The following is a 44,162-nucleotide window of genomic DNA, read 5'->3' as shown; positions in this document are numbered from 1 at the left end:
AGCCCTGTATCGCAATTTACTATAATGGTAAATCCAAAACCAACTCTTGCAGTACCATTAGATTATGCTACTTGCGATGATGAGGCAAACGATAACGATGGGTATCATTTATATGCTTTAGATGCATTGATTCCGGATATCTTAGGAGCATCACAAACACTAACCGATTACGATGTGAATTTCTACGATACGCAATACAATCCATTGGCAAACCCACCGCTATTGCCAACAGCAATTACTAACTTGTCAACCTACCAAGCTTATACCCACACTATTTGGGTAGTGGTAAAAAACAAGCTAACGGGTTGCGAACGAATAGCTACTTTTAACCTAACCGTAGAGCAGTATCCACAACCTAAAATTGTGGCAGCTAACAATGTTATTTGTGTAGATTTCAATAACCAACAAGTGGTTAGAGATTTAGTCTTGACAGCTACAAACACCACGCCTTATTTAGGAACTGTGCCAACGTACACCTACCAATGGCTGGATGCTGCAGGAGTTGCTATACCAGGAGCAACAAATTCTACTTATACGGTAAATAATGCCTTTACCAACCAGACAAGTTCCGACTTTAGTGTGGTAATGACTAGTACCGGTTCATTAGCATGTAGTGGAACCTCAAATCCGTTCACCGTGTTGCAATCCGGACAAGCAGTTACTCTGCCAGTAGGAAGCCAAGGATACACGGTTACCAATGCTTTTTCGGAAAACCAAATCATCACAGTTACCGTTACCGGATATGGAACGTATGAATACAGTTTGGATGATGGACCACGCCAAGAAAGCAATGTGTTTGAAAATGTAGGCTTAGGCGAACATTACATTACCGTTTGGGATACCAAAGGCGGCATTGCCATAAGTTGTGATCCATTAGTGATAAACCAGGTGCAAACCATTGATTATCCGCATTATTTTACTCCAAATGGCGATGGTATACACGATACATGGAATATTAGTGGATTACAAAATGATTTTTCAGCAAAAATTTATATATTTGACCGCTTTGGAAAACTAATCAAACAAATCAGTCCGCAAAGCCCAGGATGGGATGGCACCTACAACGGGAACCTAATGTCTTCAACGGATTACTGGTTTACTGTTGACTATAGCGAAGCCGCAGCTTATAAACAATTTAAAGCGCATTTTTCGTTGAAACGATAATAATAAAAAAACTAAAAAGTGCTGGAGCGATTCAGCACTTTTTTTGTGGGATAAATTTGAGATGAGAAACCTCACCCCCGGCTCCTCTCGATTGCTTCATACTTCGCAAAATCAGGAGAGGGGTGCCGGAGCGTTAAAGTATTGTGGAGTGTATCCGATTTTTTTTTGTTTTTTGTTTTTCTTTTGAATTACTATTTTCACAAAAGACATGAACTGTATAGCCCTGACAGAAGTGGAAATCCTGGCATTGCGAACCTAAATAGTTGTAGGAGATTGCTTCGTTACTAGCAATGCCAGATTGCAACGGATGGCAGGAATTACCTTTACTAAAATGCCTGAAGTTTCGCTTCTAATAAAAAACAGTAAGTCTGACATCTATTTTCTTTAATCTGCATTCTATTTTCTTTAATCTTTTTTTGTTGTTTGGTAAAAAAGAATTACTTTTGCACACCTTTTGGCGAAGAAGAGTTTCCTTAAGGTATCAACTATTTATGTAAACACTGCTGCTGTTTTCTATTCGATAATAAACTCAAGAGACCACGGCATACAAATTTTTATCAGCATGTCTGAATTAAACAAAGAACAACAAGATTTTTTAAATGATTTTAACTGGCACAATTACTCTGAAGGTATTGATGTAGTAGATCAAAAAAACTTACAAGAATTTGAAGATTTAGTATCGAAAACTTTTATCGATACCGATCAAGAAGAAGTAGTTGAAGGTGTAGTAGTGAGAATTACAGACCGTGATGCTATTGTTGACATTAACGCAAAATCGGAAGGGGTTATTTCTTTAAACGAATTCCGTTACAATCCAGGATTAAAAGTTGGAGACAAGGTAGAGGTATTGATTGACATCCGTGAGGATAAAACAGGTCAATTGGTTTTATCGCACCGTAAAGCAAGAACTATTAAATCTTGGGATAGAGTTATCTCTGCTAACGAAACAGGTGAAATTGTTACTGGTTTCGTAAAATGTAGAACTAAAGGTGGTATGATTGTTGACGTTTTCGGAATTGAAGCGTTCTTACCAGGTTCACAAATTGATGTGAAACCAATCCGTGATTACGATGTATATGTAAACAAAATGATGGAATTTAAAGTTGTGAAAATTAATCACGAATTTAAAAACGTAGTAGTTTCGCATAAAGCGCTTATTGAAGCAGATATCGAAGTTCAGAAAAAAGAAATTATTGGTCAATTAGAAAAAGGACAAGTATTAGAAGGTGTTGTTAAAAACATTACTTCTTATGGTGTGTTTATTGACTTAGGTGGTGTTGATGGATTAATCCACATTACAGACCTTTCTTGGTCAAGAATTAATCACCCAAGTGAAGTTCTTGAATTGGATCAAAAATTAAACGTAGTTATTCTTGATTTTGATGATGAGAAAACAAGAATCCAATTAGGTTTAAAACAATTAAACGCTCACCCATGGGATGCACTTGGTGCAGAACTTAAAGTTGGTGACAAAGTGAAAGGTAAAGTAGTAGTTATTGCTGATTACGGTGCTTTCATTGAAGTTGCTGAAGGTGTTGAAGGTTTAATTCACGTTTCTGAAATGTCTTGGTCTACGCATTTACGTAGTGCTCAAGATTTCGTTAAAGTTGGAGATGTAGTGGAAGCTGTTATCTTAACTTTAGATAGAGACGAAAGAAAAATGTCATTAGGTATCAAACAATTATCGCAAGATCCTTGGACTGATATTACTTCTAAATATCCTGTAGGTTCTAAACATACTGGTATCGTTAGAAACTTTACTAACTTTGGTATCTTCGTTGAATTAGAAGAAGGTATTGATGGTTTGGTTTATATCTCTGATTTATCTTGGACTAAAAAAATCAAACATCCATCCGAATTTGTAAACGTAGGAGACAAATTGGATGTAGTAGTATTAGAATTAGATGTTGATGGACGTAAATTATCTTTAGGTCATAAACAAACTACTGCTAATCCTTGGGACAAACATGAAGCTGCTTTTGCTGTTGGAACTATCCACAACGGAACAATCTCTGAAATTGTTGACAAAGGTGCTACTGTAGATTTCGGAGAAGATGTAGTTGCGTTTATTCCAACGCGTCACTTAGAAAAAGAAGACGGTAAAAAATTGAAAAAAGGCGATGTAGCTGATTTCAAAGTTATCGAATTTAATAAAGAATTCAAAAGAGTTGTTGCTTCTCATACTGCTATCTTTAGAGAAGAAGAAGAGAAAAACGTGAAAGCAGTTTCAGAATCTGTTTCTTCTAACAACAATTCATCGTCAGCTTCTACTTTAGGAGATAACAATGATATTCTTGCTGAATTGAAAGCTAAAATGGAAAAAGGAGGAAACTAATTCTCTTATTCTTTTAAATACTAAAAGCGCTACAGTAATGTAGCGCTTTTTTTTGGTTGTAATTAGACTATCTTTTTAAGTGTAAAAACAACTTTGTGTTTCTTTGTGGAATCTTCGTGTAACTTCGTGAAATAGTATAGTTTTTTCACCAAGAGCTTTAAGAAACACAAAGGGTCACAAAGAGTCGATTACCAAAAGTATTTGATAAAGCAAATCAAATAATTATTTCTTAAAAATAGCTGTTTTTAAGGAATGACTATATAGAGTAAAATCAGAATTAATTTCTGTAAATATTGATTTTATTATCCTCCAAAATCTCCATTATCGCCTTCGCCTTCTTTTCTTGGTTGTTTTTCTCTGTCGCTTTTTTGTTTGTTAAAACGATAAGTAAATGATAAGTTAATTTGACGTTGTCTGTATTGCATTTCGCTATACGAACTTAAAGTTGGCAAATTAGTTTGAGAAATTCTTTTTCTAGAATTAAAAACGTCGTTTACGTTTAAGGATACTGTTGCTTTATCTTTCAAGATGTCTTTGCTAAATGCTAGGTTAGCAGCAAGTACACCAAGACTTTTTCCTTGAAAGGTGTTTTGTGGTGCATTATAAGTTGCATTGGTTTGCCAATCAATTTTGTAGGGTAAAGTTACTTTAGAGGAAACTCTGGTAAACCAACTTGACGATGCTTTATTTACGTCTTGACTTATTATGTTGGAAGAACCATTAGGAGTATATTGAAAATTACCAACCACAGTGCTTCTAAAAAAGTTAAAATTTCCGTTTAATTTCCACCATTTAAATGGGGTGTAATTCATGTTAAATTCCATTCCGTAACGAGTATCATTATCTAAATTAATTGAAGTAGAAACATAAACCGGAGTATCTACAGGAACTCCATTAATAATAGTACTAACGATATCACCGGTTGGTCTTTTAACAAACTGATATGGATTTTTAGTTTTATTGTAATAAACCGAAGTGGTTACAGTTACTTTTTTAAATTTATTCATATATCCAAAATCTAATGCATCGGTAAAGGATGGATTTAAATCTGGATTTCCTATAAATAGGTTAATGTTACTTGCATAATTATTTGGAAAAGGAATAATAAATCTATTTCTAGGTCTTTCAATACGTTTGCTATAGTTAATAGAAACGGTGCTTTGTTCTGTAATTTGATAGGTTAAAAAAGCACTTGGAAAGTAGTTGCTGTATTTTTTATTTTTGTAAAAATCAGTAAGCAATAATTCACTTTCTATAGAAGAGATCTCGTAGCGCATTCCTAATAAATAAGAAAATTTGCTTATTTTGGATCCAAATTGCGTATACAACGAGTTAATTCTTTCTTTGTAATCAAATTCATTAGTAAAGTTGGTATAAGGAGTGTAATTTCCCAAAGCATCTAGACTGCCAACTCTAAAATCATTATTCATTTCAGTGAAATTTCCGCGATATCCTGCTTCAAATTGGCTGTTTTTTCTAATTGGTAATACGTAATCCGTTTGTAATAAGGTTCTGTTTTGTTTTTGGTAATTTTTAGAAGCTTCAATAAAGGTGTTACTTACAGCTCCAATATATGAATTGGTAATAGTAGAAAAATCGTTGTCTAAATTTCTAGAAAAAGCTCCATCAAAGGTAAGTTTATGACCCTCTTTTTTGAATTTTTTCGTAAAATTAGTAGTGTATTCAATGTTGTTAGAGTAAGTAAACTGATCGTTAAATCTATTAGATACGAAATTGTTATTAGCCGCGTAATTGTTAATTGCATCATTGATAGGGCTTGCTCCATCACTTTTTCTATAAGAAAACACGTTGGTCCAAGTTAAAGTTTTATCTAAAAACCAATCTACTCCAAAGTTGTAATTATATCCTTTTCTTCCAGAGATACGATCAATTCTTTCGTTTGTTGTTTGGTAGACAGTTCCAGCGGAGTTAATATAATCGGAATCGGTTAACGTTTTTCCGGGGGCTTTACTATCGTTGTATCCTAAAGTAGTAAAAACATTGAAATTTTGACTTTTAAAATTGATGGTTCCTGTTGTACTATAGTTTTTAGGGTTTCCCGCTGTAGCAATAAAAGTTCCATTAAGCCCATTGCTTTTACCTTTTTTTAGAACAATATTAATTATCCCACCACCACCTTCGGCATCATAACGAGCCGATGGATTGGTAATTACTTCAACTTTATCTAACGCATCTGCTGAAATGCTTTTCAAAGCATCTGCTATATTGATGGAATTAGAAGGTCTTCCATCTATTAATATTTTAACATTATCGTTTCCACGCAAACTAACATTTCCATCCCCATCAACAGAAACGGAAGGTACATTATCTAAAACGTCACTAGCAGTACCTCCTTTAACGGTCATGTCTTGTCCTACATTGTATATTTTTTTATCAAGTTTTATTTCTACTGTAGATTTTTCTCTAGTAATAACTACATCCTTAAGTTGCGTAGCGTCCGGTTGTAATGAAATTGTTCCTAAATTAGTATCTGTTGTGATTGTTTTATTTTTGATTTCCAAAGATTTGAAGGAAATAAATTCAATTTTCACATTGTAAACGCCAGGAGTGGCATCAAAACTAAAATCGCCCGTTGCATTAGTTATCCCCCCAGCAGTAATTTTATTGGTAGTAATATTAACTAAGGATATTGTACTATATTCTAATGGTTGTGAAGTACCTTTTTCAATTACTTTTCCAGTAATTTTAATTTTAATCCCTTCTGGTCTTTTTTGAGAATAATTGATTAAAGTGGCTAATAATAAACTTAAAGTTAAATAAAATTTAAATTTTTTCATGATTGGATGTTGATTTTCCTGTATGCTTATAGGACTACAAAATTAAACATTCGTTTAACTATCCCATCATAAAGGTTTGTTAAAAGTATTTACGATTAGCTTAAAAAATCTCTTTTATTCTTTCTAAAGGTCTTGCTATTACTGCTTTTTCGCCATATACTGCAATGGGACGTATCATCAATATTGGATGGTCTACCATAGATTGAATAATTTCTGTATCCGATAAATTTCTACTCTTATAATTTTCTACCCATATAGATTCTTTGGTTCGAATTAATTCGATTGGAGTTAGTTTCAATTTTCTAATTAGTTCACTTAATTCGTTGAAATTTAACGGATTTTCAAGATATTTTACAACTTTAAATTGATGATTGGAAGTTTCTATAAAAGCCAAACATTCTCTAGATTTTCCGCATCTTGGATTGTGGTAAATTGTTATCATTTTTTTTTAATAAAGTAAGGATTTCTATTTTTTTTGTAGTATTTTAGTCGTTGCAAATGTAGTATTTGTAGTGTTAAAAATTTAAAAATAGCATATGTTTATTGAACAAGGAATAAAAAAAAGCAATGAATTTTGGAAATATATTTTAGGTTCCATTTTAATCATTGGCGCTGCTACTTTAGGTCAAATTCCTTTGGGGATAGCAGTTGCTTTTAAATCATTGAAATCTGGTAAAATCCCTACAAATCCTAATGATGCTATTAATTTATTAGATTCTAATCTTTCTCTTTTTCTAATAATGCTATCGTTTGTTTTTGGGTTTTTAGGGCTGTTTTTGGTAGTGAAGTATTTTCACAAACAAACTTTATTAGAAATAACTACTTCAAGAAAAAAAATCGATTGGAGTAGGGTGTTTCTCTCTTTCGGATTATGGTCTTTGTTTACAATTGCAACTACTTTTATAACTTACTACTGCAGTCCAGGGGAATTAGTTTGGAATTTCAAACCCGTTCCGTTTGCGATTTTATTTGTTATTGCAACCCTATTAATTCCAATTCAAACAAGTACCGAAGAGTATATTTTTAGAGGCTACTTAATGCAAGGATTTGCTAATTTAGCTAAGAATAAATGGTTTCCATTAGTTATGACTTCCGTTATTTTTGGATCGATGCACATATTAAATCCAGAAGTGGAAAAAATGGGTTATTTTGTTTTGGTTTATTACATAGGAACCGGTTTGTTTTTAGGCATCCTAACTTTAATGGATGAAGGCATTGAATTATCCCTTGGTTTTCATGCTGCCAATAATTTAATTACCGCTCTATTAGTAACTTCCGATTGGACTGCTTTGCGAACCAATTCCATTTTTAAAGATACTTCTATACCCGGTGGAACAATGGAAATTATTATTCCAGTGTTGTTAATTTATCCAATTCTATTATTTATCTTTAGTAGAAAATACCAATGGACCAATTGGAAAGAAAAATTAACCGGAAATATAATTCAAGAAAATAATATAAATACCGAATATCATGAATAGTCCAACGTATGAAAATGTTCACAATCATTTTAAATTAAACGGTTTTCACCTTAACAGAGAAGATTTATGCCGTGTTGCCTATAGTTTTATAAAAGAAGGTGAAGATTTTGAAAAACCAGTTGGTGATTTTCTTTTAGATTGGTTTGATAGCAAGCCCTATATAGAAATGCAAACATCTGGTTCAACAGGAACTCCTAAAATAGTTAAAGTAGATAAACAAGCGATGGTCAATTCGGCAATTGCAACCGGAGATTTCTTTGATTTACATTCTGGGGATAGAGCACTTCAATGTTTACCTGTGAAATATGTAGCTGGAAAAATGATGTTAATTCGATCTATTGTTTTAGGATTAGATTTAGATTTTGTTGCTCCAACTTCCCATCCAATGGAAGGCTTGGATGACAAATACGACTTTGTTGCTATGGTGCCAATGCAAGCACAAAATTCGCTTAAAGAATTGCGTAATGTAAAAAAACTAATTGTTGGTGGTGCTAGAATTAGTACTTCTCTTGAAAAAGAATTAATGAAATTGCCAACCGAGGTTTACGAAACTTATGGTATGACCGAAACCATAACCCATATTGCTGCCAAACGAGTAGGGGAAAAGGTTTTTACTGTTTTACCTCATGTCACTATTTCGTATGATGATAGAAATTGTTTGGTAATTCACGCGCCTAAAATCATTGCGGAGGATACTGTTGTTACTAATGATTTGGTAGAATTGGTTAATGAAAACCAATTTAAGTTTTTAGGTCGAATTGATAACGTAATTAATAGTGGTGGTGTTAAAATTATGCCCGAACAAGTAGAACGAAAATTAGATGGAAAACTAGACAGACGCTTTTTTATTACTTCCAAAGAAGATAAAGAGCTAGGCGAAAAAGTTATTATGGCGGTAGAAGGAGAGCCTTTTGTATTGGATACTACTATTTTTGATTCTTTAGATAAATACGAACACCCTAGAGAAATTCTATTTGTTTCTAAATTTAAAGAAACTGAAAACGGGAAAGTATTGCGCAAAGAAAGTCTGAAATAATTAGCGTTTTAAATCGTAAAAAAAAGCTGACACGAATTTCACTAATTGGCACGAATTAGTAATACTTAAAATTACATAAATTTAATTTGCTTCAGCAAATTAGTGAAATCAATAATCTAAAATAGATTAGTGTAAATTTGTGATATTTGTGTTGAAAAACTTTTTACTCTTTATTTATATTCACATAAAAATCATTGGTGAGCACTTCAACTTCGTCAAGGGATTTTATATTAATGCTGGAGTTTGACCACTCTAGGGTTGGCTGAATTCGTATTTGTTTTCCGTTAACTTTAATGTCTACAGGCATATTGAAATTGGATTCGGTAACAGTCCAACGGTATTCTAATTTATTTTTATTTATTCGTATTAATAATTCTGGAATAGTAGCATGTCTTAAATACTGATTAAAGATAGTTGTTAAATCCGACCCGCTTTCGGTGTTAAAGAAATTGACTACTGTTGCAGTATCAATTATTTTATGACGAAAGGTATTAGAATAATCTAACAAAATTTTCCACCACAAATCATCGTTGTGAATTACATGACGTAAAGTGTTTAATAACAAAGCGCCTTTGTAATACATATCTCCAGATCCTTCTTTGTTTACACCAAAAGGACCAATGATAGGTTTGTCATTACTTACGTTTTGCTTCATTCCATTCATGTATTTTTGTGCTATTTCGGCACCAAATTGACATTCAAGATAGACTACTTCGGTATACATGGTGAAGCCTTCGTGAATCCACATGTCTGCAATATCTTTGGCGGTTATGCTGTTTCCAAACCATTCGTGTCCACTTTCATGGATGGTGATGTAGTCAAATAACAATCCAATTCCAGTCTCTGATAAATCGCTTCCTAAATAACCATTCGTGTATTTATTCCCATAAGCAACAGCACTTTGGTGTTCCATACCTAAATAAGGAGTTTCAACCAATTTGTATCCATCTTCTTTAAAAGGATAGGCTCCGAATTTACTTTGAAAACAAGTAAGCATAAGTTTTGCTTGTAGAAAATGGGTTTTAGCTTTCACTTCATTTTCTTTTAATACATAGTAATCTAAATCTAAATCTTCTAGATTATCGTGTAGGTGAGCATAATCGGCAATATTTACCGTAATATCATAGGTGTTAATAGGGTTTTTGACTTCCCAATCCCAGCGGGTATATCCGTTTTTTAAGTTTTCACTACCCATTAATCTTCCGTTAGAAACATTCATAAGACCATTCGGAACTGCCACTTTTATGGTCGCTCCATTATCGGGTTCATCGCTTTGGGAATCTTTACACGGATACCATAAACTAGCTCCAGTTCCTTGACAAGTAACACCAATCCATGGTTTTCTTAGTTTGTCTTTGGTGAAAACAAATCCGCCATCCCAAGGAGCGTGTTTTGCAATAATAGGTTTTCCGGAATAGTAAAAGCGAATTTTTTCCTCAGTACCACTATTCAAATTAGTAGGGAAATTAATGAAAACAGCATTAAATTCTCTTTTGTATTCTAATTTCTTAGAATTAAAAACAATCGAATCTACTCGCATGTTATCAAATAAATCTACTTGAATTTTTTTAGTATCGGAAACTACTTTAAAACTAATTTCATTATAACCAACAATTGATTTTTCTTCAATATTAATTTTGATATTCAAGTCGTATCGCAACACATCAAAACAAGTTCGTTCGGCTCGTAAACCTCCTTGAAGGGAATCTTTCCGTGTAAAGGTTTGAGAAAATACAGTTTGAAAGCTAATTAAAGTTAAACCAATAATAATGATTTTTTTCATGGTGATGATTTAAAAATTAATTAATGGTTGGTTTTTGATATAAACTCTATAATGTTAAATCTACTTGATGAATATTTTTAACCACAAGAGTTACAAAAGTTTTTAATTTTTCTTTGTGTCTTTTGTGGTAAAAAATATTAAACTTGTATAACTCCTAAATTAAACTTTTTCTCAATAGGGGAGTGGTTGGCTGCTTCAATTCCCATAGAAATCCAGGTTCTGGTATCTAGTGGATCAATGATGGCATCGGTCCATAATCTGGAAGCTGCATAATAAGGAGAAACTTGCTCGTCGTAGCGTGCTTTTATTTTGTCAAACAATTCTTTTTCTTTCACTTCATCAATCACTTCGCCTTTGGCTTTTAGTGAAGAGGCTTCAATTTGTGCCAATACTTTAGCGGCTTGCGTGCCACCCATTACTGCAAGTTCGGCACTTGGCCAAGCAAAAATCAATCTCGGGTCGTAGGCTTTTCCGCACATGGCATAATTTCCTGCGCCATAGGAATTTCCCACAATAACCGTGAATTTTGGCACGACCGAATTGGCTACGGCATTCACCATTTTGGCGCCATCTTTAATGATTCCTCCATGTTCACTTTTGGAACCTACCATAAATCCGGTAACGTCTTGCACGAATACCAATGGAATTTTCTTTTGGTTACAATTGGCAATAAATCGTGTTGCTTTATCTGCAGAATCCGAATAGATTACACCGCCAAATTGTATTTCGCCTTTTTTAGTTTTCGAAACAATACGTTGGTTGGCAACAATTCCCACTGCCCAACCATCAATTCTGGCATAACAGGTTATAATTGATTTTCCATAATCTTCTTTGTACATGTCCATCTCCGAATTGTCTACCAATCGCTTGATGATTTCTAGCATGTCGTATTGTTCGGTGCGCACTTTAGGGATAATTCCGTAAATATCTTGTTCGTCTAATGCAGGTTTTTCTGATTTAACTCTATTAAATCCTGCTTTATCATAATCACCAATTTTACCTACAATACTTTTAATTCTGTCCAAAGCATCTTTATCGTCTTTGGCTTTATAATCGGTAACGCCCGAAATTTCACAATGGGTTGTTGCACCACCAAGGGTTTCGTTGTCAATATTTTCGCCAATGGCAGCTTTTACTAAATAACTTCCGGCAAGAAAAATGCTTCCGGTTTTATCAACAATCATGGCTTCGTCGCTCATAATAGGAAGGTAAGCACCACCAGCAACACAACTTCCCATAACAGCAGCTATTTGCGTAATTCCCATGCTACTCATTTGGGCATTGTTTCTAAAAATACGGCCGAAATGTTCTTTATCTGGAAAAATTTCATCTTGCATTGGCAAATAAACACCAGCAGAATCGACTAAATAGATAATTGGTAAACGGTTTTCCATTGCAATTTCTTGCGCACGAAGATTTTTCTTAGCCGTAATCGGAAACCAAGCACCGGCTTTAACGGTTGCATCATTCGCAACGACAATACATTGCTTGCCTTGGATGTATCCAATTTTCACAACTACTCCGCCGGAAGGGCAGCCTCCATGTTCAGCATACATTCCGTCTCCAACAAAAGCACCAATTTCAATACATTTTGCTTTAGCATCCAATAAATAATCAATTCGTTCCCGAGCCGTCATCTTGCCCTCGGCATGCAGTTTTTCTATTCTTTTTTCTCCACCACCTAGTTTCAGTTTGGCAAATCGGTGTTTTAAAACGGATAAAAAAAGTTTATTGTGGTCCTCGTTTTTGTTGAAGTTAAGATTCATTATTTTTTTGGTTTTTTATTAGGCTAAGATACATAAATCGTTTTCAAATGAAATGGTTGATTTATAATAAAAATACCAAACTATTTTAAAATAATTTAATATTCACTTAACATTAGAAATATACATTTGCAGGATTAAAAATCACTTATGATGACATTAAATAATATTTTTCAGTTTCTAGTTCCTAAAGATAAAAAATTCTTTCCATTATTTGAACAAGCATCCGCTAATTTAGTAGTTCTAGCAGAAGCTCTTCATGAAGCTGTAAATGCACCCAAATTAGAACGGGAAGATTATTTTAAGAAAATAGAAGAACTTGAGGCTATAATTGAAGAAATTACACACCAAACTCATTTAGAGTTAAGTAGAAATTTCATCACTCCATTTGATAGAGAAGATATTCACTCTTTAATTAAAGCAATTGATAATGTTGCAGATAATATGCATGGTGCTGCAAGCAGAATGCGATTGTACCAAGTAGAAAAAATCACAAAATCCATTAGAAAGTTAACCGAAATTAATTTGGAAGCTTGCCAATTGATAAGCGTTGGAATTAAGGAGCTTAAAGATATGGATAATCCGAAAGCTATTAAAGAAACTTGCAAGAAAATTAATAAATTAGAAAGCAAAGCAGATTCTGTTTTTGATAAAGCAGTTGCGGATATTTTTGAAAATGAAACAGATGCTAAAAATATCATTAAATATAAAGAAGTACTTTCAGCATTGGAAATGGCTTCTGATAAATGTAAAAGTGTTTCTAACGTAATGGAGCAAATAGCTGTAAAACACTCTTAATAATACTATAATTTAGACATTCCAATATGACTTTACTAATTATAATTATAGTACTTTCTCTTTTATTTGATTATATTAATGGTTTTCACGATGCGGCTAATTCTATTGCTACAATTGTTGCCACTAAAGTATTAACCCCATTTCAAGCCGTTTTATGGGCTGCTTTTTTTAATTTCTTAGCCTACTGGGTTTTCGGATTTGGAGTTGCCGATACGGTTGCCAAAACTGCAAAATCGGAGAATATTGATTTAACGGTAATTCTTGCAGGGGTTATCGCTGCAATTATTTGGAATTTAATTACTTGGTGGAAGGGAATCCCTTCTTCCTCTTCCCATACTTTAATAGGTGGTTTTGCGGGTGCAGCAGTTGCTCATGCGGGATTTCATGTGGTAAATTGGTATAAACCAGGTGAAGACGGCAGCTTGCCTTCGGGAGTAGCTGTAGTTTTAGCCTTTATTGTTTTAGCTCCTTTATTAGGAATGATAATTTCCTATTTTATTTCTATTTGGATGATGTATGCTTCCAAAAAGAATATTACACCAAAAATAATTACCTTATTCCTAATGGCTTTGGTAGTTTGGTTTTTATCTGCAGTAATGAAATTTGATCTTGAAAAACCTAGATGTGAAAATCACTTTTTGGCTATTCTTATAGAACCATCCAATATTAAATGGTTGTTAGTAGGAATTATATTTTTTAGTCTTGCAATTTTTAATTTAATTTTCAGTAGTCTTTCAACCGCTAAAGCAGAAAAAGTGCTTAAGAAAATGCAATTACTATCCTCAGCATCTTTTAGTTTAGGTCATGGTGGAAATGATTCTCAAAAAGTTATGGGTATTATTGCAGCAGCGGTTGCAGTATATATTCATAGCAATGGTGTATCAGTAGATTCTATGCCCGAATGGTTGCAAGTAGTGTTACCAAATGAAAAAGACGGTATAAAAGCACAAATGCCAGAATGGATTCCTATTGCTTGTTATTCTGCAATTGCTGCAGGAACTTTAAGCGGTGGTTGGAAAATTGTTAAAACAATGGGTTCTAAAATAACAAAAGTTAATGCTTTTGAAGGAGTAGTTGCAGAATCTGCAGGTGCTCTAACCTTATTTATGACAGAGCATTTTAAAATACCAGTATCTACTACACACACAATTACTGGATCTATTATTGGAGTAGGTATCACTAAAAGAGTTTCTGCAGTTCGATGGGGAATTACTGTTAAGCTTATCTGGGCATGGGTATTAACAATTCCTGTTTCAGCGTTAATTGCAGCATTAGTTTATTATGCTTTGAATATGTTTTTATAACAAGTAAAATTTTTATTTAATTTATAAAAGTTTCAGGAAGTAAAATTCTTGAAACTTTTTTTTTTAAAGCAAAGACGTATTTAATACTTTATCCTTTCCAACTTTGCGATTTTACAAGTATTGATTTAATTTTAATTCTTTGTGCTTTCAGCTTAACCATTTAATTAGTTAGCATATTCGGACACTAATAACCAAATATTAAAAATTGTAAATAGATTATCTATTATTGTTACTTATTTTGATTCACATTTATAATTCAATAAGTTGCATTTTAATTCATTTCACTCTGGCGTATATAGATTTGAGCATATTTCAATTTTTTTTTTATTAAACCTCTCCAATGTTATCAAATTGTTAAGAAAAAGTTTTTTTATTGTAAAATAATTTTTATATTTGCTATAGAAAAATAATTAAATAACACAAAATACTATGAAAAAGATATTTATAATCGCGGTAATGATGGTTTCAGGAGTTATGTTTGCTCAAGGTGAACCACAATTAGAAGTTGTTGGACAATTAGTAAAAGCAACTTATTATTATGATAATGGAAATGTGCAACAAGTAGGTTTCTTTAAAGATGGAAAATTAGAAGGAAAATGGACATCCTATAATGAAAATGGAAGCATTAAAATTATAGCGGAGTATGTTGATGGACAAAAATCTGGAAAATGGCAATATTTTGATAATGCTGTTGCAGTGAGAGAAGTAGATTATAATAAAAATCAAATTGCGTCTGTGAAAGTTATTAAACAAAACACTATTGCAGATAAAAATTAATTTTATAATACAATGAAAAAAAGCTCATCCATTGGATGAGCTTTTTTTGTACATTTTTACAAATATTTTAAATAAATAAATAAAAAAACCTCCAATAGGAGGCTTTTTGAACTATAAAATAATTTTATTTATTGTAGAAGATTAACTCCACCAACAGTTGACCATGCTCCAGTTGTAATAGAAGCTCCTGTTGCAGTTGTACTTGTAGTAAATTGTCCTGTAGGAAAAGAAACACTAATTGCAGATATTGCTCCAACTGGAACGATTTGCGTAGTATTTGATATCTTTACATTAGTTAATTTGATTTTAGAACCATTAACTTGGTTGTTGTTAGTTGTAACATCTTGAATTTTAACTGCAGCACCTTGATAAGTTGTTGTTCCTTCTGTATAATTTCCGTATCCGTCGATTACTACATTGTCAAATTCACCATTACCTTCTTTTTTGAATTGAAAAGCATCTATTTCAATTGCTCCAGCTACTTCAGGAGTACAACCTGCTAATCTTTTTAAAGTAATACCAGTTACTTTTGGCCAAAAAGCATTGTTATTATTTGAAGTTTCAATTTCAATTCCAAAGTTACCTTTAGTAACTTGAAGACCATACCAGTTTGAATTTAATTCCCCTTTCCAACCATCTTGCCAATCGAATGCATCGTCATAATTTCCGTAAGAGATTGCGTTTGTCATACTTGCTGTACCGCCATAGAATTCAAAACCATCATCAGCTCCTCTGTAAGAAACTAAATGGTCTAATGTAGTACCTTTACCAACAGAATAAAATGAAAAACCGTTTAATTCTTTTGTTCCATCTGCAAGCTTAGAACCTGCATATTCTACTCTAGCATAAGTTAATGACCCACCGTTGTGAAATTCATTTGTTCCACCATAAGGTAATGCATTACCGTCTTCTGAAGTTGAAGTAACTGCAGCACCAATTGCATTAATTGGAGCATCACCATACATGATTATACCACCCCAAGACCCTGGTACTCCTGATTTTTCAGTAAAAACAACTGGTTGTGCAGCTGTTCCATTAATATAAAGTTTAGCGCCATTTTTTACAACTAATGCATTATCTCCTGTTGTTTTGTCGCAAGTGATTGTTGATCCTGCTGCAAAAGTTACTATTGCTCCAGATTCAATTTTTACAATTCCTTTTAACGTGTAACTACCCAATGGATACGTTATGCTAGTTGTAATAATCCCTGTAATTTCACCAGTAACAACTGGAGTAGTCGTATCATCATCACTACTTGTGCAACTTGTAAAAGCAGCTGCTAAAATTGCCAAACTTAAAATAATTTTTTTCATTGTGTTAGTATTAATTTGTTGTTTAAATTCTTATACAAAGATAATAGCACTTGTTTTCTTTTAAGTTATCTAAAGGTTACCATAGCGTTATTTGAAGTTTAAAAAAGTTAATTTAGTGTTAAAAAAGTTAGGATTTAATTGCATAAAAAATGCCCCAAATAGTGTCTAACTATTGGAGCATTTTCAATTAGGTAGCTTTTTTGTATTATTTTTTTAGAAAGTATAGCTTAGGTTTAACGAGAATCCAACTCCTTTTTTGTAATTACTTATTAGGTTTGATTTTTCATTAATTGGAGAAGTTCCATTGGTTCCTAATTCAAATTTTCTATCCGGATTTAATAGATTGTCTGCTGAGAATTTTACATCAAAATGTTGTGACAATTTACTGCTCCAAACAAAATCTAATTGTTGTACGGGTAATTCATAAATATGATCTAATCCTCCAGTTCCAACAGCATAAATTCTTTTTCCAAAAACAGAATATACCAAAGTGGCTGTGTTGCTCCAAGTTTTAGAAAAGTTGAATTGGTATTTAACATCTGAATTTATTATCCACTTAGAAGCTCCTTGTAATTCTCTAGATTTATGAGTTTCAATGCTTCCTATTGGATTAACTTCTACATTTGTTTTCATTAATGAAGTATTAAATCCAAAAGAAAAATCAGCTAAACTTTTGTTTATTCTTGCAAAATCTAATAGAAATTCTAATTCTGCTCCCATCAAGTTTGCGCTATCGGAATTTAAATAGGTTGTGATTGTTGCGTTAGCAGCATTAGCGATAAATGTTCTTTCAATAGGATTTTGGATATTTTTACCAAAAACACCAACTGCAAACATTTCTTTGCCTGTAGGGAATAATTCAAATTTCACATCGGCATTATAGTTATCACTATTAGTTAGTAGTGGATTTCCTCTCATAGAAGTTCCATCAGCATTAATGTATTCTATTGGGTAGGCTTCCATTACAACTGGTTTTGTATAGGTTTTTCCTGTTGCAAAACGGATATTTGCTTTTTCAGTAACTTCATATTTTACATTTAACGATGGTAATAGATAGAAGTTGTTATAGGTTAATTTCTTAAACGGCTCATCAAAACTTCCTTGAGTTCTATATTTGGTTTCTCTTACTGTGTTTTCTGCTCGTAATCCACCATTAACTTCCCATTTGTCGGCAAATTTGAATAGGATATTAGCATACCCAGCATTTGTTTGTTCGTTTAATTTTGCTTTATAGGTATTGTTAGAGCTTTCTCTAAAACTAAAAGCATTTTGACTTAAATAATCATTCAATTGTGAGTCCAAACTATTCACAGGAACAGTAAAACTGTTTGGAGCAAAACTATTTACTGGCGAAATAAAACGGTAAGAAGATTGCATTAATGATGCATACCCATTATAACCAACCGCTAATTTATTTTTTTTATCTTGCCCACCAAATTTCAAGCTATATTCTAACATTCCAGATAAATAAATATCACTATTAATATCTAAATATTGTTTGATAAAGTTATTTCCAGCAATAGAAGTGATGATGTTTTGACCATCTCTTGTTCCAGAGAAAAATTTTCTATCTGGTTGTTGATAAGATGTTTTAGCAAAGGATCCTCCAGCTTTAATGTTTTGATTTTTATCCGATGTTAAGGCATATTCACCAAGTAATTGTGAATTAAAATAATCCGATTGGTCCAGTTGATTAGTTCGGATAAAAGAAACATTATTGTTTGCCGACAAATCTGCAAAACCATCTTGATCTTTAATTAAACTCTCCGTTGTTCTTAAATAGAAATTATTCCAAGACAATTTAATTTTCTTTCCAGAGTAGTTTAAACCTACAAGTGAGGATAAAGAAGTTTTGTAACGGTATTCGGTATTGATGAAGTCATTTCTATAAACAAATCCTGATGGATTATTGTTAAAATTTCTTTCTACACCATTTCGAATACTATAATTATTGTCGGAATTTAAAGATAATAAATATGAAATTTTATCATTATTTTTTAATGTAAATCTTTCAGTATGAAACAAACCAATACTTGAGTTTAATGGGCTTTTACTTTCGCTTACATCAAAACCGCTTTTAAAAGACTGTAGGGATTGGTCGGGTGTAAAAGTGTAACTAGAAGGCTTTCCTCCCAATAATGCTGGTAAAGCTCTATCGTTTCCTGTTAATCCAAAAAAACCTTTTGTATTATCTGCGTCTTTTGAGATTAAGAAATCGTTTAAATTGTTGTTTGTTGTAAAACTAGTTCCAATGCTAATTTTCGTAAGACTTTTAGTGCTTTTTGATGTAATTGTGGAGATATTAAAAGTTCCCCCAGCAAAATCTCCATATATATTAGGGTTGAATGTTTTGTAAACGTCAATTACACCTACAATATCGGTTGGAAATAAATCCAAAGGAATAATTTTCTTGAACGGATTGTTTGTAGGAGCCGCTAAATCATTTATTAATAAATTATTATATCGGTCTTCCAATCCTCTTACAAATAATCCTCTTGAACCTACTTTGGTTATCCCAGTTATTTTTGTTAAGCCTTCCTCAACATCACTAATTCCTTTTCTGCTCATTTCTTGAGCACCAATACTTTGCTTTATCTCAACCGCTTTTTTCTGTTCAAGTAATAATGCAGTTTCTTTTTCTCTGTTTTTCGTAGTTGATTTAATTGTGACATCTTCCAATTTATAACCGCCAGAACTAAGTGCTTTGTTTAAAACTAAAGTTTCTCCGGGCTTTACAGTAACAAGCGCTTCAATTGATTCATAACCAACAAAACTAAATACCATTGTGTAATTTCCTGGATCAATATTTATTTTATATTTCCCTTTATCATCTGTTGTAACACTTAAAGAAGTTCCTTTTATTGCTACATTTGCATACGTCAAAGGATTATTGTTTACCTCTTTATCGGTTAATGTTCCAATTATATTTCCTTTTTGAGCAATTGAAATTGAACTAATAAATAATAGTAGAAATAAGAATTTAATTTTCATGATTTATGTTATTTTAATTTTATGCAAATTACGCTCTGTTTTGTAAAGTTGAAGTTATCTGTACCTTAAGGTTAGATGTATTAATAGTTAACTTAATGTTAATAAGTTATTTTAATGTTAATTTAAGAATATTATAAAAAATGTATTTATAGTTATTTCTTTCGTATGTGTTGGCTTGGTTAACAATTTAAACTAGTATTTGAAGTTCGCTATAAATAAGTTTAAAATAAATTTATTTTGGTCCGCAAATTCATTATCTACAGCAAATGCTATTAAGTTTTCAAAGTAAAATATTACGAATTTAGATATGCTGTTTAATATTGATTGATATCCTTGTCATTTCAATATTATTTGCATTCATAAAACATTACGTTTTAATTTTTTTTTAATTTTATTTCTACTTAAAAATGAGTTTTTAATTTTATTTTTTTTGAATATAAGAACTATAAACCATGCCGATTTATTTTTTCCAATGTTAAGTTTTAGTCTAAACAGAAAACTTAACATTGGAGTATTGTTTTTTGTTGTAAATTTGTTAACATTAATTTTACATTCAGTTAACGCTAAATTAATTTGATAAATACTAACTATGATAAAGAAAACCCAAACAACAAACGAAATTACTCAAGAAGAGAATCAAACAATTGAATGTAGTACTGAAACTACAAATGAAATAACTACTGAATCTGTAGAAGAAATTAGTGTTATTGAAGAACCAATTAATCCTAGAGGTAGGTCTAGAGTAGTCAAAACGGTAATTAGTGATGTCAATCCTGAAGAAATCAAGTCTGAAGAAATCATTCCAGAAGAAATCATGCCAGAAGAAATCATGCCAGAAGAAATCACATCAGAAATTTTGAAAAAAACCGAGTTGCAAACTAATAAAAAAGCTAAAAAAATGAAAAATTCTGACAAAGAAATTGAAAAAAAAATAAAAGAGAAAAAGAAAGCTAAAGTCAAAAAAGACAAGCAAAAGGAGAAAGATAAAGCTAAAAAACAAAAAGCTAAAAAGAGAGAAAAAGCTAAAAAACAAAAAGCTAAAGATAAAGCTAAAGCAAATAAGAAAGCAAAAGCTAAAAGAAAATCTAAATCTAAAAAGAAAAAATAATTTTATTATATTATTTATTAAACCGATGCTTTACGCATCGGTTTTTTTATACTGCAGCAAATCAATAAATTAAATAGAGGATTGTCCTTTTTTATGATTTTATTATGCAATTAGTGTTTTTCCACCCAAAGTCTTGCATTTACAAACGCTTCAATCCAAGGAGAGACTTCGTCTTTTTTATCACTAGGATAATAAGCCCAGTTCCAAGGGAAAGTCGAACGTTCAATATGTGGCATCATTACCAAATGTCGTCCTGTTGCATCACACAGCATAGCCGTATTATAATCTGATCCATTAGGGTTCGCAGGATATCCTTCATAACCATATTTGGCAACAATATTGTACTGACTTTCTTCATAAGGCAAGTTGAATTTTCCTTCACCATGCGAAACCCAAACTCCAAGAGTAGTTCCTGCCAATGATGATAACATCACCGAATGGTTCTCTTGTACTTTTACCGAAGTAAAAATACTTTCGTGTTTGTGCGAGTCGTTGTGAAGCATTTTTCCGTGAATTTCATGCTCCGGATTTACCAATTCCAATTCCATGAACAATTGGCATCCATTACAAATTCCAACCGAAAGGGTATCTTCTCTTTTAAAGAAATTCTGCAATGCCGTTTTCGCTTTTTCATTATATAAAAATGCACCAGCCCAACCTTTAGCCGAACCCAATACATCCGAATTTGAAAAACCACCAACAGCTCCAATAAATTGAATATCTTCAAGATTTTCACGTCCCGAAATTAAATCGGTCATGTGAACATCTTTTACATCAAATCCTGCCAAATACATAGCATTGGCCATCTCACGCTCACTATTACTTCCTTTTTCACGAATAATTGCTGCTTTTGGGCGTGCTGAGGGGCTAGGGGTGAGGATTCCCGTAAAATGCGACGGAAACTTATAAACTAAAGGATGTTCTCCTAAATTGTCAAAACGTTCTTTTGCCTTATTGTTTTTGGTTTGTTTTTGGTCTAATAAAAAAGAGGTTTCAAACCAAATATCTCTGTATTTACTCACTTCCAACTTCCAGCTTCCAATTTCCAACAAATTCCCTTCTTTAACTTCTCCAATTTTGAAAAACTCCATTCCTTCAAATGCTTTTTCAAAAGTAGCATCGTCTTTTGCTTGCAACACAATTCCGATATTTTCAGAAAATAAAATCTTAACTAAATCTTTTTCTGTAAAAGAATTAAATGAAATGGTAGCACTCAAATTCACATCGGCAAAACACATTTCCAATAAAGTAGTAATTAATCCACCACTTCCTATGTCATGTCCTGAAAGGATTTGTCGGTCTTTAATTAAATTTTGAATGGTATTAAACGCATTTTTAAAATAGTTAGAATCCTTGATAGTAGGAGTTTCTGTTCCTATTTTATTTAAAGTTTGTGCAAAAGAACTTCCTCCTAATTTAAAATCATCTTGCGATAAATTAATATAATAAATAGAACCTCCATTGCGTTGCAAAACAGGTTCAACCACCTTAGTAATATTCGAACAATTTCCTCCCGCAGAAATAATCACCGTTCCTGGTGCAATCACTTCGTCATTAGGATATTTTTGCTTCATGGATAGCGAATCTTTTCCAGTTGGGATATTGATTCCCAATTCGATAGCAAAATCAGAACACGCTTGAACGGCTTCATACAATCGAGCATCTTCACCTTCATTTTTACAAGCCCACATCCAGTTGGCAGAAAGTGAAACACTTTGTAAATTATCTTTTAAAGGAGCAAAAACAATATTCGATAACGCTTCACCAATAGCATTTCGGCTACCGGCTTTTGGATCAATCAATGCCGAAATAGGCGCGTGCCCAATTGAAGTTGCAATTCCTTCTTTTCCGTTATAATCTAAAGCCATAACGCCAACGTTGTTCAACGGCAATTGAAAAGGGCCAACACATTGTTGTTTTGCCACTTTTCCACCCACACAACGGTCCACTTTATTGGTCAACCAGTCTTTACAAGCAACTGCTTCTAGTTGTAATACTTGTTCCAAATAGGTTGGTATATTTTCGGTAGTATATTCTAAATCTGCATATTTTCTAACTATAGTTTTGTCGTTCATGACCACTTTTGGCGAACTTCCAAACATGTCCTCTAAAGCAAAATCCATTGGTTTTTCTCCTGTAGTTTTACTTTCAAAAGTAAAGCGATGATTGCCTGTAACGTCCCCAACTTGGTACATTGGCGAACGCTCTCTATCGGCAATACGCTGCAAAGTGTCAATATCTTTTTGACCGATAACCAAACCCATGCGTTCTTGACTTTCGTTTCCTATAATTTCTTTGGCAGATAGGGTAGGGTCGCCAACGGGCAATTTATCTAAATCGATTAATCCTCCGGTTTCTTCTACTAATTCGGATAGGCAATTCAAATGCCCACCAGCACCATGATCGTGAATAGAAACAATAGGGTTTTCGTCACTTTCTACCAAACCACGAATGGCGTTAGCAGCACGTTTTTGCATTTCAGGATTAGAACGTTGGATGGCATTCAATTCAATTCCAGAGCCTAAAGCACCGGTATCGGCAGAAGAAACTGCGGCGCCACCCATTCCAATTCTATAATTTTCACCACCAAGAATCACGATTTTATCTCCGGTTTTGGGTGTTTGTTTTTGTGCTTGCGAAGCTTTTCCGTAACCAATTCCACCCGCTTGCATGATGACTTTATCGTAGCCTAATTTGCGGTTGTCAGTGTTAACTTCGATAGAGTTAACTTCGATAGAGTTAACTCCGACAGAGTTTTGAACTCTGTCGGAGTTGTTAATATTATTGTCTTCATCATGTTCAAAAGTCAAAATAGAACCCGTAATTAAAGGTTGTCCAAATTTATTTCCAAAATCGGAAGCACCGTTGGAGGCTTTTATCAAAATATCCATTGGCGTTTGGTACAACCATTTTCGTTCGATCATGCCATTTTCCCAATTTCTATTTTCTGCTAATCTGGAGTAAGCAGTCATGTAAACCGCGGTTCCAGCCAAGGGCAATGAACCTTGACCTCCCGCTAATCTATCCCGAATTTCACCTCCCGAACCTGTTGCAGCACCATTAAAAGGCTCTACGGTTGTAGGGAAATTATGGGTTTCGGCTTTTAAAGAAATCACCGAATCAAACTGTTTTTTAGTATAAAAATCGGGCTTGTCGGCAGTGTTTGGTGCAAATTGCTCTACGGTCGGCCCTTTAATAAACGCTACATTGTCTTTATAAGCCGAAACAATATCGTTCGGATTTTCGGCGGCCGTTTTCTTAATTAATTTGAATAAAGAAGAAGGTTTTTCAACCCCATCAATTACAAACGTTCCATTGAAAATTTTATGACGGCAATGTTCTGAATTCACTTGAGAAAATCCAAACACTTCTGAGTCGGTAAGTTTTCTATTTAATTTTTTAGATAGGTTTTCCAAATATTCTACTTCGTCAGCACTTAACGACAAACCTTCTTGTTGGTTGTAAACGGCAATATTTTCAATTTCTAAAATTGCTTCCGGTTGGATATTTATCGTGAAAATATCTTGGTGCAATTCGGAATATTTTTGCGAAAGCATTGGATCAAAAGCAACAAAATCAGCAGCAACTTTTTCAAATTCTTCCATTCTAATGATGCCTTTAATGCCCATGTTTTGGGTGATTTCAACGGCATTGGTGCTCCAAGGTGTTACCATTGCGGCACGAGGACCAACAAAAAAATCCGTAAGTACGGATTTCTCTATTTTAGTTGCGTTACCAAAAAGCCAATTTAATTTAGAAATTGTTTCTGTCGAAAGTTCATTTTGTGTCTGAACAGCAAATACAGTAGTGGTTTCGTTACCGAAAAAGTGAATCATCGTGTTGTTGTGTTGGAAGGGACAAGTTGCAACTTGACCGTTTGTTGTAGTTGCAAATTTAGTTTAAAAAACAGAAGTAGCAAAATGAGTTATCAATAGTTTTTAACGGGTTTTCGACAATTTTACAAAAATAAATTATTACTAAATAAAAGATTTGTTATATTTGATTTATATATATAACTGTTATGAAAAAGGTTTTTTTTGTTTTTTTAATGTTTTCTTTTTTTTTGGTTAATGGACAAGTTATAAACATACCAGATGCAAATTTTAAATCAAAATTATTAGCATCAAGTTCTAGTAATGCTGTAGCAATTGGAATTAATGGTAATTGGATTGCTATTGATGAAAATTCTAATAATCAAATAGAATTAAGTGAAGCCCAAAATGTTGAATTTCTAATCGTTAACTTATCCAATATTGTAGACTTAACTGGAATTCAAAGTTTTACTAATTTAAAGCAATTGGAATGTTCAAGTAATCAATTAACAACACTTAACTTGTCAGGATTATCAAATCTTAATAATTTAAATTGTTCTAGTAATCAAATTTCAACATTAAATATTTCTGGATTATCAAGTCTTATCGAATTATACTGTGGTTATAACTCCTTGACAACTTTAAGTTTTTCAGGATTGACTGGGATAAAAAAAATAGTTTGTGAAAATAATCAAATAACTTCTTTGAATCTAAATGAATTTCCAAGTCTTGAATATTTAAATTGTAATCGTAATTTAATTTCCAATTTAAATGTAAACGGTATGAATAATCTACTGAATTTATATTGTGAATATAATAATATGAATACTATTAATTTAAGTGAATTACCTGTTGTTAGAGAATTTAGTTGTAATAATAACAATTTAACTTCCTTAAATGTTACTAGCATGACTGCACTTAAACAGTTTTATTGCGCTTACAATCAGTTGACTAATTTAAACATAAGCGGATTACATGAACTAAGTACTATTTATTGTAACAATAATCAATTAACATCATTAAATATTGATGCATATGACAATGTTACTAGTGTTCGTTGTAGTTTTAATAATTTAACTTCACTAATTACAAATGGGATATGTAATTATGGCTCTACTATTGATTGTGATTCCAATCAATTAACAACTATAGATGTTACGGGAATAAAATATCTAACATCGCTAAGTTGCAATAACAATTTGCTTCAATCATTGATTTTGAAAAATGGGTTTAATATTAATTTATTTATTTCTAATAATCCAAATATTCAATACATCTGTGCAGATGAAAATCAATTTAGTTATTATCAAAACATTGTAAATAATTATGGAATAACTAATTGTAATATAAATTCCTATTGTTCTTTTACTCCAGGTGGAGTATTCTATACAATTCAGGGAAATTCTAAATTAGACTCTGATTCTAATGGGTGTAATTCAGATGATACTACATTTTCTAACATTAAATTTAATATTACAAATGGGACAACCTCGGGAACTATAATTGCAAATTCTTCTGGAAATTATTCAATTCCTGTTCAAGAAGGTAGTTATTCGATAACTCCAATCATTGAAAATCCAAGTTATTACAATATTTCTCCTCCAACTTTTCAAGTTGCTTTTCCATCCCAAAATAGTCCTTTAAATCAAAACTTTTGCGTTACTCCAAATGGTACTCATAATGATTTAGAGATAAATGTTATTCCAGTAATTGCTGCAAGACCAGGATTTGACGCAACCTATAAATTGATTTATAAAAATAATGGAACCTCTATTCAAAATGGTTTTATAGAGTTAACTTTTAACGATGAAAAATCCGATTTTGTTTCTGCTAATCCAGTAATTACAAATCAAGTTGGAAATATTTTGACTTGGAATTATAGTAATTTACAGCCTTTTGAAACAAGGGAGGTTACATTAATAATTAATATTAATTCTCCTATGGAAACTCCAGCAGTAAATGCAGGGGATATTTTAAGTTATTCTGCAATAATATTTCCGGTAATTAATGATGGTTTTCAGTTGGATAATTATTCAGCTTATAGACAGTTGGTGGTTAACTCAATGGATCCAAACGATAAAATCTGTATTGAAGGGAATGTGGTTGGAACTCAAATGATAGGGGAGTATGTACATTATGTAATTCGTTTTGAAAACACAGGGACTTTTGCAGCACAAAATATTGTAGTAAAAGACATTATTGATTTAAATAGATATGATATTTCAACATTAGTTCCAATAAAAGGAAGTCATCCTTTTATAACTAGAATTAATGATAATAAAGTGGAATTTATTTTTGAAAATATAAATTTACCATTTGAAGATGCTACAAATGATGGTTTTGTTTCTTTCAAAATTAAAACGTTACCTACATTAACTATAGGAAATACATTTACCAATAAGGCAAATATTTATTTTGATTACAATTTTCCAATTGTAACCAATACAGCATCAACTTCAATTCAAGCATTAGTTGATACTGATTTTGAATTTAGTACTGTTTTTAGTTTATCTCCAATTCCAACAAAAAATATTTTAAATATTCAAATTAAAAAAGTAACTCAATTAACTTCCATAAGTATATATAACAACTTAGGACAACTTGTTCTAATTTCTACAAATCCATCTAATTCGATTGATGTTTCTTCTTTAAAAACCGGAAATTATTTTATAAAAATAGTTTCAAATTTAGGAATATCTTATAGTAAGTTTATTAAGGAATAACAAAAATGCCTCCTGAAAAGAAGGCATTAAAGTGTTAATTAGTTTGATATAAATTGGTAGGCTCCAATATTGGTGTTGGTTGAGTTCCTTGGTTTATTTAAAATATCAAATGGGCTAGCAGTTGTAGGTGTTACTTTTGCATATAAATCTTCGGTAGGCCACATTTGATTATTGACAATATTTTTAAACTTTGGATTGATATTCTTTTTATTACCATTTTGTTCCAAACGAATGCTGTCATATAACGGATTTGCTATTAAAGCCGAACTCAAATCATTGACTTTAAATAAGCAATTATTGAAAGTTGTTGTGAAAGAAGTTCCTTTTTTCTCTAAAGATATTTCAGTGCTGTTGGAACCATAAACAATACAATTCGTCAATATTGCTGTAGTTTGTTTAACTAAATAGGCGGTATCGGTTTCTAAATAGTCATTTAAAATAACCGCTGCCTGCTTAGAACTGTTCCAGTTGTTGTTAAAAGTGCAATTAGTAAAAATATACGTTCCGCCATAAGTTGCAGCTATATTGGCTTGACCAGAATTATTTACTACTAAATTATCGGCAGTTATTTGAGCCGTTCTGCCCAATATTCCATAGTTGGAACAATTGTAAATTTGAGAATTTTTTATCGTGAATTTTGTAAAAGAATTATCTGTAGTTAGTGCTAAGTTATTTGATAAAATACCAACCGATGCATTCTTTAAAGTAAGATGTTCAATTACATTATTAGGCAAAGTAGAAAAATTAATAATGGCAGACCATTGCCCAGGAACATCCGAATAATTTGGTTCTAAACGATCTCCTTCAAAAATAACCTCTTTAGATAAATCTTCAGGATCATTTGTAGCCGAAGGTAATCCATTTATTTTTAGAGTTCCATTTTTGGCAATAATCAAACCCGAATTAGCATGAAAATGAACTCGTGCACCACTAGTAACAATCAAAGTTTCGTTATCGGGTACTAAGGCATAACCATAAACTACATAGGGCTTATCATTTTTCCAAATATATTCATCTTGATTTATAGGGTCATTGTGGTCTAAAGTACTTCCAACAATAGTTACGGGTTGGTTGGTGTCATCGGAACCCAAATTAATTCCTTCATAAGTAAAAGTATTGTCGGCATTTTGAGTTCGATGTGGGAAAATAAAGTAGGCATCTTGAATTAAAGTAACCAACTCCACGGTTTGTGGCCCTCCAGTAATATTGGAAAACTGAATTTGATCGGTATATAAAAAATCGGTTGGATTAGCACTTGCAACATCACTAGTAACTTCCACAAAAATAAAAAGACTGTCCTTAGCCAAAAGCTCTACATTGCTAAATATTTTGCCTTGAGCACCCGCATCGCCGGTCATTCCATCCACCATAATTCGGTATTTAGAATTTAGGCCTTTTCCGAGTTGAATTTTTGGAATTGAAATATCTTTATTACTTTGATTATATACTTTTAAAGTATAGGTACTCGAACCAATATTGGTGAAAACGGTGTCTAAATAAACAGTGTCTTTTGAGAATTCTAAGCCGCCAGTGCTAGGTTCAAAAGCAAAGTCATTTCGGCAAGAAGTTAGGCTAATGGCGATTCCTGCAAGGAGTAAAAAAAGTAATTTACGCATATCTAAAATTCTAATTTGGTAAATGTAGGTAATTATTTGAAAATTCAAAACTGCAATTTCTAAAATAGATAACGACAAAGGAGGTATTTTAGTTTGTAAATGGTAAACAAATTCTTCATTCTATTAAAAAAGACTAATTTTGCCAAAAAAATAAACATGGTTTTTGATAGAGAGAAAATGCTACAACTTTGCAATGATTGGTCTAAAAACACTTTGATGCAAACTTTAGAAATTGAATATACCGATGCTGGCGAAGATTTTCTGGTGGCAACCATGCCTGTAAATTCAAGGGTGCACCAACCCATGGGGTTATTGCATGGCGGTGCTTCAGTAGCATTAGCAGAAAGTGTAGGTAGTGCTGCTTCCTTAATGTTTGTCAATCCTGAAAAGCAAGAAGTTCGTGGCATAGAGATTTCGGCAAACCATGTGCGAAGTAAAAAAGAAGGAATTGTTACTGCTACAGCAAGGATTCTGCATAAAGGTGCGAGTATTCACTTGTGGGAAATTAGAATTGTAGATGAAAAGGAAAAGTTAATTTCGCTTTGCAAATTGACTAATATGGTTTTACCTAGAAGATAATGAGTGGTTTATTTCAAAAGATAACCGAGCAATTTAATTATAAATTACCCTTTGTTTGTTATTGCAAACCCAATTCCGGTAAAATAATTGCGCTTTTTCAAAAAAACGAGGAATTGTTTTTATTAGAGAAGGCAAGTACTGGTTTTGCATTCGTTTCTTTTGATAACGAAAAAAAGTATTTAATTCCCGAAAATCAATCGGATGTTTATGTGGAAACGGTTAATGATTTGGATTGTATTTTTTCTAATTATAAAGAATATAAAACCGATGAAACTGCTAAAAATAATTTTGAAAACCTAGTTAAAAAAGCCCTTCAAGAAATTGAAAAAGGTTCTTTTGAAAAAGTAGTTTTATCCAGAAAGGAATTAATAGATTTAGTAAATTTTCAATTGGAATTGGTTTTTAATTCCTTAATTTCGAATTATCCAACGGCATTCAACTATTGTTTTTACCATCCTAAAGTTGGTTTTTGGATGGGAGCCACACCAGAACAATTGGCTAAAATTGAAAATAACAAAATTAAAACTGTTGCACTAGCTGGAACCCAGTTATTTACGGATTTACAAAATGTATCTTGGGAAGAAAAAGAAATAAAAGAACAGCAAACCGTTACGGATTTTATTGTAAATGCACTGCAGACGGTTTCGAGTGAAGTTATAAAAACAGAGCCATATTCTTTTCAAGCAGGATCTATAGTTCATATTAAAACCGATATTGAAGCCACTTTAAATTCCCAATTGGACGTATCCAATATAATAGATTTATTGCATCCAACCCCTGCGGTTTGCGGATTTCCTATAGAAATAGCCAAAGAGTTTGTTTTAACAAAGGAAGGTTACGAAAGAGAATTTTATGCGGGATATTTAGGCGAGTGGAACAAAGATTTTTTAACCTATAAGGAAGGAAGTTTCGATTTATTTGTAAATTTACGATGTATGAAACTTGGTATGGATTCAAAATTGAAAGTAACGCAAGCGCAATTATTTATAGGTTGCGGAATTAATAGTGGGAGTGACCCCGAAAAAGAATTTTTGGAAACCGTGAATAAATCGCAAACATTAAAAAAAATCTTATAATAAGTTTAAGATTAATTAAATTAGCTCATTAAATAGTGGATATGAAATTAGATATACTGGCTTTTGGAGCCCACCCAGATGATGTAGAATTAGGATGTAGTGGTACCCTTGCAAAAGAAATTAGCCTAGGAAAAAAAGTAGGTATAGTAGATTTAACACGAGGGGAATTAGGAACTCGAGGTTCGGTTGCTATTCGGAACTCGGAGTCTGCAAATGCTTCCGAGATTCTAGGAATTTCGGTTAGAGAAAATCTAGACATGCGGGATGGCTTCTTTATCAATGATGAGGCGCATCAAATGAAAGTTATAGAGATCTTACGCAAATACCGCCCCGAAATTGTTTTGTGCAATGCTATTCAAGACAGGCATATTGATCACGGAAAAGGAAGTAAATTGGTTTCGGATGCTTGTTTTTTATCTGGATTGCGTAAGATAGAAACCGCTCTAGATGGAAAACTTCAAGAAGCATGGCGTCCAAAAGTTGTGTATCATTATATTCAATGGGAAAATATAACTCCAGATTTTGTTGTGGATATTTCAGGATTTTTAGAGGTTAAAATGGAGTCTATATTAGCGTATAGTTCTCAGTTTTATAAGGAAAACACTAAGGAGCCAGAATCGCCAATTACGTCTAAAAACTTTCTAGATAGTGTGAAATATCGCGCCCAAGATTTAGGAAGAATTATAGGAGCAGAGCATGGTGAAGGATTTACCGTTGAAAGGTATTTGGCTGTCAATAGTTTAAGTAATTTGGTATAATTTTTTTAATTTTTCCTTGCAAAAGGAAAACTTTTGCAATATATTTGCACTCGTTAAAATGGTGGTTGTAGCTCAGCTGGTTAGAGCGCTGGTTTGTGGTGCCGGAAGTCGCCGGTTCGAACCCGGTCATCCACCCTTAATTAAAAAGCCTTGAAGAAATTCAAGGCTTTTTTTGTGTTTGTAAATTAGTAAGTATTTTGTTTTATATTCTAATTTAGAAATGGATTAGACCACTTCGTATCCGTATATACTGCAGTTCCAGATAACGTCTTGATGAATGCAATCACAGAATTTACTTCGGTAGAAGTTAAATGTAATTGTTGACCAAAACCATTTGGAATTAATTTTTGATCCAAATTGGTATTTCCAGGCGCAATATTTATTGTGCCATAATGACCAATAACTTGTTGTAAAGTAGTGAAAACTCCTGTATGCATCATAGGACCATTAAGGCTCCCGTCTTGTTTTACAAGATTCCGTAAAGTTGGTGTTCTTGTAATAGTAAGATCAATACCTACACCACTTATAGTACCAATAACGCCATTGTTGTGAGAATTTATAGAAATATCAAATTCAGGTCCTTTATGACATTGCGCACATCCCAAACCACCAGAAATTCGGTTTCCAGTGCTATCAAAAACAGGGGTTGTCAAAAATAAATTTTTACCATCGTTTTCTAAATTAGTAAAATTAGGAAAAATAGCGCTATCACTTGCAACCTGACTTCTTCCTGCATCGTATTTAGAATCAAAAGATTGAATACTTTTTACAAATTGAGCCAATGCCAATTGCATTTTACTTTCGGTAATTTCTTCGGTACCATACACAAATTTAAATAACTCTTTGTAGTATCCAATAGCACTTAATTTAGTAATTAAATCTGCAAAAGTTGCATCGCCATTAAGACCACTATATCCCATTTCTTCATGATTTTTAATCGGCATAGTTGATTGCATTTCTAATGAAGTGGCTCTTTCATCCCAAAAGAATTTAAATTCAGAAGCAAAACGAGTATTAATAAGTCGCATAGAATGTCTTGCGGTGGTTCCGTTTGCGCCAAGACTTTCAACAGCAATATCACCAAAAGCATTGGCCTGCTGGTGGCACGAAGAACAAGAAACGGTATTATTGAAAGATAAATTTTTATCGTAAAATAAAACCCTACCTAGCGTTGCACCTTTATTAGTTATCGAATTTCCAAGTGTTGTATTATCTTTTGTAATATACGCTGGTACGGTTTGTCCTGCATAATCAATTAGATTATCTAGATCTACTTTTGTTCCAAAAGCCGCTTTAACATTAGGATACTTAATAACCTCCTCATAGGTGCTTTCCGATTTACTACAAGAAGAAAGTAAAACAGTAATTAGTAGTAAACTAATAATTCTAAATGATTTCATGGAATAAATATTTGTTTGTAAATATAATAAAAGAAATTAAATTTTATATTTATTAGGTAGTTTCCTATACAAAAAAGATTGATTCTTAATTGTTTATCCAAACCAATATCCAATTAGTATTTCTACTCCATTGTAAGTAACTTTATTTTTAGCATAAAATTAGCCGAATTCAAACTTATTAACTTAAATTGTATTTCTTATATTTGCAACACAATAAACAAATAAACACCATTATTGATATGAAATTATTGGAAGGAAAAGTTGCTATTATAACTGGAGCAAGTCGCGGAATTGGAAGTGGAATTGCAAGAGTATTTGCACAACATGGTGCTAATGTAGCATTTACCTATAGTGCTTCTGCCGAATCTGCTTTGGTTTTAGAAAATGAATTGAATGCTTTAGGAATTAAAGCAAAAGGATATAAATCAAATGCTGCTGATTTTAATGAAGCGCAAAAATTGGTTGACGATGTCTTGGCAGAATTTGGAACTGTAGATGTTTTGATTAATAATGCAGGAGTTACCAAAGATAATTTGCTAATGCGAATGAGCGAAGAAGATTTTGATAAAGTAATTGAAATCAACTTGAAGTCGGTTTTTAATATGACTAAAGCCGTGCAAAAAATAATGCTTAAAAACCGTAAAGGTTCTATTGTCAACATGAGTAGTGTGGTAGGAGTGAAGGGTAATGCAGGACAATCCAACTATGCAGCCTCTAAAGCTGGGATGATAGGATTTACAAAATCCATTGCTTTAGAATTAGGGTCAAGAAATATTCGTTGTAATGCTATTGCTCCGGGATTTATTGAAACCGAAATGACTGCAAAATTAAATGAAGATGTGGTGCAAGGTTGGAGAGATTCTATTCCGTTAAAACGCGGAGGAACTCCCGAAGATGTTGCTAACGCTTGTCTTTTCTTTGCTTCCGATATGAGCGCTTATGTTTCTGGGCAAGTTATGAACGTTTGTGGCGGAATGCTTACCTAACATTGAGTTATCAATTAAAGATTTTTATTTAGAATATTACTCATGAACAATTCCACTATAGTTTTAGTACTTCTATCCGTTGTAATAGCTGGTGGATTGTCGTATTTTCAATATTTTTTCAAAGCCAAAAGCAGGTCGAATACGACTAAGCTCTTGGCTTTTTTGCGTTTCTTAACTATTTTTGGATTGTTATTGTTACTCATAAATCCAATTGTAAGCCGAAGTACTTTTGAAACTATAAAAATGCCTTTGCCTATTGTAGTAGATAATTCGAGTTCCATTGTAGATTTAAAAGCGAATCAAATAACGCAAGAAGTTTATGAAAAACTAGCTTCCAATTCCGATTTAAAGAATAAGTTTGAGGTGCAAACGTACCGTTTTGACTCCGAATTTCAATCGGCAGAAGCCTTTGATTTTAAAGGGAAACAAACCAATTTGGATGCTGTTGCCGAAAATTTAAAGAGCATCTATAAAAATCGTTCGTTTCCAACGGTGTTAATTTCGGATGGAAATCAAACCACAGGTTCGGATTATGTTTTTAGTTTTGATGCTATTAATAAAGTCTATCCATTAGTAGTAGGGGATACCACTATGTATTTAGATTTGAAAATCAATCAAATCAACGTCAATAAATATGCTTTTCATAAGAATAAATTTCCCGTAGAAGTATTCTTGCAATACGCAGGAACGAAATCGGTAACGGCTAAGTTTTCGATAACCCAAGGAAATGAAGTGCTTACAAGTCAAAGCGTTTCCTTTTCTCCTTCAAAAAAATCGGAAGTAATTAATGTATTATTACCTGCGGATAAATCGGGTTTACAAATTTATAATGCCAAGATTTCTTCCTCCGAAACAGAAAAAAATACTTATAACAATTCTAAGAAATTTGCTGTAGAAGTTATCGATCAAAAATCGGAAATCGCTTTAATCTCTGCTATTAATCATCCGGATTTAGGTGCATTAAAACGCGCTATTGAAACTAATGCACAACGAAAGGTAACCATACTTAAACCAAACCAAGTCAATAGTTTAAATAATTATAATGTTTTAATTTTATACCAACCAACCGCCGAATTCAAGTCGGTATTAGAAGCCAATAAAAAGCTTAAAATAAATACCTTTATCCTTACCGGAAATAAAACCGATTTTGGATTCTTGAACCAACAACAAGCCGACTTTGAATTTAAAATGTCATCCCAAAAAGAAGATTATTTAGCAAATTTCAATTCTGATTTTAATGTATTTGCCACTGAAAATATTGGTTTTGAAAATTTCCCTCCTTTAGAAAACCCTTACGGTACCATTACTGCCAAGCCTAATGTTTCGGTATTACTTACTTCTAGTATTAGAAATGTAGCTACCAACGCCCCATTATTGGCATTTAGCGATACTGCTGGTAAACGAAGTGCCTATTTATTTGGAGAGAATATCTGGAAATGGCGTGCCGAAAGTTTTGTAAGCAAAAAATCTTTTGAAGCATTTGATGTTTTCATAGATAAAACCATTCAATTTTTGGCTTCCAATGATTCTAAAAAATCGTTAATTGTAAACCACGAACGATTTTATAATTCGGGAGATGCTTTGGAGATAACGGCGCAGTATTTCAATAAAAATTACGAATTAGATGAAAAAGCACGTTTAACTATTGCGGTTACCAATACCAAAACCAAGCAAGTTAAGAAATACGATTTATTAAAAACTACTTCTAATTTTAAAGTAAACCTTGACGGATTGGCGCCTGGAAGTTATTCGTTTACCGTAAAAGAATTGAATTCCAATGCTAGTTATTCGAGTACTTTTGAAGTAATTGATTTTGATATTGAAAAGCAATTTGTCAATCCAGATGTAGCAAAACTGAAACAATTGGCCTCCCAAACTAAAGGAGCAGTGTATGTTCCAAATCAAGTGGATGCCCTTATAAAAGCTTTATTGGATAATCCGGATTATAAAGAAGTGCAGAAAGCCGTGGTGCAGAAAACTCCTTTAATTGATTGGTATTGGTTGTTGGTGCTTATCGCTATAACCCTTGCTAGCGAATGGTTCATTAGAAAATATAATGGGTTGTTGTAAACCCATTATTGAAACAAAGTTCGTTAAATAGTAGACGTTAATTTACGGTTTATACTTACATCCAATAATTTTCTCCAACGTATTAATTTCCTTAGAATGCAGCAGTAGTGTTAATGCGTCAATTTCAATTGTGGTATTGCAATTGGGTAGTATCAAATATAAATAATAAATTTGCGCAAAGTCAGGAGGAGACCTCGCAGAGCAACATTACTAAAGAACACTTCGTGGAGCAGGGCAGGGCAATTTTTATTTTTTATCGGAATTAATGTTTCTAAATAAATACTTAAATTTATTATAGTCAAGTTAATATAATAAATAGAAATAGTAAAAACCATAGAAAAAGCGGTGCGATAATATAATTTTTTGCATTTAATTTTTTTTTTTTTTTTTTCCATTTATAAAGACTATAAATAATCGGTGGGATTATTAATAAGAAAATAAAAAAGTATTCAATAATTTTATAAGATGTTGTAGCTTCTTCTTTTGACTGTACGCCTACAAATAGAATGTATAAAAAATAAAAAAATATTACTAATGAGCTATAAAATGCATTTAAAAGAAAGACTATAGTAAAGTGATAAAAATTAAGCTTCATTTTTAATAAATTGTTGAATTTTTTGCATTCTGTGAAACTGACGCACAACGTGTCGCAGCTACAAGAAGTTGCGTACTTCATTCACTGAAAAGTACAAATATAAACAAAACTTTGATGCAACAATTACCAATTCTGATAAATCCCATGCCAAGCAATTTCTTGTAACCGCTGTTGGCAGAAGGTTTATTCGTAATTTATAAAGTAAGTGCTATTTACTCCATATGAAAAATTAATTACGTTGTTATTCATATAATCATATTGGATATAGTTATATATTGGTGGATTGTTTGGGAAATTAGTATATTCATCTTTAGTAGAAATAATATTATTCTCGGAAAGAATTCCAGCCATCTGAATTGGTCTACCAAAGATATTGTTTATAAAAAAACCTTTCATTGGATTGGTTTTATTGTCATATTCATAAGTTGTTTTGATGTTGTATAAATCAGTTTGGTCATTTTCCATAGTCTTAACATTTCCAATTAAGTCATAGGTAAAATATGATTTGATAAATTGTCTTGTAGGGCTTGTGTCAGATTTAGGTTTAACTACAGAATAAATAGTTGAAATTTTTCCATTTGGATAATAAGAAAAATATTTTTCGTAAATAAACGATGTGTTGTTTGATATTACACTTTTTAATACACCATCAGAATAATTAAAATTATATATTGTTGTAAATTCATTTTGCTGACAAAAATCTTTAGTAAGAGTTTCAACTTTACTAATAAAATTTGATGAATTGTAAAATATAGTTGATATTTCTTCACGACATTGATTATTATTGTAAGTCAATAATTTCGAAATTTTGTTTGTATTTGGTAAATATTCAAAATAATATCTAAATGGAGGAACATTTGCATTATTTACTGAAAGTATATTTGAAATTCTTAATGGCTCTATTTCGCCAATTGCAATTTCGTTTAATATTATATCTGGATTTTTTAAGTCTAACGATTCATAAATTTCATTTAAATCATTAGTTGCACTTTTTTGATTATCATTTTCTTCGCTACAACCGTAACAAAGAAATAATAATAAGAAAAAAATAATATTTATTTTCATTTTGTATGTTTTAGGTTGTTTATTCTTTTTCGGTTTTCAAAACTTTCTGCCAACGTCAGTTCGTCTAAATAACTAAATTTTCATAAGCACTAACCTTAATTAAAATCAAATATACTACTTTTTATGAAGGGTAAAACGATAAATTACAAAGTAGAGTTTATGAGAAATTGCAAAATAATTGCTTAAAAAGAGCTTTAAAAGCAGCTACGCGAAGTGTTCTATTGATACGAGATGCTCTGCGATAGTCTCCCGACCTCGCAGCAAGTTTGTAGCTACGAGCTCAAGAGACCTCGCAGAGCAACATTACTAAAGAACACTTCGGGGAGCGGGGGTCAGGTGTAGTTGTTGGTCTCATCACATTATTATCATAAATTGCAACACCTCCATGAGTTGGAGAAACGTTTGGTCTTCTTTTAGAAACAGCAATTGTTGTTGGATTTCCAGGCATTACTTCTATGTCTTGTGCATAAAATGCACCAAAAAACGGATCGCTTCCCAAACTAAATTGTAAACCAGCCGTTTGGGTTGAAACATCAAATCTTCTAATTGTTGAAGTTCCAGTAAATCCCGCATAAATATATTGTCCATTATCCGAAATTGCAAGCACTGTTGGTTCGCTTCCTATAAAAATTGTATTTTCTAATAAATAAGTATTTGGGTTTATCACACCAATACTATTACCATTAGCGCCATTAGCACTTGGAATACTTGCATAAATTTTGTTTGTTACTGAATCGTATACTAAATCATTTGTTGTTAGATTTAAGGTATTCACCTGTAACTGAGCAAATGTTACAATACTACTTCCAAGTAATAAAAAAGATAGAATTTTTTTCATATTATTTTAATTTTTAATTAGATACGCTATTATTAGTTTTCTGTCAACGTTTTGCAGATACACGAGGTTTGGGAAAAAGTATGCCTTAACTTTCGGATAAAGACTGAACTTTAAGACACAAAACCAACTTTCAGTTGATGACCAAAACCCAAATCTCGTGTACTGCTGTTATGGGCTGTAATTATTTAGTTGTATTATTTATTTGTTAAATGTTACCATAAAAAAAGATTATCATTTCTGATAGCCCTTTTAAATAATTAAATTCAAAAAATTATTTAATAATCAGTCTTTGAGTTTTAGCCAAAGCACCATCAATTGTAGTTTTAACAATATAGACTCCAGATGTATTAGTCAAAACAATATTTTTTAAATGAAGTCCTCTATCAATTTCAGTATATTCATAGTAAACATTTCGTCCCAATAAATCATATATTTCAATACATATTTTTTTGAAACTATCAACTGATATTGGCAAAGTAAAACTTCCATTTGACGGATTTGGATAAATACCAAGTGCAAAATTAGTTTCTTCATCAAAACCACCTAGACCCAATGTACTATTAATGGTAAATCTATTAAAACCACCTTCACGAGCCACTAATGGTTTAGAAATTGTTTTACCATTATTACTTGTTGCTTCGATAAAATATTCAATAACATCACCTACCAAAAGTCCTGTCATTGGTATAGTTGCAGTGTAATTGTTTATTGAAGTTGAAGTCATTGGTATTGCAATCCAAGTTGGTGAAGTAGATTTTCGATAGTAAACAAATTGTGATGCTAAACCGCTTTTATTTTTTATAACTGCATTGATAACATAGGATTGCAATGGTTGATTACCTGTAATGGCATTGTGGCGAATGAAAATTGGATTTTCTGCTGGAATTTGCATCGTTATACAATGCAAAGCACCTCCAGTTCCAAACATTAAACTAGCATCTATTGGAATAATAGTATAACCAGGCATAGCATTTTGAAATGCGGTTATCGCAGTTACATCAGACGGAATAGGGTTTGCAGGATCACTATTGATAGGCATGATATAACTTTTATTAACAAAAACACCATTAACATAGGTTCTTTGGTCTTCAAAACCGTTAGGTGCTGTAGTACAACTTGTTTGAACATTTCCATTATCAAAAGGCATTGGTACCAATTTAATGGTTATTGGTTTACCGTTATTATCTGTAAGACTTTGCAGTTGTGTTAGATTGTTATTCCATTGAACAAAATCGGTGTGATTAATTGCTTGGGTATAATCTGCCAATATAAAATTATTTTCATCAATTAATTTTCCAAAAAGATCAATGTGGCCTGTACCTCCATCACAGCTGAACTTTTCTGTTTCAATGTGATTATTTATTTTAAATGAATTTAGAAATAAATTGTTGAACTCGGTTTGTGTTGGTATTGGATAATTTGGGTAAATAGAATAATTTGATTCTGCTCCAATAACTGTTGTGTTATTTAATCTAGTGCCATCACTTCCTATAAATCTCCACAAGCCATCCGAAATAATATTTCCTCCTTCGTCATTGAGAGGTGTTTTATACAATTGGTAAACCAATTTCTCACTTATGGCAACAGGTATTAAATCATCGTTTAAACGACCGCCTTCATTGATTGCGACAAAGTCTGTTAAAATAGAACCATTTTCATCGACAATTGCTTCATATGTATAATAGTCCATATCTATCATTCCAATATTATCTTGATTGCCATAGTAAAAGGAAATTGGTCCCGAATCTCTGTCCCAAAAACTATCAACTGGATGTACATAAAACGAGTAATTAGTTAAAGGCGTCCCTCGAGCAATCATGATGTTTTTTACTGTTGTGGAATCTTGTGCGGTATGTACCCTAATGATTACTTTAGCACTTTGCTGGATTGCTGCTGCTAATTCGCAAGCAATTTTTCCAAATGAATACGGTGTTGCATCAGATGCTGGTACACCGATCGTACCATTAGCATTATAACTATATTGCCAAGTCATTGCAACAGCCTGACTTTCCTCAAATTGTCCAGGTACTCTAGCGTCAGCAGGAATCAGGTTGTAATCTAAAACCGTGTTCGTATTTCTTGCTAAATTAGGAATGGAATCTCCAATACTTTTGGTTTTGCCTTCTGCTTTTGCTTTTTTAAAATTTTCAATCGCTTTTGCACTAATTTTTTTTAAATCAGGTTTTCTAGAAAAAGGGTTTTGATTTTGAGCAGTCACAGTAATTACAGGCAACAAAAACAACGTTACAGACAGAATAATTCGTATCATAGCTTCTATAAATAAATTAATAAATAAATTAATTAATAAATTTATTAAAAGGCAATTGGAATTCCTAGAAAAAAGTGAAAAAATTTGCATACACCCTAAGCTGCCATTTTTAAATTGTCAACAATTGATTTTTGATATTCTAAAATAGTTAAATTATTTAAGTGTATGTGTCTCCTTTTTGTGTTAAAAAAATGTTTCAATATACTCAAAAATTGATAATTCTGCTTCTTGTCTTGTTTGCTGAAGATTTTGATAAATTATAATTCAAGTTTATTCTTTCGAGTTTCCGCTTTCAAGTTTCCTTTTTAAAATGGGCTATAATCGGAGTAAATTCCACCGGAATTTTCAGCAATTATAGCCCATAACGTTTTGCGGCTTCAAGAAGTTGCGTTAATTTGACACTGACCATTAAAAAATAAAAATAAGATTTAATTAGACAGAGTATTTTTCAAATAATTCCTAAACTAAGCCATTGAAGCAAACCGCTGTTATGCGTTCGCCCTTTTTTTACTCATATCTTTTTTGTCAGGTAATAATTTGTTTAGTATTTTTTCAAATATCGGAATTGTCCAAACAAAGACTAATACCCCAAAAATATTAAATAGCATATGAGCATTTGCCAATGTTCTTTCAATTGATGCTCCGCCACTTATTTTTTTTACCAAACCCCCGCTCCCCTAAGTGTTCTTTAGAAACGAGATGCTCTGCGATGGTCTCCCGACCTCGCAGTAAAAATATAAATTCCTTTTAATAATCATTATATCTAGCAAAATTATTCAAATTTAATACATCAACAATTGGATTGTCTGCCTTTTCTATAGTAAGTAAACCACAATCATTTACATAATTACTTGCGCTTGAATAGATATAATGCGATGCTTTTGCTACAATTCCAGCTCTAACGGGATTCAAATGAATGTAATCTAATTTTGACCACATAAACTTATTGGTATAAATCTCTTCGGGATGATTACCATATTGCCAAAATTGAAAGTTTTTATTTCTAGAATGACTTTCGGTTGCTAATTTAAATCGCTCTAACATCCATTCTCGTCTACTCTCTGGTTCCGTTTGAATTTTATCTAAAATAGTTTTAGCAGTAAATTTTTTGAAATCACGAATTAAATCCGACAGTTTCCCTTCTTTTGATTGCACAATAAAATGAATGTGATTACTCATTATTACATAGCCATACAAAATCATGCCTTTGTTTTGAATACAAAAATCAAAGCATTCTATAACCACATCCCGATAGTTCTTTCTTGAAAAAACATCTATCCAATCTACTACAGTAGCAGTAATAAAATGTGGCAATGATGGATCTCTTATAACATATCCTTCTTTCATAAATTGCTGTTTACACAAAGCTAATAAAAAAATTTGTAATTTTAAAGTTACAGATTTGATTTTCTTATGGGTATGTTGGTGTTTGTGGCTACGAGGTCGGGAGACCTCGCAGAGCTCACGTTTCTATAGAACACTTCGGGGAGCGGGGGGTTATTTACATTTATTGTTTAATTAATTCACAATTCGTAGGTACTCTAAAATCCAATTGCGGAGAGGATTCTCCTGGTAAAACAGGCAGGTATCCTGTAACAAGTAATTCCCAATGCAATTTTTCAACTCCCCCAACATTTGAATAGTTTAAAATTACTTTAGCTCCAATTTTAGGCCTTTCTGGGTCGTAAAAAAACAAGCTGATTTTATTGTTGTTACTATTAATAAATACAGTTTCTATTTTTGAATTATCTCCAATAAATCCTTCTGTATTAACAACTGTGTTTCCATTTATGCTATATATATAACTGCCAATTATATCATCTCTATAATAATTTGATAGAGGTCTTTGCTCAATTTTATTTAATGTAACTTTAAAGTTTTGCCCGTTTTGGTTAAACACCCACGTTCCTATAAATCGTTCTAAAATATGATTGGAATCTTGAAAATATGAACCTGGAGGTATTATATTAGGTGAATCCACACCTAAAGTATAGGTTTGAGCTTTACATCCATAAGTAAAGCAAATTACTAAAAGAATTATTGTTTTTTTCATTTTTTTTTTAATTACAAGGTGTTGATATTTTATTATTGTCTTCATCTACTGTTAATTTATTCCAATTACTTAAATTATCATTAGCTTGATATAAACCAATTCCATAATTTGAAAGTCCTTTTGTAATTTCTATTATTACATCTTCGTCAGTTAAGTTTGCTTTATTGATAATATTTTTATAAAACTCTCTATTTAAATTTTGGTTTTGATCACCCCATAAGTTATAACCCGCTCCGCGAAGTGTTCTATTGATACGAGATGCTCTGCGATGGTCTCCCGACCTCGCAGCAAAAATATAAATTCCTTTTAATAATCATTATATCTAGCAAAATTATTCAAATTTAATACACCTGCTCCGCGAAGTGTTCTATTGATACGAGATGCTCTGCGAGGTCTCCCGACCTCGCAGCAAAAATATAAATTCCTTTTAATAATCATTATATCTAGCGAAATTATTCAAATTTAATACATCAACAACTGGATTGTCTGCCTTTTCAATAGTAAGTAAACCACAATCATTTACATAATTACTTGCGCTTGAATAGATATAATGCGATGCTTTTGCTACAATTCCAGCTCTAATGGGATTCAAATGAATGTAATCTAATTTTGACCACATAAACTTATTGGTATAAATCTCTTCGGGATGATTATCGTATTGCCAAAATTGAAAGTTTTTATTTCTAGAATGACTTTCGGTTGCTAATTTAAATCGCTCTAACATCCATTCTCGTCTACTCTCTGGTTCCGTTTGAATTTTATCTAAAATAGTTTTAGCAGTAAATTTTTTGAAATCACGAATTAAATCCGACAGTTTCCCTTCTTTTGATTGCACAATAAAATGAATGTGATTACTCATTATTACATAGCCATACAAAATCATGCCTTTGTTTTGAATACAAAAATCAAAGCATTCTATAACCACATCCCGATAGTTCTTTCTTGAAAAAACATCTATCCAATCTACTACAGTAGCAGTAATAAAATGTGGCAATGATGGATCTCTTATAACATATCCTTCTTTCATAAATTGCTGTTTACACAAAGCTAATAAAAAAATTTGTAATTTTAAAGTTACAGATTTGATTTTCTTATGGGTATGTTGGTGTTTGTGGCTACGAGGTCGGGAGACCTCGCAGAGCTCACGTTTCTAAAGAACACTTTGGGGAGCGGGGTAGAACACGAAATGCTCTGCATTCACGAACACAAAAAAACAATATAAAAGCGTAAGTAAAAGGCGGTTGGGCAATTGCACAAAGTCCTATTTTAGGCACCACCATTACTTTACAACGCTTGAAGAAAAGAGGGTATATTTCCTTAACCGAATTACATTTACAACTTAATCCATCTCTTTGCGAACCGCCGAGTACGTGACCCGTACGCTCGGTGGTGTACTCATGATTTTTAATTTGTTTTTTTGGTATTCGTGAATGTAAACATTTGAGAGGCGCACTCCGTCAGTTTCTGGCGGAGCCGTCTACTCGATTAAGGGCTGGCTTATTCCTTGATTACTTTAAATGTCTGTTTCACGTTTTCTCCTACATTGAATAAATAAATACCTGCCGATAAATTCCCCAACTCAACGCTAGTGTTTTCAGCATTTATTGTTCCTGATAAAACTACTTTACCTGTGTTGTCATAAATAGTGAAAACAGTGCCAATAAGTTTGGC

The 44,162-nt window shown here is 32.4% G+C and carries 30 protein-coding genes, 1 tRNA gene and 1 pseudogene; 16 read left to right on the top strand and 16 right to left on the bottom strand.

Annotated features, from left to right (window positions below; genetic code table 11):
* The coding region (locus ACIQ2J_RS12655) for a T9SS type B sorting domain-containing protein (RefSeq protein ID WP_396170393.1) at positions 1-1,164 on the top strand (1,164 nt) is incomplete at its 5' end.
* A gap of 562 nt (positions 1,165-1,726) precedes the next feature.
* On the top strand, positions 1,727-3,499 hold the full coding sequence (gene rpsA, locus ACIQ2J_RS12650) for a 30S ribosomal protein S1 (protein WP_396170391.1): 1,773 nt from the start codon (positions 1,727-1,729) through the stop codon (positions 3,497-3,499).
* A 302-nt stretch (positions 3,500-3,801) separates the two neighbouring features.
* On the opposite strand, the gene ACIQ2J_RS12645 is transcribed toward rpsA, so the two are convergent.
* Positions 3,802-6,297, bottom strand: coding sequence for a TonB-dependent receptor domain-containing protein (locus ACIQ2J_RS12645; protein WP_396170389.1), 2,496 nt, complete (start codon positions 6,295-6,297; stop codon positions 3,802-3,804).
* A gap of 100 nt (positions 6,298-6,397) precedes the next feature.
* A complete protein-coding gene (arsC, locus tag ACIQ2J_RS12640) occupies positions 6,398-6,739 on the bottom strand; it encodes an arsenate reductase (glutaredoxin) (RefSeq protein ID WP_396170387.1) in 342 nt (113 codons plus the stop codon).
* A 94-nt stretch (positions 6,740-6,833) separates the two neighbouring features.
* Between arsC and ACIQ2J_RS12635 the strand changes: the two genes are divergently transcribed.
* Both ACIQ2J_RS12635 and ACIQ2J_RS12630 read left to right on the top strand, forming a co-directional pair.
* Complete coding sequence (locus tag ACIQ2J_RS12635) at positions 6,834-7,778, top strand: lysostaphin resistance A-like protein (protein WP_396170385.1); 945 nt, start codon at positions 6,834-6,836, stop codon at positions 7,776-7,778.
* Positions 7,771-8,814, top strand: a complete 1,044-nt coding sequence (locus ACIQ2J_RS12630; protein WP_396170383.1) for an AMP-binding protein — start codon at positions 7,771-7,773, stop codon at positions 8,812-8,814. The genes ACIQ2J_RS12635 and ACIQ2J_RS12630 overlap by 8 nt, the downstream gene beginning before the upstream one ends.
* 163 nt (positions 8,815-8,977) lie before the next feature.
* Here ACIQ2J_RS12630 and ACIQ2J_RS12625 read toward each other — a convergent pair whose 3' ends face one another.
* The gene (locus tag ACIQ2J_RS12625; RefSeq protein WP_396170382.1) at positions 8,978-10,597 is read right to left on the bottom strand and encodes a M1 family metallopeptidase; all 1,620 of its coding nucleotides are present in this window, start codon (positions 10,595-10,597) and stop codon (positions 8,978-8,980) included.
* Positions 10,598-10,734: 137 nt separating this feature from the next.
* A complete protein-coding gene (locus ACIQ2J_RS12620) occupies positions 10,735-12,363 on the bottom strand; it encodes an acyl-CoA carboxylase subunit beta (protein WP_396170380.1) in 1,629 nt (542 codons plus the stop codon).
* Between the two features lie 150 nt (positions 12,364-12,513).
* Here ACIQ2J_RS12620 and ACIQ2J_RS12615 point away from each other — a divergent pair, with 150 nt between their 5' ends.
* From ACIQ2J_RS12615 to ACIQ2J_RS12605, 3 genes are all read left to right on the top strand, one after another.
* Positions 12,514-13,158, top strand: a complete 645-nt coding sequence (locus tag ACIQ2J_RS12615) for a DUF47 domain-containing protein (RefSeq protein WP_396170397.1) — start codon at positions 12,514-12,516, stop codon at positions 13,156-13,158.
* A 26-nt stretch (positions 13,159-13,184) separates the two neighbouring features.
* Positions 13,185-14,462, top strand: a complete 1,278-nt coding sequence (locus tag ACIQ2J_RS12610; RefSeq protein ID WP_396170378.1) for an anion permease — start codon at positions 13,185-13,187, stop codon at positions 14,460-14,462.
* 429 nt (positions 14,463-14,891) lie between these two features.
* On the top strand, positions 14,892-15,239 hold the full coding sequence (locus ACIQ2J_RS12605) for a toxin-antitoxin system YwqK family antitoxin (protein ID WP_396170376.1): 348 nt from the start codon (positions 14,892-14,894) through the stop codon (positions 15,237-15,239).
* 128 nt (positions 15,240-15,367) lie between these two features.
* Here the strand turns inward: ACIQ2J_RS12605 and ACIQ2J_RS12600 are convergent, their stop codons facing one another.
* Positions 15,368-16,552, bottom strand: a complete 1,185-nt coding sequence (locus tag ACIQ2J_RS12600; RefSeq protein WP_396170374.1) for a hypothetical protein — start codon at positions 16,550-16,552, stop codon at positions 15,368-15,370.
* Positions 16,553-16,765: 213 nt separating this feature from the next.
* A complete protein-coding gene (locus tag ACIQ2J_RS12595; protein ID WP_396170372.1) occupies positions 16,766-19,543 on the bottom strand; it encodes a TonB-dependent receptor domain-containing protein in 2,778 nt (925 codons plus the stop codon).
* A gap of 589 nt (positions 19,544-20,132) precedes the next feature.
* Between ACIQ2J_RS12595 and ACIQ2J_RS12590 the strand changes: the two genes are divergently transcribed.
* A complete protein-coding gene (locus tag ACIQ2J_RS12590; RefSeq protein ID WP_396170370.1) occupies positions 20,133-20,651 on the top strand; it encodes a hypothetical protein in 519 nt (172 codons plus the stop codon).
* 110 nt (positions 20,652-20,761) lie between these two features.
* On the opposite strand, the gene purL is transcribed toward ACIQ2J_RS12590, so the two are convergent.
* The gene (gene purL / locus ACIQ2J_RS12585) at positions 20,762-24,487 is read right to left on the bottom strand and encodes a phosphoribosylformylglycinamidine synthase (RefSeq protein WP_396170368.1); all 3,726 of its coding nucleotides are present in this window, start codon (positions 24,485-24,487) and stop codon (positions 20,762-20,764) included.
* 185 nt (positions 24,488-24,672) lie between these two features.
* Between purL and ACIQ2J_RS12580 the strand changes: the two genes are divergently transcribed.
* A complete protein-coding gene (locus ACIQ2J_RS12580; RefSeq protein ID WP_396170366.1) occupies positions 24,673-27,186 on the top strand; it encodes a T9SS type A sorting domain-containing protein in 2,514 nt (837 codons plus the stop codon).
* A gap of 38 nt (positions 27,187-27,224) precedes the next feature.
* Here the strand turns inward: ACIQ2J_RS12580 and ACIQ2J_RS12575 are convergent, their stop codons facing one another.
* Positions 27,225-28,880, bottom strand: coding sequence for a hypothetical protein (locus ACIQ2J_RS12575; RefSeq protein ID WP_396170364.1), 1,656 nt, complete (start codon positions 28,878-28,880; stop codon positions 27,225-27,227).
* Between the two features lie 78 nt (positions 28,881-28,958).
* Between ACIQ2J_RS12575 and ACIQ2J_RS12570 the strand changes: the two genes are divergently transcribed.
* The 4 genes from ACIQ2J_RS12570 (at position 28,959) to ACIQ2J_RS12555 (ending at position 31,350) form a co-directional block, all read left to right on the top strand.
* Complete coding sequence (locus ACIQ2J_RS12570) at positions 28,959-29,381, top strand: hotdog fold thioesterase (RefSeq protein ID WP_396170362.1); 423 nt, start codon at positions 28,959-28,961, stop codon at positions 29,379-29,381.
* Complete coding sequence (locus tag ACIQ2J_RS12565) at positions 29,381-30,457, top strand: chorismate-binding protein (RefSeq protein WP_396170360.1); 1,077 nt, start codon at positions 29,381-29,383, stop codon at positions 30,455-30,457. Before ACIQ2J_RS12570 ends, ACIQ2J_RS12565 begins: the two co-directional genes overlap by 1 nt.
* A gap of 41 nt (positions 30,458-30,498) precedes the next feature.
* Complete coding sequence (gene bshB1 / locus ACIQ2J_RS12560) at positions 30,499-31,215, top strand: bacillithiol biosynthesis deacetylase BshB1 (protein ID WP_396170358.1); 717 nt, start codon at positions 30,499-30,501, stop codon at positions 31,213-31,215.
* A 61-nt stretch (positions 31,216-31,276) separates the two neighbouring features.
* Positions 31,277-31,350: transfer RNA gene (locus ACIQ2J_RS12555), tRNA-His, on the top strand.
* A gap of 74 nt (positions 31,351-31,424) precedes the next feature.
* Here the strand turns inward: ACIQ2J_RS12555 and ACIQ2J_RS12550 are convergent.
* On the bottom strand, positions 31,425-32,615 hold the full coding sequence (locus ACIQ2J_RS12550) for a cytochrome-c peroxidase (protein ID WP_396170354.1): 1,191 nt from the start codon (positions 32,613-32,615) through the stop codon (positions 31,425-31,427).
* Between the two features lie 239 nt (positions 32,616-32,854).
* Here ACIQ2J_RS12550 and fabG point away from each other — a divergent pair, with 239 nt between their 5' ends.
* Together fabG and ACIQ2J_RS12540 are read left to right on the top strand one after the other, a co-directional pair.
* The gene (gene fabG, locus ACIQ2J_RS12545; protein WP_396170352.1) at positions 32,855-33,601 is read left to right on the top strand and encodes a 3-oxoacyl-[acyl-carrier-protein] reductase; all 747 of its coding nucleotides are present in this window, start codon (positions 32,855-32,857) and stop codon (positions 33,599-33,601) included.
* A gap of 42 nt (positions 33,602-33,643) precedes the next feature.
* Positions 33,644-35,671: a hypothetical protein gene (locus ACIQ2J_RS12540; RefSeq protein ID WP_396170350.1), complete on the top strand. Its 2,028-nt coding sequence runs from the start codon at positions 33,644-33,646 to the stop codon at positions 35,669-35,671.
* Between the two features lie 778 nt (positions 35,672-36,449).
* Here ACIQ2J_RS12540 and ACIQ2J_RS12535 read toward each other — a convergent pair.
* The 6 genes from ACIQ2J_RS12535 to ACIQ2J_RS12510 form a co-directional block, all read right to left on the bottom strand.
* Positions 36,450-37,331 (bottom strand): hypothetical protein, encoded by an 882-nt coding sequence (locus ACIQ2J_RS12535; protein WP_396170348.1) that lies wholly within the window; start codon positions 37,329-37,331, stop codon positions 36,450-36,452.
* Positions 37,332-37,611: 280 nt separating this feature from the next.
* Positions 37,612-38,169 (bottom strand): YncE family protein, encoded by a 558-nt coding sequence (locus ACIQ2J_RS12530; RefSeq protein WP_396170346.1) that lies wholly within the window; start codon positions 38,167-38,169, stop codon positions 37,612-37,614.
* Between the two features lie 271 nt (positions 38,170-38,440).
* A complete protein-coding gene (locus tag ACIQ2J_RS12525) occupies positions 38,441-40,438 on the bottom strand; it encodes an agmatine deiminase family protein (protein WP_396170344.1) in 1,998 nt (665 codons plus the stop codon).
* 747 nt (positions 40,439-41,185) lie between these two features.
* Positions 41,186-41,785: an REP-associated tyrosine transposase gene (locus ACIQ2J_RS12520; protein ID WP_396170342.1), complete on the bottom strand. Its 600-nt coding sequence runs from the start codon at positions 41,783-41,785 to the stop codon at positions 41,186-41,188.
* Between the two features lie 160 nt (positions 41,786-41,945).
* Complete coding sequence (locus ACIQ2J_RS12515) at positions 41,946-42,491, bottom strand: DUF6705 family protein (protein WP_396170340.1); 546 nt, start codon at positions 42,489-42,491, stop codon at positions 41,946-41,948.
* A gap of 427 nt (positions 42,492-42,918) precedes the next feature.
* On the bottom strand, positions 42,919-43,518 hold the full coding sequence (locus ACIQ2J_RS12510) for an REP-associated tyrosine transposase (protein WP_396170338.1): 600 nt from the start codon (positions 43,516-43,518) through the stop codon (positions 42,919-42,921).
* Positions 43,519-43,724: 206 nt separating this feature from the next.
* Between ACIQ2J_RS12510 and ACIQ2J_RS12505 the strand changes: the two are divergent.
* Positions 43,725-43,865 (top strand): annotated as a pseudogene (locus ACIQ2J_RS12505) (group II intron reverse transcriptase/maturase); the annotation flags it as partial.
* 123 nt (positions 43,866-43,988) lie between these two features.
* Here ACIQ2J_RS12505 and ACIQ2J_RS12500 read toward each other — a convergent pair.
* A complete protein-coding gene (locus tag ACIQ2J_RS12500; protein ID WP_396170395.1) occupies positions 43,989-44,135 on the bottom strand; it encodes a T9SS type A sorting domain-containing protein in 147 nt (48 codons plus the stop codon).
* Between the last annotated feature and the right edge of the window lie 27 nt (positions 44,136-44,162).

The sequence above is a fragment of the Flavobacterium sp. genome (assembly GCF_044357305.1).
Taxonomy (GTDB): Bacteria; Bacteroidota; Bacteroidia; order Flavobacteriales; family Flavobacteriaceae; genus Flavobacterium.
Note: the sequence above shows the minus strand (reverse complement) of the source record. Positions and strands in the feature narration are given on the sequence as shown.

What these genes read in the sequence shown, in the direction of transcription:
- rpsA (WP_396170391.1), top strand. Translation starts at nt 1,727, where the DNA reads ATGTCTGAATTAAACAAAGAACAACAAGATTTTTTAAATGATTTTAAC.
- ACIQ2J_RS12645 (WP_396170389.1), bottom strand. Translation starts at nt 6,297, where the DNA reads ATGAAAAAATTTAAATTTTATTTAACTTTAAGTTTATTATTAGCCACT.
- arsC (WP_396170387.1), bottom strand. Translation starts at nt 6,739, where the DNA reads ATGATAACAATTTACCACAATCCAAGATGCGGAAAATCTAGAGAATGT.
- ACIQ2J_RS12635 (WP_396170385.1), top strand. Translation starts at nt 6,834, where the DNA reads ATGTTTATTGAACAAGGAATAAAAAAAAGCAATGAATTTTGGAAATAT.
- ACIQ2J_RS12630 (WP_396170383.1), top strand. Translation starts at nt 7,771, where the DNA reads ATGAATAGTCCAACGTATGAAAATGTTCACAATCATTTTAAATTAAAC.
- ACIQ2J_RS12625 (WP_396170382.1), bottom strand. Translation starts at nt 10,597, where the DNA reads ATGAAAAAAATCATTATTATTGGTTTAACTTTAATTAGCTTTCAAACT.
- ACIQ2J_RS12620 (WP_396170380.1), bottom strand. Translation starts at nt 12,363, where the DNA reads ATGAATCTTAACTTCAACAAAAACGAGGACCACAATAAACTTTTTTTA.
- ACIQ2J_RS12615 (WP_396170397.1), top strand. Translation starts at nt 12,514, where the DNA reads ATGACATTAAATAATATTTTTCAGTTTCTAGTTCCTAAAGATAAAAAA.
- ACIQ2J_RS12610 (WP_396170378.1), top strand. Translation starts at nt 13,185, where the DNA reads ATGACTTTACTAATTATAATTATAGTACTTTCTCTTTTATTTGATTAT.
- ACIQ2J_RS12605 (WP_396170376.1), top strand. Translation starts at nt 14,892, where the DNA reads ATGAAAAAGATATTTATAATCGCGGTAATGATGGTTTCAGGAGTTATG.
- ACIQ2J_RS12600 (WP_396170374.1), bottom strand. Translation starts at nt 16,552, where the DNA reads ATGAAAAAAATTATTTTAAGTTTGGCAATTTTAGCAGCTGCTTTTACA.
- ACIQ2J_RS12595 (WP_396170372.1), bottom strand. Translation starts at nt 19,543, where the DNA reads ATGAAAATTAAATTCTTATTTCTACTATTATTTATTAGTTCAATTTCA.
- ACIQ2J_RS12590 (WP_396170370.1), top strand. Translation starts at nt 20,133, where the DNA reads ATGATAAAGAAAACCCAAACAACAAACGAAATTACTCAAGAAGAGAAT.
- purL (WP_396170368.1), bottom strand. Translation starts at nt 24,487, where the DNA reads ATGATTCACTTTTTCGGTAACGAAACCACTACTGTATTTGCTGTTCAG.
- ACIQ2J_RS12580 (WP_396170366.1), top strand. Translation starts at nt 24,673, where the DNA reads ATGAAAAAGGTTTTTTTTGTTTTTTTAATGTTTTCTTTTTTTTTGGTT.
- ACIQ2J_RS12570 (WP_396170362.1), top strand. Translation starts at nt 28,959, where the DNA reads ATGGTTTTTGATAGAGAGAAAATGCTACAACTTTGCAATGATTGGTCT.
- ACIQ2J_RS12565 (WP_396170360.1), top strand. Translation starts at nt 29,381, where the DNA reads ATGAGTGGTTTATTTCAAAAGATAACCGAGCAATTTAATTATAAATTA.
- bshB1 (WP_396170358.1), top strand. Translation starts at nt 30,499, where the DNA reads ATGAAATTAGATATACTGGCTTTTGGAGCCCACCCAGATGATGTAGAA.
- ACIQ2J_RS12550 (WP_396170354.1), bottom strand. Translation starts at nt 32,615, where the DNA reads ATGAAATCATTTAGAATTATTAGTTTACTACTAATTACTGTTTTACTT.
- fabG (WP_396170352.1), top strand. Translation starts at nt 32,855, where the DNA reads ATGAAATTATTGGAAGGAAAAGTTGCTATTATAACTGGAGCAAGTCGC.
- ACIQ2J_RS12540 (WP_396170350.1), top strand. Translation starts at nt 33,644, where the DNA reads ATGAACAATTCCACTATAGTTTTAGTACTTCTATCCGTTGTAATAGCT.
- ACIQ2J_RS12535 (WP_396170348.1), bottom strand. Translation starts at nt 37,331, where the DNA reads ATGAAAATAAATATTATTTTTTTCTTATTATTATTTCTTTGTTACGGT.
- ACIQ2J_RS12530 (WP_396170346.1), bottom strand. Translation starts at nt 38,169, where the DNA reads ATGAAAAAAATTCTATCTTTTTTATTACTTGGAAGTAGTATTGTAACA.
- ACIQ2J_RS12525 (WP_396170344.1), bottom strand. Translation starts at nt 40,438, where the DNA reads ATGATACGAATTATTCTGTCTGTAACGTTGTTTTTGTTGCCTGTAATT.
- ACIQ2J_RS12520 (WP_396170342.1), bottom strand. Translation starts at nt 41,785, where the DNA reads ATGAAAGAAGGATATGTTATAAGAGATCCATCATTGCCACATTTTATT.
- ACIQ2J_RS12515 (WP_396170340.1), bottom strand. Translation starts at nt 42,491, where the DNA reads ATGAAAAAAACAATAATTCTTTTAGTAATTTGCTTTACTTATGGATGT.
- ACIQ2J_RS12510 (WP_396170338.1), bottom strand. Translation starts at nt 43,518, where the DNA reads ATGAAAGAAGGATATGTTATAAGAGATCCATCATTGCCACATTTTATT.